Source organism: Pantoea sp. VS1, assembly GCF_002207995.1.
GTDB classification, from domain to species: Bacteria; Pseudomonadota; Gammaproteobacteria; order Enterobacterales; family Enterobacteriaceae; genus Pantoea; species Pantoea dispersa.
The window spans coordinates 114,028-160,350 of record NZ_NHZE01000009.1; the positions used below are offsets into that span (position 1 = coordinate 114,028).

The following is a 46,323-nucleotide window of genomic DNA, read 5'->3' on the forward strand; positions in this document are numbered from 1 at the left end:
TTCTTTTCGCTCTTCTCCAGCTGCTCCTGCGGGATGATGCGAATACTCATCAGGGACGTTTTTCCTGTTGTGTTTGGCGTTGGCGCTGCTCGCGATACCAGCGTGGGTGATGTTTCTTCGCCCACGCGGCCGGTACCCAGCCCTCAACCATGGCGGTAATGGTGCCTTTCACCCACAGGGCGGCATAAATATGCACCATAATCGTCATGATCAGTGCCACAGCCGAGACCGAATGCACCACCAGCGCGGCGCGAATCAGCGGAATGGTGAAGTACCCGGCGAACCAGGGGCGCCAGATGACAATTCCGCTCGCCAGCAGCAAGACTAAGCTGATGATAGCAGCCCAGAACACACACTTCTGCCCGAAGTTGTATTTCCCGGTATCGCCCACCTCTTCATTACGCACGATTTTGCGGATATTTTTCGCCCATACCAGATCGTCGCGCTGGATAAGATTGTGCTTCCAGTAGCGTAAGAACATGATAATAAAGGCAGCAAACATCACCACGCCGACGAACGGGTGCAGAATACGCGCCAGCTGTGGCGTGCCGAGCACGTGCATCAGCCAGTTAAACGACGGGAAAAAGAAACCCAGTCCGCTGAGCGCGGCAAACACAAAACAGAACGCGACAATCCAGTGATTGATGCGTTCCGGCGCGCTGTAGCGCACCAGACGATCGCGCTTTTTCATCATTCGCGCTCCTCTTTTTCATGCAGGTTTTCGTCGTCGTCCTCTTCCACCCGGTTCGGACCGACACCAACGTAGTGGAACACCGCGGCGGCGAAGGTGGCGGCAAAGCCGATAGCAGCCAGCGGTTTCCAGACGCCTTTCCAGAAGGTGACCGCCGGGCTGATGCTCGGGTTGGCCGGCAGGCCGTGATACAGCTGCGGTTTGTCGGCGTGGTGCAGCACGTACATGACGTGCGTGCCGCCGACGCCAGCCGGATCGTACAGCCCGGCGTTGGCATAGCCGCGCGTGTTTAGCTCGGCGACGCGATCGGCAGCCAGCTGCTGCATATCGCTTTTGCTGCCGAAGTGAATCGCCCCGGTCGGACAGGTTTTCACGCACGCCGGTTCCTGACCGACGTTAACGCGATCGACGCACAGCGTGCATTTATACACGCGGTTGTCGTCTTTATTCAGCCGCGGCACGTCAAACGGACAGCCGGCGATGCAGTAGCCGCAGCCAATGCACTGTTCCGACTGAAAATCGACGATCCCGTTCGCGTACTGAATAATCGCGCCTTCCGACGGACAGGCTTTCAGGCAGCCGGGGTCGGCGCAGTGCATACAGCCATCCTTGCGGATCAGCCACTCCAGCTTGCCGTTCTCCTCGACTTCCGAGAAACGCATCACCGTCCAGGATTTGGCGGTTAAATCCGCCGGGTTGTCATACACCCCGACGTTATGACCGACCTCGTCGCGAATGTCGTTCCACTCTGAACACGCGACCTGACACGCCTTACAGCCGATGCAGGTGGTGACGTCGATCAGTTTCGCCACTTCCTGCTGATGGTCACGCGCCTGCGGGGCAGGCGTGAAACCATTGGTGGCGGAGCGGCGGATAATGTCTTGCGATTGATAAGCCATCTTCGTTCTCCGTTACACCTTCTCGACGTTAACCAGGAACGCCTTAAACTCCGGCGTTTGCGTGTTGGCGTCACCGACAAACGGCGTCAGGGTATTGGCGATAAAGCCTTTTTTCGCCACGCCCTGATAGCCCCAGTGAATCGGGATGCCAATGGTATCGACAGTTTTGCCATCGACGTTGAGCGGACGCAGGCGCTTGGTGACCACCGCTTTGGCTTTGATATAGCCGCGGTTGGAGCTCACCTTCACCGTATCGCCCTGGGCGATGCCGAGCTTGTTCGCCAGCTTCTCTCCAATCTCCACAAACTGTTCCGGCTGCGCGATGGCGTTAAGCAACGCGTGTTTGGTCCAGTAGTGGAAATGCTCGGTCAGACGATACGTGGTGCCGACATACGGGAACTGCTCCGCTTTGCCCATCGCCGCCAGATCGTCTTTGAATACGCGCGCGGCCGGGTTGGAGACCACGTCAGGGTGCAGCGGGTTGGTGCCGAGCGGCGTTTCAAACGGCTCGTAGTGCTCCGGGAACGGTCCTTCTGCCATTTTGTCGATGGCGAACAGGCGGCCCATGCCTTCCGGCTGCATGATAAACGGCCCGACGTTACTGCCCGGTGCGGCCGTGCTGTAGTCCGGAATATCCATACCGCCCCACTTGCTGCCATCCCATTTGAGGATCTGGCGTTTCGGATCCCATGGGTTGCCCTGCGGGTCGGCGGAGGCGCGGTTATACAGGATGCGACGGTTCAGCGGCCACGCCCAGCTCCAGTTCAGCGTATTGCCCAGCCCGCTCGGATCGGTGTTATCGCGGCGCGCCATCTGGTTACCGTCCGGTGTCCAGCTACCGGCGAAAATCCAGCAGCCGCTGCTGGTGCTGCCGTCATCTTTCAGATGGGCAAAGGTGCTGAGCTGCTGGCCTTTTTTCACCAGCAGCGTGCCTTTGTCATCGTAGATGTCCGCCAGCGCCTTGCCGTTGCTCTCCATCGCCACCTCTTCCGAGGCCGGATTGTCGGGTGTCAGGTAGTTCCAGGTCATGTTCAGCACCGGCTCTGGCTGTGCACCGCCTTCGCGCGCATACATCTCACGCAGACGCAGATAGATACCGGAGAGAATTTCACCGTCGTTGAGCGCTTCGCCCGGCGCATCCTGACCTTTCCAGTGCCACTGCAGCCAGCGGCCGGAGTTGACGATTGAGCCGTTCTCCTCGGCAAAGCAGGTCGACGGCAGACGGAACACTTCGGTCTGAATCTGCGCCGGATCGACATCGTTAAACTCGCCGTGGTTTTGCCAGAAGGTCGAGGTTTCGGTGTTGAGCGGGTCGATGGTGACGAGGAACTTCAGCTTCGACAGCGAATCAATCACTTTGCGCTTGTTCGGGAACGACGCCACCGGGTTAAAGCCCTGGCACAGATAGCCGTTGACCTTGCCCTGCGACATCATCTCGAAGTACTGCAGCACGTCGTAGCCTTTGTCCCACTTCGGCAGCCAGTCAAAGCCCCAGCTGTTCTCCGCCTGCGCTTTATCGCCAAAGAAGGCTTTCATCATGCTGACGAAGAATTTCGGGTAGTTGCCCCAGTAATTCACCTGGCCCGGCAGCGTCGGCTTCGGCGTGTTCGCCGCCAGATAGCTGGTGAGATCGGTCTGTTTTTCCGACGGCAGCGTCATATAGCCCGGCAGGCTTTGCGACAGCAGGCCGAGATCGGTCAGACCCTGAATATTGGAGTGTCCGCGCAGCGCATTGACGCCGCCGCCGGCCATCCCCATATTGCCCAGCAGCAGCTGAATCATCGCCATGGTGCGAATGTTCTGCGCCCCGACCGAGTGCTGTGTCCAGCCCAGCGCATACAGGAACGAGGTGGTGCGGTCGCGCGCGCTGGTTTCGCCAATCAGCTCACAGACGTGCAGGAAATCCGCTTTTGGCGTGCCGCAGATGCGCTCGACCATTTCCGGCGTATAACGGCTGACGTGCTGCTTCAGCAGATTCCAGACGCAGCGCGGATGGCTCAGGCTGTCATCGCGTTTGGCAAAGCCGTCGTCGCCCAGCTCGTAGTTCCAGCTGGTTTTGTCATATTTGCGATTGGCTTCGTCGTAGCCGCTGAACAGGCCATCGTCGAAATGGTAATCCTCCCGCACAATCAGGCTGGCATTGGTATACGCCTGCACATATTCATGCTGGATTTTGTCATTCTGCAGCAGCCACAGCAGCACACCCGACAGGAAGGCAATGTCGGTGCCGGGGCGGATAGGCGTGTAAAAGTCTGCCACCGATGCCGTGCGCGTGAAGCGCGGATCGATAACAATCAGTTTGGCTTTGTTGTGAATTTTGGCTTCCATCGCCCAGCGGAAACCGACCGGATGCGCCTCAGCAGCGTTTCCGCCCATCACCACAACCAGATTGGCATTACGGATGTCGACCCAGTGGTTGGTCATCGCACCGCGACCAAATGTTGGAGCAAGACTTGCTACCGTTGGTCCGTGTCAGACGCGTGCCTGGTTGTCGACCGCCAGCATACCGAGCGATCGGGTAAATTTTTGCGTTAAGTAGCCGGTTTCGTTGCTGGAGGCCGAAGCGCACAGCATGCCGGTGGAGAGCCAGCGGTTTACCGTCACGCCGGCGGCGTTCTGCGCGATAAAGTTGGCGTCGCGATCGGCTTTCATCAGCTGCGCGATGCGCGTAAAGGCGTCATCCCAGCTGATGCGCTGCCATTTGTCGGAGCCTGGCGCACGGTATTCCGGATATTTCAGACGGCTGTCGCTGTGGACAAAATCAAGCAGGCCCGCGCCTTTCGGACAGAGCGCGCCGCGGCTCACCGGATGGTCCGGATCCCCTTCGATGTGGAAAATGGTCTCTTTGGCGTTCTTTGCGCCATCGCCGAGGCTGTACATTAACAGGCCACAGCCGACTGAGCAGTAAGTGCAGGTATTACGGGTTTCGCGGGCACGCAGCAACTTATACTGCCGTGTTTCCGCCAGCGCGGCTTCCGGCGTAAAGCCGAGCAGTGCTGCCATGGTTCCTGCCATACCGCCAGCGCAGATCTTGAAGAATTTTCTTCGGCTGACGTTCATGGGTAATCCTTGAGTCGACATTGCTGTAATAATTTTTTTGCGCTGGATGGAGCCGGGGTTCAGAATGGCTCCACGCAGGATTGCGTCAAAAGCGACCTGATATTACCACTACTTTAATGTGGTTGTTATGCGAGACGAGAGAAGTGAAAGCGAAACAGCAAAAAAGTAACCAGAATGTGAATGAGATCGCAGGACTGAGCCAGACCACCGTATGGCAGCGCCACACGATTACCGAAGCGGAAAGCGACTGGCTGGCGCAGGAAGTGCCGGTGGCGCTGGTCTACAACGGCATTTCACACGTGGTGATGATGGCGACGCCGGATAATCTGCAGGCTTTTGCGCTCGGTTTTTCGCTCTCCGAAGGCATTATTGAGCAACCCGGCGAGATCTATGGCATGGATGTGGTGCCGGGCTGCAATGGGTTCGAAGTGCAGATCGAACTCTCCAGCCGGCGTTTTATGGCGCTGAAGGCGCAGCGTCGCGCCATGGCGGGCCGCACCGGTTGCGGCGTGTGCGGGGTGGAGCAGCTGGATCAAATCGGCAAGCCGGTGCAGCCGCTGCCGTTTACGCAGACCTTCGATCTGGCCTGCCTCGATAACGGGCTGGCACAGCTGCGCGATTTCCAGCCCATCGGCAATCTGACCGGTTGTACGCACGCCGCCGCGTGGATGTCGCCGCAGGGTGAACTGCAGGGCGGCTGCGAAGACGTGGGGCGCCACGTGGCGCTGGATAAGCTGCTGGGTCAGCGCAGCCAGCAGCACTGGCAGCAGGGCGCGGTGCTGGTTTCCAGCCGCGCCAGCTATGAGATGGTGCAAAAATCTGCCATGTGCGGCGTAGAGATCCTGTTTGCCGTCTCGGCCGCTACCCAGCTGGCCGTTGAGGTGGCCGAGCGCTGTAACCTGACGTTGGTCGGTTTTTCTAAACCGGGACGCGCCACGGTGTACAGCCATCCGCAGCGTCTGATCAACGGTTGATGAGCGGTACATGCCGGGAATTTTATCGTTCGCGGCGTGTAGCGTACCGGGAGGTGTCAGGCAATCTTTTATTACGCTGCGCTTTTCTGGTTAGCCTGCTAAATAATATGCATGCAATAGTTTTTAATGTGACATTATTTTTGATAGGAATGAAGAAGTTGATGCGCTATCATTAACGTCTCAATCAATAATAATATATCCATTATGGCTTTAATTAAAAAGCTGCGGCAGCTGAATCGCAGGCGTAATTATTTAAAGAAAGAGATTAAATATTCTCTTGATCTTTATTTTGCAGCAAGGAAATGGAAAAAGTCTTCAGGCCACAAACAGAATAGACAGGATATCAAATCCATTCTGCTGGTTCGCAATGAAGGTAAAATCGGCGATGCCATTGTTTCTACGTGTTTTCTCAGAGCGCTGTTTGAAGCCGGGTATCGTGTAGATATTCTGGCGGTAAAGGAGAATGAGAGCCTTTTCCGACATAACCCGTATATTCACAACATCTATCTCTCGGAGAGTTTCAGCGATTGTCATCAGCGCGATAAATATGACACCGCCATCGGGAGTGAGGTCGTTACCCTCCTGAGAGACAATGCTTACGATTTATTGATCGATACGGCTATCTGGCAAACCGCGCTGTATATGCCCAAAATGATTGCCGATATCAATCCTAAAATGACGCTGGGTTTCAACAAGCCAGGCTGGCTTAAACCTTACGATATCAACATTCAGTTCGATCACCTTAATAACCACGTTAAAAATATTTATCGTGCGGTTCTTGACTATCTTCAGGTTGAGACGGTTGGTGGACTGAATTATGAAATATTTTACCCTGAGCGAATTGATGCCGAAATTCACCAGTCCGGCATGTTTTCCGCTGATGAGCACAATATTTTAATCAATATTTATGCCAGTCATGCCGATCGTGACCTCTCTGAGCAGCAGCTGAATGAGCTAATCGGGGCGATTGTCAGGCACAATGCAGCTACCAATATCGTGGTGCTTGATCACAAAGGCGCGCTGGAACAGGCATCGCTGCACCCCGCGAAGTTATACCGCGTTCCCTCGCTGTATCACGCTTTCGCTGCGGTTAAGAAAAGTGATTGCGTGATTACTCCCGATACCGCCGTGGTGCATATCTCGGCGGCTTATAACAAAGCCCTGGTTGGCATCTATCAGGACTCACTGAAAAATAATCAGCTGTGGTCGCCTGGCTACAGTAACGGCCATCAGATATTTTCCGATGAGTTTGTTTTTAAAAATGACGGACGGCTGGTTGAGAAAATAAGCCAAAAAATCCTCACGCTGGTTCAGCCATAATCGATGAGGTCACCGTGCCGTCAGTACGGTGACCGTGCCTTACACCACCTGCACCGCTAACGCCTGCTGCAGAGCGCTGAGCGCACCGGGCTTTGCCGCGCCGCCGTCGCAAATCAACAGATCGATATCGCCGACAGGGGCGTACTGGGTACGGCTGATCACGCCGAGTTTGCTGTGATCCGCCAGCAGCAGGGTGCGGCTGGCCTGCTGTACCATGGCGTGCGCGATGGCGGCTTCATGCGGATGGAAGCTGCTGGCACCGTTTCGGGCATCGATGCCGACCGGTGACAGCAGCGCCACGTCGGCGCGATATCGATAAATTTCCCCCACCGTCATTTCTCCCCGCGTCTGCTGCGCGCCGGCCATCATCATGCCGCCCAGCAGCAGCACCTGGTTATTCAGGGTTTCATGCTCTTCGGCCGCGCTAAGCGCCAGTGCCGCCTGCAGACTGTTGGTGATGATGGTCAGGCCGGACATGGTGCGCAGCTCTTCAGCCAGCAGCGTGGTGGTGGTGCCGGCATCGAGGAACAGCGTCTGGCCGGGTTGCAGATGTTGTACCGCCGCGGCGGCAATCGCGCGTTTCTCTCTGGCCTGTGCGTTACGGCGCACCTGCAGCGGTGGCTCCGGCGGGCTCTCCAGCGCCACCAGACCGCCATGTACGCGGCGCGCCAGCCCCTGCGCCTCAAGCGAAATGATATCGCGCCGTGCCGTTTCCCGCGAAATGCCCAGCTCTTTGATGATGCGTTCAGTGCTGAGCTGATGTTGCGTGCTCAGCAGCGCGCGGATGCGATGTAAACGGGTTTCCTGCAGCATGACGTTTCCCTGTGGCAGAGCGAAGCTGGGCCTAAGCTTACCTGAGTGTCATCGTGGCGTCATGTGTATTTGGTTGTATTTGTGTATTTGGTTGCATTTTTCACTAAAGCAGGCATGATGTTCGCAGAGATCAGGCTGCAAACACCCCTTTCACCTTCGCAACGGGAGTTACCATGGTTACACGTTCCACCATCATGGATACCAACAGTTTTCGCGCCGAACACGCCGACGCGCTGGATCCGGCCACCCGCACTCTGACGGACAAGCGCAGCAAAGTGCTGGGCGAATCGTATCGTCTGTTTTATCGCAAGCCGGTGCATCTGGTGCGCGGCGAAGGGCAGTATTTGTGGGATGCGGCGGGTAACAAATATCTGGATGTGTATAACAATGTGGCAAGCATCGGCCACTGCCATCCGGCGGTCATTGAGGCGGTGAATCAGCAGATGAAGATGCTGAACACGCACACGCGTTATTTGCACGAGCGCATTCTTGATTACAGCGAAGCGTTGCTGGCGACCACGCCGGAAGCCATCGATCGCGCCATGTATATGTGTACCGGCTCAGAAGCCAACGATTTGGCGATACGCGTGGCGCGCGCCTGGAGCGGCGGCACCGGCATTATTGTCTCGCAGGAGGCATACCACGGTACCAGTGATTTGACTTCTGGCGCGTCACCGGCACTGGGTAGCGGTCAGCCGCTGGCCGCGACCACCCGCCTGGTGCCACCACCGGATGCTTATCGTGTCGATGCGCCTGACCTCGGGGCATGGTTCGCCGATCAGATTCAGCAGCAGATTGATGACATGAAAGCGCACGGCATTAAATTCGCCGGTTTCCTCGCCGACTCGATCTTCTCCTCCGACGGCGTGCTGCCTAATCCACGCGGATTCCTGCAGCAAGCGGTGGATGTGGTGCATGCTAACGGCGGCATTTTTATCGCTGATGAAGTGCAGCCCGGCTTTGCCCGCACCGGCGATGCCTTCTGGGGCTTTGCCCGTCACGGCGTGGTGCCGGATGTGGTCACCACCGGTAAGCCGATGGGCAACGGTATTCCGGTTTCCGGCCTGCTGGCGAAAAGCGACGTGCTGGCCGCGTTCAGCGACGAGATCCCTTATTTCAATACCTTTGGCGGCAACCCGGTGGCGATGGCCGCTGCGCAGGCGGTGCTGACGGTGATTCAGGAAGAGGGGCTGCAGGAGCATAGCCGCGTGGTCGGCGCACAGCTGCTGGCGGAGCTGCAGAAGCTGATGGACCGCCATGACTGCATTGGTGATGTGCGCGGTGCCGGGCTGTTTATCGGGTTTGAGCTGGTGCAGGATCGCAGCAGTAAGACGCCCGACAAAGCGCTGGCTCTGGACTTGATCGAGAAGCTGCGCGATCACCATGTGCTGACGTCGGTGGCCGGGCCGTACGGTAACGTGCTGAAACTGCGTCCGCCGCTGGCGTTCCAGAGCGGTGATATCGACTGGCTGGTGGGAGCGCTGGATAAGTCGCTGACCGAGCTGGGGCGTTAATTACTCAGATATCAGGTCGCCATGAATGGCGACCCTTCAGCATAATGTGCCAGATGCGCGTTGATGCGCATCTGGCAGGGCGCGAAAGGACATCACGCCGCGGCAGTTTCCTGCGCAAAAATCTGCTCCATCTTCTGCCACGCCTGCGCCACATCATCGTCGAGATTGAACAGGCCGGAGGTGCCGACAATAAACACGTCGACGCCCGAGGCGGCAATCTGCTTAAAGGTGCGCGCATTGCACGACCCATCGATTTCGGTCAGATAGTGATAACCGTGAGTTTCCCGCATGGCGATCAGCTGGCGAATTTTGTTCAGCGTTTCCGGAATAAATTTCTGTCCGGCGAAACCGGGATCGACTGACATCACCGTCACTTTATCCAGCAGATGCGCATATTCACGAATGCTGTCGGCTGGCGTCGCCGGATTCAGCACCACGCCGCAGCGACGACCAGCCTCTTTAATTTGCGTCAGCAGGCGGAAAATTTTGTTATTCGCCGTCTCCGGATGGAAACTGATAATATCCGCGCCGGCATCAATGCACATCGGAATAATATCTTCCGGGTGGTTCACCATTAAATGCACATCAATCGGCACATCGGTAATTTTACGCAGGTTCTCAATAAAGAACGGCGACAGCGTAATATTCTTAACATAGCTGCCATCCATAATATCGACATGATAGAACGAGGCGCTGGCGTTCATCGCTTCGATCTGCTCGCGGAAGCGGGTCAAATCCATGCACATCAGGGACGGTGAAAAGCGGGCGTTCATGCTGATTTCCTCATTACGCAAACAGCGCCCGCAGGCGCTGTCTGTGACATCAATGGAAGAACGAAATAATATGGCCGAGCACAATGCCGACGATACCGAAGTCCGCATCACCAAAGGTGGTGGACGCGAAGCCAAGGTCACCCATCAGCGGCAGCAGAATGGCGGGCAGGAAGGAGATCAGCAGCCCCTGAACAAAGGAACCGATGATGGCACCGCGCCGTCCGCCGGTGATGTTGCCGTAGACGCCAGCGGTCGCGCCGCAGAAGAAGTGCGGCACCAGGCCCGGCACAATCACGCTCAGACCGAACAGCGGGCACAGGAACATGCTGATCAGCCCGGCGGCGAAGCTGCACAGGAAGCCGATGATCACGGCGTTCGGCGCGAACGGGAAGACCGTCGGGCAATCCAGCGCCGGTTTTGCGTTCGGCACCAGTTTATCGGCGATGCCTTTGAACGCCGGGACGATCTCGGCAATCACCATGCGTACACCGGCAAGAATGATGTAAACACCCGCAGCAAAGGTGATTGACTGGATAATGGCAAAGACGATGAAGTTCTGGCCGCCGCTCACCTGGCTTTCGGTAAACTCTTTACCGGCGACCAGCACCAGCGCGACAAACAGAATCATCATGGTCAGCGAAATTGCCACGGACGAGTCGCGCAGGAAGTTGAGGGTTTTCGGTACTTTCAGCTCTTCAATTGACGGGCTGCCTTTGCCCACCGCTTTGCCAACCAGCGCTGACAACAGGTAGCCGGTGGAGCCAAAGTGGCCCAGCGCCAGATCGTCCGAGTTGGTGATTTTGCGGGTGAAAGGCTGCAGAATCGCCGGGCATACCACCATCATGGTGCCGAGAATCAGCGAGCCGATCAGCACCAGCCAGAAGCCGTGCACGCCGCCCACCGACAGGATCACCGCCAGCATGGCCGACATATACAGCGTATGGTGCCCGGTCAGGAAGATGTATTTCAGCGGCGTGATGCGCGCCAGCACAATATTCACCAGCATACCGAACACCATGATCATCGCGGTTTCGGTACCGTAGTTTTTCTGTGCCAGCGCGGCCATCGCATCAGTATTCGGCACTACGCCCTGAATATTGAACGAGTGCTCGAATAGCTGGCTGAAGATGGTCAGGGTGGCCGCAATTAAGTTGGCCCCGGCGATAAGAATAACAAAACCCATGATGGTTTTTAGCGTACCGGAAATCACATCGGATACCGGTTTCTTTTGCAGTAATAAACCAATCAGGGAAAAAAGGCCGACAAGTATAGCGGGTGTTCCAAGAACATCCTTAATTATAAACTGCAGCATAAATTACTCCGTGTGAGTAAATTTCGTCGGGTCAATTACAGGTTGTCGGCGAGAATTTCTTTGATTCTGGCGTTATCCAGTAAATTGCTCAGGCCAAATACCTGTGCGCTGTGGCTCGACAGCTGGTCAGCGATATCTTTAGCACTGATGATAATATCGGCCTGCTCGGATTTGGCAGAGGTTAAATCGGTATGACCCACTTCAGCCTCTTTACCCAGCTCCTTAATAATTTTCTTCACGTTCATTTCCACAATGAAGCTGCTGCCTAAACCGTTTCCACACACAATCAGTACTTTTTTCATTTTCAGGTTTCTCTGGTGATTAATCTTTAATGACAGCTTCAATCGCTGGCAGGGTCGATGCCGACAGCAACTGCTGCAGGCGGGATTCGTCGCTGAACACCTCAGCCAGCGCGGTGATCATCTGAATATGATCGTCGCCAGACAGGGCGCACAGCATAATAACGACAAACACCGGGTCGTTTTCATCGGCGGCAAAATTCACGCCTTGTTTTACATGCAGCAGGGACAGGCCGTTTTTGCGCGCACCCTGTTCCGGACGCGCATGCGGCATCGCCAGACCCGGCGCCAGCACATAATAGGGCCCCAGCTCAGCGTGCGAGGTAAAGATCGCATCCAGATAAGCCGGGGTAATTGCCCCCTCCGCCAGCAGCGGCTCGGCCGATAAACGCACCGCTTCCTGCCAGTCGCTAACGTCGTCTATTACCCGGATATGTTGCGGTGTCAGCCATTGAGTGAGCATCAGTAATTCCTGTTTATTCGTCGATGCGGTGCACTGTAGGTGATTTTATCGCCTGGGTTCTGTGATGTTGCTCGCAAAAGTTAGCGCTAACACGAATGATGTTAAAAAGTGTGTTAGCGATAACATTTTTGCGCGCGCGGTTTGTCACGCTGAGGCGGGGGTGACATGCTCAGGCCAGCGAAAATCACGCAGCCAATGAGACATGCCCGATTCTGTGGTTTTTAACATGGCACCAATTTGCTTTTGGTTTTAAGCTGCGTGCGGATAAATCGAGCGCTACCCGGAACCAGCAGGGTAGAGACAGGAGAACGCATGACAGAAAAACGACGGCGCAGTACCGGCAAAAGCACGCTGGCCGATGTTGCCCGTTTGGTCGGTGTCAGCGCCATGACGGCGTCGCGCGCTTTGCGTATGCCGGAGAAAGTGTCGCCCGAAATTCGCGCAAGGATCGACGCGGCCGTCGCGGAACTGGCCTATGTGCCCAACGTGCAGGCGCGTAACCTGGCGTCGGCCTCGTCGCGGCTGATCACCATGGTAGTACCTTCTTTTGCTACGCCGGGCAGCGCGATTGTGTCAGAGGCGCTGCAGGAGGTGCTGCGGCCGCAGGGCTATAACATGATGCTGGCCGAAGCCAATCATTCGGCGGCGGAGGAGAGCGAGCTGATTGAGATGCTGCTCTCTTACAACCCGGCCGCGATGGTGCACTTCAATTTCGACAATGCTGCCGAAGCACAGCGCCTGCTGAGCAACTCCGGCCTGCCGGTGATGGACATCGGCGGCGTGCATCAGGATTCTGCCGGCATTAGCATCGGCGTAGACTATGCGAAAGCCATTCGCCAGCTGGTAAACAGCCTGGTGGAGCGCGGCTATCGCCATCCCGGCCTGCTGTGCACACAAACGCACAGCACTATTTTCCGTCAGCTGCTCAATGGCTGGCACAGCGGGATGCTGGCGCTGAATCTGGCACCGCACCGCGTGGTGACCTCACCGAAAATGCCCACCTTTGCCGCTGGCCACAGCCTGCTGGCAGAGATCCGTCTCACCTGGCCGGAACTGGACGTCCTGATCTGTACCAGCGATGAAGTGGCGTGCGGCGCCATCATGGCCTGTCACGCGGCGGGCGTCTCGGTGCCCAGCCAGCTGGCGATTGCCAGCATCGGCGGTGGCCCGCTGGCGGCGGTATGTTCGCCGCCGCTGACCAGCATTGTGCTGCCGTACGAGGAGATGGGGCGCATGGCCGGTAAACGCCTGCTGGCGGCGCTCAACGGCGACGAGCCGCCTGCCATCAATGAGCTGCCGGTGCAGCTTAAGCTGCGCGCCAGTACGCACAAGGTGTAGCCGTGTGTGCGCACCTTTTGCCAGATTGATCAAATCCTTATCATTACTAAGGCATTGATAACCCTTTTCCGGATCATGATTTTAACTATAATGATCCGACTGCTTATGCGGCACACCAGCAAGGTTGTGCTGCCAAACACTAAATGGAGAGGAAGAACATGAGTTATTCACTGCCATCCCTGCCGTACGCCTACGACGCACTGGAACCGCACTTCGACAAGCAGACGATGGAAATCCATCACACTAAACATCACCAGACCTACGTTAACAACGCCAACGCGGCGCTGGAAGGTACCGAATTCGCAAACCTGCCGGTTGATGAACTGATCACCAAACTGGATCAGCTGCCAGCAGACAAAAAAGGCCCACTGCGTAACAACGCTGGCGGCCACGCTAACCACAGCCTGTTCTGGAAAGGCCTGAAAACCGGCACCACGCTGCAGGGCGACCTGAAAGCGGCAATCGAAAAAGATTTCGGCAGCGTCGAGAAATTCCAGGAAGAGTTCGAGAAAGCGGCTGCGACCCGTTTTGGCTCTGGCTGGGCGTGGCTGGTGAAAAAAGGCGACAAGCTGGCGGTCGTTTCAACCGCTAACCAGGACAACCCGCTGATGGGCGAAGCCATCGCTGGCGTGTCTGGTTTCCCAATCATCGGTCTGGATGTGTGGGAGCACGCTTACTATCTGAAGTATCAGAACAAGCGCCCTGACTACATCAAAGCGTTCTGGAACGTGGTGAACTGGGACGAAGCAGCGGCACGTTTCGCCTCGGCAAAATAAGTTCTGGCTTACGCTATGTGAATAACCGGTGCCTGCGTGCACCGGTTTTTTTATCGCCATCCTAAACCGCAGCTCAACAAACACCACGTCATGACCAGGCTAAAGTGGTTATTAACGCGCCGTTGATAATTTGGGGCATACAGTAGCCTTCAGTTATCTCGCGACGTAAAAATAATCATGTCTATTATTACACATTCTGAGCCGGACTCCGTTTCGTCGGCCGCGCTGTTTATACCTTTAGTCAGTGGAAAGCTGCGGCCAAATAAGCTGTGGAATAGCCAGCAATTTCGCCTGAAATTTGCCTTAAGGTCAGCGGTATTTCCACTGACCACTTTTAATTATCTCCATCAGCTGGCCAAACTCTCTTTTCTGCCGCAACTGTTAAACAGCCAGGGCTTACTGCCGGCTAAGCCGCATCGTCCCTATTTGCGCGCCGGTTTCAGCGTGGCGCAGCGTGCGCAGGCGATTCTCGATCATTATCAATTGATGGATAAGCTGGCGAATAATCAGCTGCGCCAGTTGCTGCTGAGCCCGACCGGTAATCTCCTTGCCCGTTTCGACGGCAAAAACGAGGAGCAGTTTGCGATTTATTGCTGCTCTGGCCATTACGACCGGGAAGGGGAAATTACGCTGCTGCTTAATTATCAGGATCTGACGCTGGCCTCGCTGTCATTCTCTATTATTCAGGAACAGCAGCAGCGCACGCTATTAATTGGGGGCTTGCAGGGGCCGCGGAAACATATTTCCAGTGACGTTATTCGCGATGCCACCAAAGCCGCGCACGGCGTATTTCCCAAGCGTCTGCTGATGGAAGCGGTATTTATTCTGGCGGCACAGTGCGGCGTACAGGCCATTACCGCGGTTGGCGATACCACCCATGTTTTCCGCAGTCTGCGCTACCGTCACAGCAAAGGTGATAAATTCTTTGCCAGCTATAGCGAGTTCTGGCTGTCACTGGGCGGGGAAATGCGTGGTGATGAGCTGTTTACGCTGCCGCTGAGCATGGCACGTAAAGATCTGGAAGAGATTGCCAGCAAGAAGCGCGCGGAGTATCGCCGCCGCTATGCCTTGCTGGATACGCTGGCGCAGCAGGTGCTGCAGGCTGCCGGGGCAGAACGCGACGTGGTCCACGCCGCGTAACGGCAATCAGAACGGCTGCTTTGCGTAGCCGGTCATCACCTTCAGCCCCATCTCGCGTCCCAGCGCGGTCATCGGGTGTACCACCACCAGGCCGCGCACGCTTTTCTTCAGCGCGCCCATGTTAGCCTGCTCTTTTTTGGTGATTTCACGGCTGAACGGCAGCTTTTTCAGCTGCTGGGCTTCTTTGCTCAGCTTCTCTTCGCGCACGTTGCGCAGACGCTCAATTTCCTGCACCAGCGTCTCTTTCTCTTTCAGCAGCGCGCCAAGCTTTTCGGCATCGCCCGCTTCCAGCAGCTGCGGTTCTTTGCGATTCAGCGCGTCCAGCTGGTCGCTGAGACGTTTAATCTCGGCTTTTTCTTGTTCTTTCATTGGGAAAACTCATTAAGGAAAACAGGCAAAGGATACATCAAATCCGCCCGCTTTTGCAGCGCAGCGACAACAGAGGCAACGGGATAATCGGGTACAGCGCGGCGTGCGGGCAAAAAAATACCCAGCGCAAGGCTGGGTATTGACTGGAATTACAGAATGAAGCGGCTGAGATCTTCGTCGGCCACCAGTTCATCCAGATGCTGACCAACGTATTCGGCATCGATGGTGATCGATTCGCCGTGGCGATCGCTGGCGTCGTAGGAGATATCTTCCATCAGACGCTCCAGCACGGTGTGCAGACGACGTGCACCGATGTTCTCGGTGGTTTCGTTCACCTGCCACGCCGCTTCGGCGATGCGACGGATGCCGTCTTCAGTGAATTCAACGTTAACGCCTTCGGTGCCCATCAGCGCTTTGTACTGCACGGTCACGGACGCGTTCGGCTCGGTCAGGATGCGTTCGAAATCATTGACCGTCAGCGCCTGCAGCTCAACGCGAATCGGCAGACGACCCTGCAGCTCCGGAATCAGATCCGACGGGCTGGCCACCTGGAACGCACCGGAGGCGATAAACAGGATATGGTCGGTTTTGACCATGCCGTGTTTAGTGGACACGGTGCAGCCTTCCACCAGTGGCAGCAGATCGCGCTGTACGCCCTCACGTGACACATCCGGGCCCGACGACTGGCCGCCGCGCTTACAGATTTTGTCGATTTCGTCGATGAACACGATACCGTGCTGTTCAACCGCGTCGATGGCATCCTGCTTCAGCTCTTCCGGGTTCACCAGCTTGGCCGCTTCTTCTTCAATCAGCAGCTTCATCGCATCTTTGATTTTCAGCTTACGCGGCTTCTGCTTCTGGCCGCCGAGGTTCTGGAACATCGACTGCAGCTGGCTGGTCATCTCTTCCATGCCCGGAGGCGCCATGATTTCAACGCCCATCGGTGCAGCAGCCAGATCGATCTCAATCTCTTTGTCATCCAGCTGGCCTTCGCGCAGTTTTTTGCGGAACGACTGGCGCGCAGCGGACGGCTCAGCGCTCTGCTCCGGCTGCCCCCAGTTGTTTTTCGCTGGCGGGATCAGCACATCCAGAATGCGATCTTCTGCCATCTCTTCGGCGCGGTATTTGTTTTTCTCGATCGCCTGGCTGCGCACCATCTTGATGGCGGAGTCCGTCAGATCGCGAATAATCGAATCCACTTCTTTCCCGACATAGCCGACTTCGGTGAATTTAGTGGCTTCAACTTTGATGAACGGCGCATTGGCCAGCTTCGCCAGACGGCGGGCGATTTCGGTTTTACCGACGCCGGTCGGGCCGATCATCAGGATGTTTTTTGGGGTCACTTCATGGCGCAGCTCTTCGTCAAGCTGCATGCGGCGCCAGCGGTTACGCAGCGCAATGGCGACCGCTTTTTTGGCGCCGTCCTGGCCGATGATGAAGCGGTTAAGCTCGCTGACAATCTCGCGTGGAGTCATCTCAGACATGGTTTTGGTCCTTACGCCTTAGACGGTAATTCTTCGTAGTTAATGTTGTGGTTGGTGTAGATGCAGATATCACCGGCGATATTCAGCGCTTTGGCTACGATATCGTGCGCACCCATCTCCGTGTTCTCCAGCAGCGCGCGGGCGGCTGCCTGGGCGTAAGGCCCGCCGGAACCGATTGCAATCAGGTCATTTTCCGGCTGAATCACGTCACCGTTACCGCTGATGATCAGTGAGGAGTTCTCATCGGCAACCGCCAGCAGCGCTTCAAGGCGGCGCAGCATCCGGTCAGTACGCCAGTCTTTCGCCAGTTCGACTGCGGCTTTCACCAGATGGCCCTGATGCATCTCCAGTTTGCGTTCGAACAGTTCAAACAGGGTAAAGGCATCTGCGGTGCCGCCAGCAAAGCCCGCAATCACTTTGTCGTTGTAAAGACGACGCACCTTTTTAACATTGCCTTTCATTACGGTATTGCCGAGCGTCGCCTGGCCATCACCGCCGATCACGACCCGGCCGTTGCGTCGTACACTTACTATTGTTGTCACGGGCAGACCCCTTGTTGCAGTGGAAAAAAGACACCGCGCAGCGGGCGCGGCGTATCATGCAACCAGATATGGGGTAATCCTGTGGGGTTTCAACCCCCGGCAATATCTGATGCTGCAAATTGCCGGGGGCGAGCAGGGAGGGTTAAGGCAGGGCGAGCGGAATACAGCTGCTGTGGCCGGAGCTGTGCAGGCGCTTCACGGTGCTGTCTGCGCTGCTGCGGTCTTTAAACGGTCCAATCACCACGCGATTCCAGCCGCCGCCAGTCGTGATGCGGCTTTCGAAACCTTCAAACGCCAGACCGGCGCGTACCGATTCCGCCTGATCGGTGCCTTTAAACGAGCCACACTGCACCATCCAGCGCTGGGTGCTCGCTTTCTCTTCCGTTTTGGCTTTGGCGCTCTCCTGCGGCTTCGCCGGCTCGCGAGTGATCGGCGCGGCCTGTTGCTGCTGCTGGCGTGCCGCCTGCTGCTGCAATTCCTGCTGGCGCTGCTGCTGCAACTGTTGCTGACGCTGCTGCTGTAACTGCTGTTGCTGACGCTGCAACTGCTGTTGTTGCTGTTGTGCCTGCTGCTGACGCTGCAGCGTTTGCTGGCGCTGAGCCGGGGTTTGTTCGTTCCACGGCACTTCATTCAGCTGGGTCGGCTGCTGGCGCATATCGGCCTGCATCTGCTCCAGCAGCTGACGCTGTTCGTCGGTCAGCTGGGTTTGCGACTTGATTTCGCCACCGGCAGACGGCTCGGTGGGCGACGGCACGGTCACCTGACGATTTTCCAGCTCTTTGATGTACTTCCAGCGCTCTTCCGGCTTCGGCGGCAGGCCATTACCGTTGGCTTTATGATTCGGAATCACCGGTGTTTCTTCTTTTTTGTGATGCGAGATGAACCATAAACCACCGGCAAAGGTCACCAGCACTGCCACGGCCAGTACTATCATCAGCTTTGAAGTGCCGGAGCCGCCTTTGCTTTTCTTGCTGCGGCCTGCGGGTTTTTTGCGACGCGTCCCTGTTGAACGCCCGCGGCCTACGTAATCTCTCTGTGCCACTTTCGTTCTGATACCCTTCAAAAAAATGCCACTGGGCGTGTAAATGGGGTGTTAATTTTGCCCGGCAAGGAATGCGTCATGTTACTCAAGGGCTGGAACTTTGACCAGCACAGTCTGCCTTCAGAATCTGCTGAAAATGCAGGGTTCCCGCATTCATTTTTCGCGTTTTGCTGCCGGTGCGGTACTGCCGCGGACGCGGAGTTCGGCGTCGAGCAGGCGTGAACCGTTATTGACCCGTTTGCCCTGCAGCTCATCCAGCAGCAGCAGCATCGCTTCGCGGCCAATGGCAAAACGCGGCTGTGCCACGGTGGTCAGGGGCGGATCGTAGTATTGCGCCAGCTCGATATCATCGAAGCCGACCACCGACAGATCCTGCGGAATACGCATTCCCAGCTTACGCGCCTGGTTCATCGCGCCCAGCGCCATCAGATCGCTATGGCAGAACAGGGCTTTCGGCGGCTGCGGCAGGCTCATCAGCTGCTTCAGCGCGCTGGCACCGGCTTCAAAGGTGAAGTCACCGTGCACAATCAGCGTGGGATCTATGGCGATATTGCTGCGGCGCAGCGCCTGGATGTAGCCCTGCAACCGATACTGGCTGAGCGGGATATGTTCCGGTCCGGTGATGCAGGCGATCTGCCGATGGCCCAGCTGTAACAGGTGATTCACCGCTTCAAAGGCCGCGGTCAGGTTATCGATATGCACCGTGGGCAGCGCCATCTCCGGCGCGAACTCGTTGCCCATCACCATCGGCGGCAGATTGCGCTGATCTTCAATGCCGGCGTCAAACGGCAGCTGCGAACCCAGCAGTACCATGCCGTCAATCTGGCGCGTCAGCATCAGGTTAAGGAAGGTTTTCTCCTGCTGATCCTGATGCGCGCAGTCACCAATCAGCACCAGATAGCCTTCCTGCGCGGCGGTCACTTCCACGCCGCGGATAATCTCGCTGAAGAAAGGGTCACAGATGTCCGGCACAATCACCAGAATGGTTTGCGTGTCGCCGCGTTTAGCGTTGCGCGCCAGACCGTGCGGCGCATAGCCGACGGCCTGCACCGCCTGTTCCACTTTCTGCCGGGTCGCGGCGGAGACTTTTTCCGGATTCATCAGCGCGCGCGAAACCGTGGCGGTGGAGACGCCAGCCTGCTCGGCCACATCTTTCATGGTGGCTGCCGATGAGGGTTGCTTCTGATCCAACGTTAACTCCTGACGCGGTACAGCGCATAGATATTCACACATAGCCGGCCCAGTGCCGGGACGGGCACTATTGTTAACCCAACGCCGTGTGAGGTTGTTACTTAATTTGCATAAAAATTGTGACTTGTGCGACTTTTTTCGATCTGGCTCGCAGATGTGGCGCGGCTTAACTCTCGGTGGGGTCGATATCCAGCGTCCATTTGACTTTACGCGCGGCGGGCAGGGTGGTGACCAGCGGCAGTGAACTGCTCAGCAACTGCTGCAGCCGCTTGCGCGACGGATGCTGTAGCAGCAGTTGCCAGCGCCAGCGTCCGCTGCGCTTCGGTGCCAGCGCCGGCACCGGCCCCATCAGCCACATCGCCTCATCTTTGAGCGGGCTGGCTTCCAGCAGGTTACGCAGCTGAGTAAGGAACTCCGCAGCCTGCGCATTATCCAGATCTTCCGCACGAAACAGTGCGTGGCTGGTCCACGGCGGCAGCTGCACTGACTGACGCTCCAGCAGCGTCTGATCGGCAAACGCAAAATAGCCGCGATGCAGCAGCGTTTGCAGCAGTGGATGTTCCGGATGGTGCGTCTGTAGTAACACTTCGCCCTGCTTACCGGCGCGGCCGGCGCGGCCGGCGACCTGTGTGTAGAGCTGGGCAAAGCGCTCGGCGGCACGGAAATCGGCGGAAAACAGCGCGCCATCGACATCCAGCAGCGATACCAGCGTCACGTCCGGGAAGTGATGGCCTTTAGCCAGCATCTGCGTGCCGACCAGAATGCGCGCTCCGCCGCGATGCACATCGGCCAGATGCTGTTCCAGCGCGCCTTTCCGGCTGGTGGTGTCGCGATCGATGCGCGACACCGGCACGCCAGGAAACAGCGTGCTGAGCTGCTGCTCCAGCTGTTCCGTGCCCACGCCGACCGGCAGCAGATGGGTGGAACCGCAGCCCGGACACTGATGCGGCAGCGGACGCTGGCTGTCGCAGTGGTGACAGCGCAGCTGACGATGCTGCTGATGCAGCGTGTAATAACTGTCGCAGCGCTGACACTCCGCCAGCCAGCCGCAGTCGTGGCACATCAGCGCCGGCGAAAAGCCGCGGCGATTGAGAAACAGCAGAACCTGATTATCCGCCTGCAGGTGCTGGCGCATCTTGCCCAGCAGCGCCGGCGCGAGACCGCCTTTCAGCTGCTGCCCCTTGAGATCGATTAGCTGCTGCAGCGCCGGTTTGGCGTTACCGGCGCGTTTGGTCAGGTTGAGCTGGCGATATTTACCGACACGCACGTTGTGCAGCGTCTCCAGCGCCGGCGTCGCCGAGCCCATCACAATCGGCACATCTTCTTCGTGAGCGCGGAATACCGCCAGATCGCGCGCCTGATAGCGCCAGCCCTCCTGCTGTTTGTAGGAGCTGTCGTGTTCTTCATCAATGATGATCACGCCCGGCCGCGCCAGCGGGGTGAACAGCGCGGATCGTGTGCCGATGACAATGGCGGTCTCGCCGCTGCGCGCGCGCAGCCATACCGCCAGACGCTCGCTGTCATTGAGCGCCGAGTGCAGCACATCAATCGGCGCATCGAAGCGTTCACGGAAACGAGCGATGGTTTGCGGCGTCAGGCCAATTTCCGGCACCAGCACCAGCGCCTGTTTACCGCGCGCCAGCACATTCTCCAGCACGCTGAGATAGACCTCGGTTTTACCCGATCCGGTAATGCCTGCCAGCAGCCACGCGGCGTAATGTTCATCCTCGCTGCGAATGGCGCCCACCGCCATCGCCTGATCGGTATTCAGCCGCAGCCGTTCACCTTTCACCGCGAAACTGGCGCGCCAGTCGTGCTGCTGTGGCGCATGTTCGCGCAGGTCGCACAGGCCTTTGGCACGCAGTGCCTGCAGCGCGGCATCGGTAAAATCCTGCTCGCCGATCTGATGCCGATACAGCGGCCGCTGACGCAACGCCGCCAGCGCCTGCTGCTGTTTCGGCGCGCGCTTCAGGCTTTCCAGCGCCACTTCGCGCCCGGCTTCGTTCACCACCCACTGCCACAGCGGCGCTTCCTGGGCCGGTTTACCTTGACGCAGCAGTACCGGCAGCGCATGGCTGAGCACTTCGCCGAGCGGAGAGTGATAGTAGCCGGCGGCCCAGTTGAGGATGCGCCACAGCGCCGGCGAAAACAGCGAGCGGTCATCGAGTAACGCATCAATCTGTTTCAGCTGGGCAAGGGGGAGATCGCTGGTGGCGCGCGTGCTAACCACGATGCCCGTCATTTTCCGGTTGCCGAACGGTACGCTCACGCGCGCGCCGGCCACCGGCTGCGGCGCATCGGCGGGCAGCAGGTAGTCAAACAGGCGAGGCAGCGGAACGGGCAGGGCAACCTGAACAACGGGCATGTCGATCTCTATCCGGTTCTGTAAAAAGGAGAAGTAGTGTACACGCTGGCGTCACCCCCGTCATACTTCAGCGCGCGGCGGCGCTGGCTGCAGGCGTTTCCCCGGCATGGCAGAGCGCGGCGCATTGCGCGGATTTGATCAATGCGCTCATTTTCTGTATACTATGCCGCCTTTGATGAGATGACTCGTCAAAGATACACCATTTATTAACCGCGTGTGGTGCTGTGCAGGTTCGCCTGGCACGGAGAGCGACACGGCCTTTTATGAGGTTCTCCCATGAAACAAGGTATTCACCCGAAATACGAAGCTGTGACCATCACCTGCTCTTGCGGCAACGTGATCAACACCCGTTCAACCATGACTGGTACCCTGAACCTGGACGTGTGCGGCAAATGCCACCCGTTCTACACCGGTAAGCAGCGTGTTGTTGACTCTGGTGGTCGTGTTGATCGCTTCAACAAGCGTTTCAGCATCCCAGGCAGCAAGAAATAAGATTATTTGCCGGCGAATCTTCACGATTCGGTTGCAAGAAAAAACCCAGCCTCGGCTGGGTTTTTTTATTTCTGGCCTCAGTATTCCCAGCTGTCGGGATCGATGCCCATCTCACGCATAATCTGTTTTGCTTCTTCCGGAATCTCGTCGCTGCGCTCTTTACGCAGATCAACATCATTCGGCAGCGGTTGCCCGGTGAAGGCATGCAAAAAGGCTTCGCACAGCAGTTCGCTGTTGGTGGCGTGACGCAGATTGTTCACCTGACGGCGGGTACGCTCATCCGTTAAAATCTTCAGCACTTTCAGCGGGATAGAAACTGTAATCTTCTTAACCTGCTCGCTCTTCTTACCGTGTTCAGCGTAAGGGCTGATATATTCGCCGTTCCATTCAGCCATGGGTTACCTTAATCAATAAAAAGTTGAATATGGGGAAATCCGTTGATTATGCCCGATTTTTCGATGCCTGACCGCTTAAACTGCCGGTTTTATGCTTACACATCGCGTTTCACAGGAAAGCGCGCTGAACACCAGGCGATGACGCGTAATTTTAGCGGGTATTGCGGCTTTGCTCAATCTATACGCAAAGACATTTAGATGTCCAGATGTATTGACGTCCAGTTGCGGAATGTTATTCTGTTGCCACTTTTTTATTACACTTCAGGAACAGTAAGCACCATGACGCGTAAACAGGCAACCATCGCAGTACGCAGCGGTTTGAATGATGACGAGCAATATGGCTGCGTTGTCCCACCGATTCACCTCTCCAGCACCTATAACTTCCTCGATTTCAACGAGCCGCGCGCGCATGACTATTCACGCCGTGGTAACCCGACGCGCGATGTGGTCCAGCGCGCGCTGGCTGAGCTGGAAGGGGGCGCGGGCGCGGTGCTGACCAACACCGGGATGTCGGCGATTCATCTGGTGACGACGGTGTTCCTGAAGCCAGGCGATCTGCTGGTGGCGCCGCACGACTGCTACGGCGGCAGCTATCGTCTGTTTGACAGCCTGAGCAAGCGCGGCGCTTACCGCGTGAAGTTTGTCGATCAGGGCGATGAAGCGGCGCTGGCGGCGGCGCTGGCGGAAAAACCAAAGCTGGTACTGGTCGAAAGCCCGAGCAATCCGCTGCTGCGCGTGGTGGACATTGCGGCCATCTGCGCCGCCGCGCGTGCTGCCGGTGCGGTGAGCGTAGTGGACAACACCTTCCTCAGCCCGGCGCTGCAGAACCCGCTGGCGCTGGGTGCCGACCTGGTGATCCACTCCTGCACCAAATACCTGAACGGTCACTCGGACGTGGTGGCCGGTGCGGTCATCGCCAAAGATCCGGCGCTGGTCACGGAACTCGCCTGGTGGGCGAATAACATTGGCGTCACCGGCGCGGCATTTGACAGCTATCTGCTGCTGCGCGGCCTGCGCACCCTGGCACCGCGCATGGCGGCGGCGCAGCGTAACGCCCTGGCGATTGTTGATTACCTGAAGCAACAACCGCTGGTGAAAAAGCTGTATCATCCGTCTCTGCCAGAGAACGCCGGCCACCAGTTTGCCGCGCGTCAGCAGCGCGGTTTTGGCGCCATGCTCAGTTTTGAACTCGACGCCGATGAGGCGCGGCTGCGCCGCTTCCTGAAGGCGCTGCAGCTGTTTACGCTGGCGGAGTCGCTGGGCGGCGTGGAAAGTCTGATTTCGCACACCGCCACCATGACGCACGCCGGCATGTCGGCGGACGCGCGTGCCGCAGCGGGCATTTCCGACTCGCTGCTGCGTATTTCTGTCGGAATTGAAGATCACGAAGATTTAATCGCCGACCTGGATAATGCATTCAGGATCGCAGCCGAGGGGTAACCATGACGATTTCAGCAGGCGCGGGAACGCCGATCAAGCAGTTGCATAAATTTGGTGGCAGTAGCCTGGCCGACGCGCGCTGTTATCAGCGCGTCGCCGGTATCATGGCCGATTACAGCCAGCCGGGCGACTTAATGGTGGTCTCTGCCGCAGGCAGCACCACTAACCAGCTGATCAGCTGGCTCAAGCTGAGCCAGAGCGATCGCTTATCGGCCCATCAGGTGCAACAGGCGTTACGCCGTTTTCACAGCGAGTTGATCGCTGCACTGCTGCCTGCTGAATATGCAGAAACCCTGACCGCAGCCTTCATCCGCGATCTTGAACGCCTGGCGGCGCTGCTCGACGGCGCCATCACCGATGCGGTGTACGCCGAAGTGGTTGGCCACGGCGAAATCTGGTCGGCGCGCCTGATGGCGGCGGTGCTCAGCCAGCGCGATATCGAAGCGGCGTGGCTGGACGCGCGCGACTTCCTGCGCGCCGAACGTGCGGCGCAGCCGCAGGTAGATGAAGGCAAATCCTGGCCGCTGCTGCAGGCGCTGCTGGCGCAGCATCCACATAAGCGTCTGGTGGTGACGGGTTTTATCAGCCGCAGCGAAGCGGGCGAAACCGTGCTGCTCGGCCGTAACGGCTCTGACTACTCGGCAACGCAGATTGGCGCGCTGGCGGGCGTGAACCGCGTCACCATCTGGAGCGACGTGGCTGGCGTTTACAGCGCGGACCCGCGCAAGGTCTCTGATGCCTGCCTGCTGCCGCTGCTGCGGCTGGATGAGGCCAGCGAGCTGGCCCGACTGGCGGCGCCGGTGCTGCACACGCGTACGCTGCAGCCGGTCTCCAACAGCGACATCGATTTACAGCTGCGCTGCAGCTATCAGCCGGAGCAGGGCTCAACGCGCATTGAGCGCGTGCTGGCATCCGGCACCGGCGCGCGCATTGTCACCAGCCACGACGATGTCTGCCTGGTTGAGATTCAGATTCCCGATAGCCACGATTTTGCCACCCAGCAGAAAGAGATCGATCTGCTGCTGAAGCGCGCGCAGCTGCGTCCGCTGGCGATGGGTATCCATCCGGATCGCCGCCTGCTGCAGCTGTGTTACACCTCGGAAGTGGTCAACAGCGCCTTTAACCTGCTGCAGGACGCGGCGCTGCCCGGTCATCTGCAGCTGCGCGACGGTCTGGCGCTGGTGGCGCTGGTCGGTGCTGGCGTAACGCGTAATCCGCTGCACAGCCATCGCTTCTGGCAGCAGATCAAAGACCAGCCGGTCGAATTCGTCTGGCAGTCAGAAGATCACATCAGCCTGGTGGCGGTGCTGCGCGTCGGACCGACCCAGCACCTGATTCAGGGACTGCACCAGTCGCTGTTCCGCGCCGAGAAGCGCATCGGCCTGATCCTGTTCGGCAAAGGCAATATCGGTTCACGCTGGCTGGAGCTGTTCGCGCGCGAGCAGGAGACGCTGTCGGCGCGTACCGGGTTCGAGTTTGTGCTGGCGGGCGTGGCGGACAGTAGCCGCAGCCTGCTGAGCTATGACGGCCTCGACGCCAGCCGGGCGCTGGCCTTCTTTGATGATGAAGCCGAAGCGCGTGACGAAGAGTCGCTGTTCCTGTGGATGCGCGCGCACCCGTTTGACGATCTGGTGGTGCTGGACGTCACCGCCAGTGATTCGCTGGCGCAGCAGTATCACGATTTTGCCAGCCACGGCTTCCACGTCATCAGCGCCAATAAAGTGGCCGGCGCTGCCAGCGGCCAGAGCTGGCGTCAGGTACGCGATGCCTTCGCCAAAACCGGTCGCCACTGGCTGTATAACGCGACCGTGGGTGCCGGATTGCCGGTCAATCACACGGTGCGCGACCTGCGCGAAAGCGGCGACAGCATTCTGGCGATCAGCGGTATCTTCTCCGGCACGCTGTCGTGGCTGTTCCTGCAGTTTGACGGCACGGTGCCGTTCAGCGAGCTGGTCGATCAGGCGTGGCAGCAGGGCTTGACCGAGCCCGACCCGCGCGTTGATCTCTCCGGTCAGGACGTGATGCGCAAACTTGTGATTCTGGCGCGCGAAGCCGGTTACGACATCGAACCGGATCAGGTGCGGGTTGAATCGCTGGTGCCGTCACAGTGCGAAGGCGAATCCATCGACCACTTCTTTGAAAACGCCGACGAGTTGAACGAGCAGATGCTGCAGCGCTTCGAAGCCGCACAGGAGATGGGTCTGGTGCTGCGCTACGTAGCGCGTTTCGATGCCAACGGTAAAGCGCGCGTCGGCGTGGAAGCGGTGCGTCCGGAGCATCCGCTGGCGGCGCTGCTGCCGTGTGATAACGTGTTTGCCATTGAAAGCCGCTGGTATCGCGACAATCCGCTGGTGATCCGCGGGCCGGGCGCCGGCCGGGATGTCACCGCCGGTGCGCTACAGTCTGATATCAATCGTCTCGCCCAACTGCTGTAAACCTGCTGCGCAGACGGCGTCCGCTGTCTGCGTTTTTCCCTCTGCTTCCCCGTCAGGTGAATCCCTTTCACTTTGGTTGAATATTTGTCACGCCCGGCAAGCAATTTTATGTTGACGCTAAGCTGAAGATCGTTCATTTTGTGCATCTGGACGTCTAAACGTATGGATGTTCGCGGTTCGCAAATTAATCGATATGTGATGATGAGGTAACAGGATGAGTTTCTTTCATGCCAATCAGCGCGAAGCGCTGAACCAGAGCCTGGCTGAGCTGAACGGGCAAATTAATGTCTCTTTTGAGTTTTTCCCGCCCCGCACCAGCGAAATGGAAGCAACCCTGTGGAACTCCATCGACCGCCTGAGCAGCCTGAAACCCAAATTCGTCTCGGTAACTTACGGAGCCAACTCCGGCGAGCGCGACCGCACTCACAGCATCATCAAAGGCATTAAAGAGCGCACCGGACTGGAAGCGGCACCGCACCTCACCTGTATTGATGCGACGCGCGATGAACTGCGCGCCATTGCGCGTGACTACTGGAATAACGGCATTCGCCATATCGTGGCGCTGCGCGGCGATTTACCACCGGGCGGCGGCAAACCGGACATGTACGGCAGCGATCTGGTGTCGCTGCTGAAAGAGGTCGGTGATTTCGACATCTCGGTAGCGGCCTATCCCGAAGTGCATCCGGAAGCGAAGAGTGCGCAGGCGGATCTGATCAACCTGAAGCGAAAAATTGATGCCGGCGCCAGTCGCGCGATTACCCAGTTTTTCTTCGACGTGGAGAGCTATCTGCGCTTTCGCGATCGCTGCGTGGCCACCGGTATCGACGTGGAGATCGTGCCGGGCATTCTGCCGGTCTCCAACTTTAAACAGCTGCAGCGTTTCGCCACCATGACCAACGTGCGCGTACCGGGCTGGATGAACGCCATGTTTGACGGGCTGGATGATGATGCGGAGACGCGCAAAATGGTCGGTGCCAACATCGCCATGGACATGGTGAAAATCCTGTCGCGCGAAGGGGTGAAGGACTTTCATTTCTACACGCTGAACCGCGCCGAGATGAGCTACGCCATCTGCCACACGCTGGGTGTTCGCCCGACGCTGGCGGCATAAGCGTGAAAGGATAAAAAAGAGAAGGGGGCCTCAGGGCCCCCTTCTTGCTGTGATGCGCCGCCAGCCGTTAGCCAGTGTTACGCATGCCGGCCGCGACGCCGGCGATAGTGACCATCAGCGCCTGTTCTACGCGCGCATCAGGTTCATCGCCGCGCTCTTCCTGCGCACGCGCACGCTGTAGCAGTTCCGCCTGCAGCACGTTGAGCGGATCGGTGTAGACGTTACGCAGCGCGATGGATTCGGCGATCCACGGCTGGTCCGCCATCAGATGCGCATCGTTCGCGATGGTCAGCACCGCTTTGATGTCGGCATCGAGCTGATCGCGCAGCTGTTTGCCGAGCGGCCACAGCGATTTATCCACCAGACGCTGATCGTAATACTCCGCCAGCCACAGGTCAGCCTTCGAGAACACCATCTCCAGCATGCCGAGGCGCGTGGCGAAGAACGGCCATTCGCTGCACATGGTTTCCAGCTGATCCTGATGGCCTTCGTCCATCGCTTTCTGCAGCGCCGCGCCGGCACCCAGCCACGCGGGCAGCATCAGGCGGTTCTGCGTCCAGGCGAAGATCCACGGAATGGCGCGCAGCGACTCTACGCCGCCGGTCGGACGCCGTTTCGCCGGGCGCGACCCGAGCGGCAGTTTACCCAGCTCCTGCTCTGGCGTCGCCGAGCGGAAGTAGGGTACGAAGTCCGGATTTTCACGCACATAGCCGCGGTACATGGCGCACGAATAGGCTGACAGGCCGTTCATGATCTCCTGCCATTCTCGTTTTGGCTCTGGCGGTGGCAGCAGGTTGGCTTCCAGAATCGCCCCGGTGTAAAGCGACAGGCTGGCGATGGTGACTTCCGGCAGGCCATATTTGAAGCGGATCATTTCGCCCTGTTCGGTCACGCGCAGGCCGCCTTTCAGGCTGCCCGGCGGCTGTGACAGCAGGGCTGCATGCGCCGGTGCGCCACCGCGGCCAATCGAACCGCCGCGTCCGTGGAACAGCGTCAGGGTAATGCCGGCTTTGTCGCAGGTTTTAATCAGCGCATCCTGGGCCTGATACTGTGCCCAGCTGGCTGCCATCACGCCGGCATCTTTTGCCGAGTCGGAATAGCCAATCATCACCATCTGCTTGCCGTTGATGAAGCCGCGATACCAGTCGATATTCAGCAGCTGGCTCATCACGTCATTGGCGTTGTTGAGGTCGTCGAGGGTTTCAAACAGCGGCGCCACCGGCATTGCGTAAGGGATACCGGCCTCTTTCAGCAGCAGATGCACCGCCAGCACGTCAGACGGCGTTTTGGCCATCGAAATCACATAGGCGGCAATCGAGCCCTGCGGCGCTTCTGCCGCCACTTTGCAGGTATCCAGCACTTCACGCGTGTTGTCGCTGGGCTCCCACTGCCGCGGCAGCAGCGGCCGCTTGGAATTCAGTTCACGGATCAGGAACGCCTGCTTGTCGGCTTCTGACCAGCTTTCGTAGTCGCCCAGTCCGAGATAGCGCGTCACTTCGGCAATCGCTTCGGTGTGGCGGGTGCTCTCCTGACGGATATCGATACGCACCAGCGGCACGCCGAAGCACTTCACGCGGCGCAGCGTATCCAGCAGCTGGCCGTTGGCGATGATGCCCATGCCGCACTGCTGCAGCGACTGGTAAATAGCAAACAGCGGCTGCCACAGTTGATCGTTAGAGACCAGCAGATCGGCCGGACGCGGCAGGCGCTCACCCTTCAGGCGGCGCTCCAGATAGCTCTGGGTGCTCATCAGCTGGCTGCGGATACGCTTCAGAATCACACGATACGGCTCCAGCGCCTCCGCATCGCCACACAGTTCGCGCACTTCGTCGCTGCACTCGGACATTGACAGCTCGGACACCAGCACGCCGATGTCGCGCAGGAACAGGTCGGCGGCTTTCCAGCGGCTTAGCTGCATCACGTGGCGGGTAATCGGTGCGGTGACGTTCGGGTTACCGTCACGGTCGCCGCCCATCCACGAGGTAAATTTGATTGGCACGAAATCCACCGGCAGCTGGATGCCGAAGCTCTCTTCCACCTGCTGGTTCAGCTCGCGCAGAAACGCCGGTACGCCTTCCCACAGGCTGTTCTCCACCACCGCGAAGCCCCATTTGGCTTCATCTACCGGCGTCGGGCGATATTTACGGATCTCATCGGTGTGCCACGCCTGCGCTACCAGCTGACGCAGACGGCGCATAACCTGGTTGCGTTCGTAGTCGGTGATGTCACTGTGGTCGAGCTGCTGCAGACAGCTGTTCACTTCGCCCAGCTTGTGGATCAGCGTGCGGCGGGTAATTTCGGTCGGGTGGGCGGTGAGCACCAGCTCCAGCGACAGCTCCTCAATCGCCTGGCGGATGGCCGGCTCGCTGAGATCGCTCTGCTGCTTCAGGCGCTCGAAGGTCTTTTTCAGCAGCTCCGGATGGTTAGCACCGTCGCCGCTGCGCGAAATGGTTTGATACTGTTCTGCCACGTTGGTGAGGTTAAGGAACTGGCTGAACGCGCGTGCCACCGGCAGCAGCTCGTCGTTAGACAGGTTTTGCAGCGTGGAGAGCAGTTCCTTACGATGAGTGTCATTTCCTGCACGGGATGACTTAGAGAGCTTGCGGATGGTCTCCACCCGATCGAGGATGTTCTCTCCCAGTGCATCCTTTATCGTATCCCCGAGCAGTTTGCCGAGCATACTGACATTACTTCGCATTGCGGAATATTGTTCGTTCATGTGACCCTGACACCCTTATCGTCTTAAATATAAAACCTCTATACCCAACGGGCATAACATCGTCTTTTATCTAGCCACGGTTCTTCCTGTTCGTCAATTGACTTAAATTGCCGGTATCGTGCTGCTAACTATCGGAAATTCATCGAATTTAATTGACAGGAGGTGGGATAAGTTATTCTTATTATCAAATCCCGGATAATGACGGGGCAATTTGCTGATTTCGCAGTGAAATGCCCCATCTTTTAATCATCAATGGCAAAAATGCTGTACAACCTGAGTGATAAGCGCATGAGTCGGCTTAATAAATGCAGTATCAATAAACTCATCTGGCTGATGCGCCTGATTGATGGATCCAGGCCCTAATACCAGCGTCGGGCACAACTGCTGGATAAACGGCGCTTCGGTGCAGTAATTCACCACTTCTGTCGGCACGCCCAGCAGCTTCTCCACCACTTTGACCAGTTCATGATCGGCCGGGCATTCGTAACCGGGAATCGGCGGATGCAGCTCACCTACGGTCAGACGGCCCGGCCAGCGCGCGCTCACCGGTGCCAGCGCTTCATTGAGTAAACCGTCGAGATCGCTCAGCGTCAGTCCCGGCAGCGGACGGATATCCATATGCAGCTCACAGCAGGCGCAGATGCGGTTCGCCGCGTCGCCGCCGTGGATATGGCCAAAGTTCATGGTCGGATAGGGAATGGCGAAGCCGTCGTGGTGATAGCGCTCTTTCAGCGTATTACGCAGCTGCATCAACTGAGTAATGGATTCATGCATCAGCTCGATCGCGTTCACGCCGCGCGCCGGATCGCTGGAGTGCCCGGACTGACCCTGAATGCGGATGGCGTGCGACAGATGGCCTTTGTGGGCGCGCACCGGTTTCAGCGACGTCGGTTCGCCGATGATGGCGCAGTCCGGCCGCAGCTGGGTCGATTCAGAGAAGTATTTCGCGCCGGCCATCGTGGTCTCTTCATCGGCGGTGGCAAGGATGTACAGCGGTTTGCTGAGCTTCGTCACGTCAACGTCACGCAGCGCATCAAGAATAAAGGCAAAGAAGCCTTTCATGTCGGCGGTGCCTAAGCCGTAAAGCTTGTTGTCGTGTTCGGTCAGGGTAAAGGGATCGCGCGTCCAGCGGCCGTCGTCATACGGCACGGTGTCGGTATGGCCCGCCAGCAGCAGGCCACCTGCGCCGCTGCCGCTGCGCGCCAGCAGGTTGAATTTGTGGCGTGTACCCGGCACCGGCTGGACTTCCACGCTGAAGCCGAGATCGCGGAACCAGCCCGCCAGCAAATTGATTAAAGTTTCATTGCTCTGATCCAGCGCGCTGTCGGTGGCGCTGATCGACGGTGTTGCAATCAGCTGGCGGTAGAGTTCGATAAAAGGTGGAATTTTTGTCTTCACTGTTGACGGTCCCTGGGTTAGGATGTATCAATATTAATGCATTAATAGTGAATAAAAATACATTAACGTCGTCTGCATGTGAACTGAAAAAAGCTGCAAACGGCATCGTGGGCAACGGGGCAATGCCGCGACCCGATACGTGTGACTGTAATAAGGTATACAGCCTGATGTTGAATACGCTGATCGTTGGTGCCAGTGGTTATGCTGGCGTAGAGCTTGCCACCTACCTGAATCGCCACCCGCATATGAACATAACCGCTTTGGCGGTTTCAGCGCAAAGCCCGGATGCCGGAAAGTTACTCTCCGATCTCCATCCGCAGCTGAAAGGCAGGGTCGATTTGCCATTGCAGCCGCTGGGTGATGCCGCAGAGTGGGCCGGCAAGGTCGATGTGGTGTTCCTCGCCACCGCACACGAAGTCAGCCACGATCTGGCCCCGGAATTCCTGAAAGCCGGCTGCGTGGTGTTCGACCTCTCAGGTGCGTTCCGCGTTAACGACGACGGCTTTTATCAACAGTATTACGGTTTCAGCCATCAGCACCAGGCGTGGCTCGACAAAGCCGTTTACGGCCTGGCCGAATGGAACCACGCGCAGATTAAAGACGCGCAGCTGGTGGCGGTGCCGGGCTGCTATCCGACCGCCGCGCAGCTGGCGCTTAAGCCGCTGATTGAGGCTGGCCTGCTTAATCCGGCTCAGTGGCCGGTCATCAATGCCACCAGCGGCGTCAGCGGTGCCGGGCGTAAAGCCAGCGTCACCACCAGCTTCTGTGAGGTCAGCCTGCAGCCTTACGGTCTCTTCAATCACCGTCACCATCCGGAGATTGTGGCCCATCTCGGCACGCCGGTGATCTTCACGCCGCATCTCGGTAATTTCCCGCGCGGCATTCTGGAAACCATCACCTGTCGTCTGAACGCCGGCGTGAGCCAGCAGGATGTGGCGGCGGCGTTCCACAGCGCCTACCACGACAAACCGCTGGTGCGGCTGTACGACAAAGGCGTACCGGCGCTGAAAGCGGTGGTTGGCCTGCCGTTCTGCGATATCGGCTTTGCCGTGCAGGGCGAGCACCTGATTGTTGTCGCAGCGGAAGACAACCTGCTGAAAGGCGCCTCCTCACAGGCGGTGCAGTGTCTCAATATTCGTTTCGGCTTCCCCGAAACGCTGTCTCTGATTTAACGGACGGATAACCTGACCATGAGCAATCCTCTGATCATTAAGCTGGGCGGCGTACTGCTGGATAGCGAAGAAGCGCTGGCGCGTCTGTTTGATGCCCTGTTGGCGTACCGCACGCAGTATCAGCGTCCGCTGATCATCGTCCACGGCGGCGGCTGCCTGGTGGACGAGCTGATGAAGAAACTGGCGCTGCCGGTGAAAAAGAAGAACGGTTTGCGCGTGACGCCAGCCGATCAGATCGACATTATTACCGGTGCGCTGGCCGGCACCGCCAACAAAACGCTGCTGGCATGGGCGAAGAAGTACGGCATTGGCGCAGTGGGTTTATGCCTCGGCGATGCCGGACTGGTGAACGTGGCACAGTTCGATGAGGAGCTGGGGCATGTTGGCAACGCCACGCCGGGCAATCCGCAGCTGCTCAATACGCTGCTGGATGCAGGCTATATGCCGGTGATCAGCTCGATTGGCATCACCGACGGCGGCGAACTGATGAACGTCAACGCCGACCAGGCCGCGACCGCGCTGGCGGCGACGATTGGTGCCGATCTGGTGCTGCTGTCGGACGTCAGCGGTATTCTCGACGGCAAAGGTCAGCGCATCGCCGAGATGACCGCAGCCAAAGCCGAGCAGCTGATTGCCCAGGGCATTATTACCGATGGCATGATTGTGAAAGTGCATGCGGCGCTCGACGCGGCGCGTACGCTGGGCCGCCCGGTGGATATCGCCAGCTGGCGTCATGCTGAACAGCTGCCAACCCTTTTCAACGGCGTGTCGATTGGCACCCGGATTCTCGCATAATCAAGGATTACGACATGAGCACGCAAAACATCAAAAAAATCGTTCTGGCTTACTCGGGCGGTCTGGATACCTCGGCCATCATTCCCTGGCTGAAAGAGAACTACGGTGGTTGTGAAGTGGTGGCGTTCGTGGCCAACATTGGTCAGGATCCGGCCGATCTGGAAGGCGTAGAGAAGAAAGCGCTGCAGTCGGGCGCGTCTGAGTGCCACGTGGTCGATCTGCGTGAAGAGTTTATCAGCGAATACGTTTACCCGGTGCTGCAGACCGGTGCGCTGTACGAAGGCACCTATCTGCTGGGCACCTCAATGGCGCGTCCTATCATCGCCAAAGCGCAGGTTGAGCTGGCGCTGAAAGTGGGCGCAGATGCGCTGTGCCACGGCGCAACCGGTAAAGGCAACGATCAGGTGCGTTTCGAAACCACCTATACCGCGCTGGCACCGCAGCTTAAAGTGGTGGCGCCATGGCGTGAGTGGAACCTGCGTTCGCGTGAAGCGCTGCTGGATTACCTGAAAGAGCGCAATATCCCGACCACCGCATCGCTGGAAAAAATCTACAGCCGTGATGAGAACGCCTGGCACATCTCGACCGAAGGTGGCGTGCTGGAGAGCCCGTGGAACGCGCCAAACAAAGATTGCTGGGTGTGGACCGTCGATCCGCTGGAAGCGCCGGATCAGCCCGAAAACGTCACCGTCCGCGTGGAGAAAGGCCAGGTTGTCGCGGTGAACGGTGAGAAACTGAGCCCGTTCCAGTGTCTGGAAAAACTCAATGCACTGGGAGCGAAACACGGCGTGGGCCGGATTGATATCGTGGAAAACCGTCTGGTGGGCATCAAATCACGCGGCTGCTACGAAACTCCGGGCGGCACCATCATGGTCAACGCGCTGCGTGCGGTTGAGCAGCTGGTACTGGATCGCGACAGCTTCAAATGGCGTGAGCAGCTGGGTCAGGAGATGTCTTACGTGGTGTATGACGGCCGCTGGTTCGCACCGCTGCGTCAGTCAATCCAGGCCGCTGCCGCATCGCTGGCAGAGCTGGTGAACGGGGAAGTGGTACTGCAGCTGTACAAAGGCCAGGCCACGGCGATCCAGAAAAAATCGGCGAACAGCCTGTACTCAGAAGAGTTTGCCACCTTCGGCGAAGACGAAGTGTACGATCACCGTCACGCGGGCGGCTTTATCCGTCTGTTCTCGCTCTCTTCACGCATTCGCGCGCTGAACGAGCAGAAGAAGTAATACCGGCGGCAGGCGACATATTTTGCAGGGGCGGCTTCGGGCCGCCCTTTGTTTAACAGATTCAGGAGCAAGCAGATGGCACTTTGGGGCGGACGTTTTTCGCAGGCGGCAGATCAACGGTTTAAACAGTTCAACGACTCACTGCGGTTTGACTACCGTCTGGCGGAGCAGGACATCGTCGGTTCGGTGGCCTGGTCAAAAGCGCTGGTCACGGTAAACGTGCTGAGCAGTGAAGAGCAGCAGCAGCTGGAAGCCGCGCTGAATGCGCTGCTGGAAGAGGTTCGCGCCAATCCGCAGCAGATTCTGCAGAGCGATGCCGAGGATATTCACAGCTGGGTGGAAGGCAAGCTGATCGACAAAGTCGGCGCGCTGGGCAAAAAGCTGCACACCGGGCGCAGCCGTAACGACCAGGTGGCGACCGATCTCAAACTGTGGTGTAAAACGCAGGTGGCACTGCTGCTGGAAGCCACGCGCGAGCTGCAGTCAGCGCTGGTGGCCACGGCTGAAGCCAATCAGGATGCCGTGATGCCGGGCTACACCCACCTGCAGCGGGCGCAGCCGGTGACGTTTGCCCACTGGTGTCTGGCCTACGTTGAGATGCTGGCGCGCGACGAGAGCCGTCTGCAGGATACGCTGAAGCGGCTGGACGTCAGCCCGCTGGGCTGCGGCGCGCTGGCCGGTACTGCTTATGAGATCGACCGTGAGCAACTGGCCGGCTGGCTCGGCTTCGCCTCTGCCACGCGTAACAGCCTGGATACCGTGTCCGACCGCGATCACGTGCTGGAGCTGCTGTCTGATGCCTCGATTGGCATGGTGCACCTGTCGCGCTTCGCTGAAGACATGATCTTCTTCAACACCGGTGAAGCCGGCTTTATTGAGCTGTCCGATAAAGTGACGTCGGGCTCATCGCTGATGCCGCAGAAGAAAAATCCGGACGCGCTGGAGCTGATCCGCGGCAAGTGCGGTCGCGTGCAGGGCGCACTGACCGGCATGATGATGACGCTGAAAGGGCTGCCGCTGGCGTATAACAAAGATATGCAGGAAGACAAAGAAGGGCTGTTCGATGCGCTCGATACCTGGCTTGACTGCCTGCATATGTCGGCGCTGGTGCTGGACGGCATTCAGGTGAAGCGTCCGCGCTGTCAGGAAGCCGCCGAGCAGGGTTACGCTAACTCGACCGAACTGGCCGATTATCTGGTAGCCAAAGGCGTGCCGTTCCGCGAAGCGCACCACATTGTCGGCGAAACCGTGGTGGAAGCGATCAAACAAGGCGTCGCGCTGGAAGCATTAAGTCTGGCGCAGCTTAAGCAGTTTAGCGCGGCGATCGGGGAAGATGTTTATCCGGTGCTGTCGCTGCAGTCTTGTCTCGATAAGCGTAACGCGCGCGGCGGCGTGGCACCACAGCAGGTGGCGCTGGCGATCGGCGAAGCGAAGCAGCGCTTAAACCTGGCGTAATGCGCGCCAGGAAATTTCTTTCGCAAAAAAGAGACAATTCTTGATCGGCCTGGCGTGAAGAGTTCTTAAAGTGTGCTCGCAGTTAATTTGGAGAACATAAATGAGCACTTCACGCTTTGGCTACCCTTTCTTTCCTCTGGAGCCGGCCGTTGAAAACCAGGTTCCTGTCACCTTCGACTCCGCCTCGGTGAATGACGGCGGTTTTATTGTCGATGGCGAAATCACCCGCGATACGCGCCCTGCGCTGAACGGCTATGCCGGCCGTGGCGTCACGCTTGAGTGTTACCATCACGGCGAGTTAGTGGGCAGCACGCTCAGCGATGCTCAGACCGGCTACTTCAGTTTTACGTTGCCTGCCGCGCTGGCGGGCGGGAGTCATCAGTTCGTGGCACAGGTGGCGGCAATGCCGCAGAGCGCCAGCGCACCCTTCACGCTGATCGTGGAGGATGCCGGTTTTGTACCGGTCACGCTAACCGCCATGCACAGCGGCACGCAGTTTATCTGGCCGGAAGAGAGCACTACGCAAACCCAGCCGACCTTTTCCGGTAAAGGCCAGCCCGGCAGCCGGGTTGAGCTATTTGATAACGATGAGCCGCTCGGCAGTGCGCTGGTCGATAGCGATCACAAATGGACCTTTACGCCGTCTTATGCGCTGGCCGCTGGCGAGCATCAGATCGTGGTGACATGCGGCGCAGGGAATGTCAGTGCGCCGGTCAGCCTGATCGTCGCGGATGATATTACGGGAGATGTGGCCCGGCCGGAGGCACTCAGTGGCCTGCATCTGCACGACCTGCTGGCCAGCGTGCCGGTTAACCTGTTCCAGGACGCGGAGCTTAACCCGGCCACGCAGCAGTATGAGCTGGTGCTGAATAATGACGATCTGCAGCAGGAGCTGACGCAGTCCGGTATCGTCAGTCACTCCCTGGTGCTGACGGAGCAGGATTTGCAGCAGTTGCTGGGTGATGTGCCACTGTGATGCAGAGGCAAAAAAAAGCGGGCTTTGAGTAGCCCGCCAACCTCTAGCTTCGGAATTACATATAGTTATAGGCACATCATCAAAGGGCTGGCACTCCCGGCCAACTCAGTGATTTCGTGAGCAGGTTGCAGGTGCTGCTCCAGATTGTTGTTGTTGCGTGTCTGCGTTAGCCGCTTTAACAATCTGTGGTCTTAATCAGATGGCCGGTATTATTCCTGTTCACCGCTTGATAGGGCTAATCGTTCATTGCTATTCTATCTATCGCCACGGGCTATCGTGGTTTGGAGGCTATCAATGAACATTCGTGATCTGGAATATCTGGTTTCGCTGGCGGAACATCGCCACTTTCGTCGTGCCGCTGATGCCTGTCATGTCAGCCAGCCGACCCTGAGCGGGCAGATTCGCAAGCTGGAAGATGAACTGGGTGTGATGCTGCTGGAACGGACCAGCCGTAAGGTGCTGTTTACTCAGGCTGGACTGCTGCTGGTGGATCAGGCGCGAACCGTGCTGCGTGAAGTGAAGGTACTGAAGGAGATGGCCAGCCAGCAGGGCGAAACCATGTCCGGGCCGCTGCACATTGGTCTGATTCCGACCACCGGTCCCTATCTGCTGCCGCATATTATTCCGATGCTGCATCAGACCTTCCCGAAACTCGAGATGTATCTGCACGAGGCGCAAACGCAGCAGCTGCTGGCGCAGCTCGACAGCGGTAAGCTCGACTGCGCCATTCTGGCGCTGGTAAAAGAGAGCGAAGCTTTTATTGAAGTGCCGCTGTTTGATGAACCGATGAAGCTGGCGATCTATCAGGATCACCCGTGGCACGATCGCGATCGTGTGCCGATGTCGGATCTGGCCGGTGAGAAACTGCTGATGCTGGAAGATGGTCACTGTCTGCGCGATCAGGCGATGGGCTTCTGTTTCGAAGCCGGCGCTGATGAAGATACCCATTTCCGCGCGACCAGCCTGGAAACGCTGCGCAACATGGTAGCAGCCGGCAGCGGTATCACTTTGCTGCCGTCGCTAGCGGTGCCGAATGAGCGCGTACGTGATGGCGTGTGCTATCTGCCGTGTTACAAACCGGTGCCGCAGCGCACCATCGCGCTGGTGTATCGTCCGGGATCGCCTCTGCGCAGCCGCTATGAGCAGCTGGCAGAAGCAATTAAAACCCACATGCAGGGTTACCTGGACCGTTCGTTAAAACAGGCGGTTTAAGCCGTTTAACGCCGCCACGCGGTAGGCTTCGGCCATGGTGGGGTAGTTGAAGGTGGTGTTCACGAAATACTCAATCGTGTTACCGCCGTTCTTCTGCTCCATGATGGCCTGGCCGATGTGGATGATCTCCGCCGCACGCTCGCCAAAGCAGTGAATACCCAGAATCTCTTTGGTTTCGCGGTGGAACAGGATCTTCAGGCTGCCGACGTGCATGCCGACAATCTGCGCGCGCGCCAGATGCTTAAACTGCGCACGGCCCACTTCATACGGCACTTTCATCGCCGTCAGCTGCTGTTCGGTTTTGCCGACGGAGCTGATTTCCGGAATGGTGTAAATCCCGGTCGGGATATCTTCAATCAGGTGCGCGGTGGCTTCCCCTTTGATGATCGCCTGCGCGGCAATGCGGCCCTGATCGTAAGCGGCAGAGGCCAGGCTCGGGTAACCAATCACGTCGCCCACCGCATAAATGTGCGGCTGCGCAGTCTGATACATACTGTTCACTTTCAGCAGTCCACGGCCATCGGCTTCCAGCCCGACGTTTTCCAGCGCCAGTGAATCGGTATTACCGGTACGGCCGTTAGCGTACAGCAGGCAATCGGCTTTGACCTTTTTGCCGGACTTGAGGTGCATGATGACGCCATCGCTGACACCTTCAATCTTCTCAAACTCTTCGTTGTGACGAATCACCACGCCGCTGTTCCAGAAGTGATAAGAGAGTGAATCAGACATCTCCTGATCGAGGAACGCCAGCAGGCGATCGCGGGTGTTGATCAGGTCAACCTTGACGTTAAGTCCGCGGAAAATCGACGCATATTCACAGCCAATCACGCCCGCACCGTAAATGATGACGTGGCCGGGTTCATGATGCAGGTTGAGGATGGAGTCAGAATCGTAAATGCGCGGATGGGTAAAATCGACGTCCGCCGGGTGATACGGGCGGGAACCACAGGCGATGACAAACTTCTCTGCGGTTAAGCGCTCGCGTGTGCCGTCTGGCTGTTCCACTTCGATGGTGTTGGCATCAACAAAATGGGCGTCGCCCTGATAAAGCTCACAGCGGTTACGCTCGTAAAAGCCCTGACGCATGGCAGTCTGCTGGCTGATGACGTTCTCAGTATGATTCAGAATGTCGGCGAACGAGGAGCGCAGGAGTCGGGTGTGATCGCTATAAAGAGGGTTTTGATTGAACTCGATGATACGGCTGACAGCGTGACGCAGAGCTTTGGAAGGGATGGTTCCCCAGTGAGTACAACCGCCGCCGATGTTGTGGTAGCGTTCGATCACTGCAATGCGCGCTCCCTGCTTCACCAGCCCCATCGCCGCACCTTCGCCGCCCGGACCGGAGCCAATCACAATGGCATCGTAATCGTAAGACTTTTGCATACCAGTACGTCCTATGTTTCTATACATTTTTACAACGAGATTCTAACATCTCGCCGCGCACATCTGAATTCTAACAGCGTAAATTGGCAAAGTTTGACAATCAGTGAGGTTAACAGGCGGTCACAAACTTTGCGCCGCTGTACGCTGAAAAGTTTGTTATAGTGCCTGCCTGATTACTCACAAGGCCGGGAAAATGGGCGTTCGAGCGCAACAAAAAGAACGTACACGACGTTCACTGATTGAAGCGGCATTCAGTCAGTTAAGTGCAGAAAGGAGTTTTGCCAGCCTGAGTTTACGCGAAGTGGCACGCGAAGCCGGCATTGCACCGACCTCGTTTTACCGTCACTTTCGCGATGTGGATGAACTCGGCCTGACGATGGTCGATGAAAGTGGCCTGATGCTGCGCCAGCTGATGCGCCAGGCGCGCCAGCGCATTGCCAAAGGCGGCAGCATCATTAAAACCTCGGTCGCCACGTTTATGGAGTTCATCGGGAACAATCCCAACGCTTTTCGTCTCTTACTACGCGAGCGCTCCGGCACCTCAGCGGCTTTTCGTGCGGCGGTCGCGCGGGAGATTCAGCACTTTATCGCTGAACTGGCCGACTACCTTGAGCTGGAAAACCGCATGCCGCGCAGCTTTACCGAAGCGCAGGCAGAAGCGATGGTGACGATTGTGTTCAGCGCCGGCGCGGAAGCGCTGGATGTGGATATCGAACAGCGGCGCAAACTGGAAGAGCGTCTGGTGCTGCAGCTGCGAATGATCGCCAAAGGCGCGTATTACTGGTATCGCCGGGAGCAAGAGCGCCTGGCGGTTACCCTGGAAACCCCCGAAGAGTAATGTGATAAGGATAATGAAATGATTGAGCAAAACCCTCGCGATAAAGGAACGCTGTTACTGGCTTTTATCACCGGTTTAGCTATCAACGGCTCCTTTTCGGTGCTGTTCAGCACCTTTGTTCCCTTTTCGATTTTCCCGCTGATCGCCCTTGGCCTTGCCACGTGGTGTCTGCATCAGCGCTATCTCAACCGCAATATGCCGGACGGCATGCCTTCGCTGGCGGCGGCATTTTTTCTGCTGGGGATTCTGGTGTACAGCGCGCTGGTGCGTGCCGAATATCCGGATATCGGGTCTAACTTCATCCCGACCATTCTGATGGTGGCGCTGGTGTTCTGGATCGCCATGCGCTTCCGCCGCAGCAAGAACAAGCACTGAAAACAATCACGGGAACCGCAGGGTTCCCGTTTTTTCAGGCTTTGCGCGTCAGTAACACACCGCATTCCATATGGTGGGTGTAAGGGAACTGGTCAAACAGCGCCAGCCGCGTGACGGTATGCGTGGCACTCAGTACGCTGAGATTGTCGCACAGCGTCTGCGGATTACAGGAAATATAGAGAATGCGCGGATAGGCCTGCACCATCTTCACCGTCTCGTCATCCAGCCCGCTGCGCGGCGGATCGACAAAGATGGTCTCGCACTGATAGCTGTTGAGATCGATGCCTTCCAGACGGTTGAAGCTGCGCACGCCGTTCATCGCCTGGGTAAACTCTTCGGCTGCCATACGAATAATTTGCACGTTGTCGATGTGGTTGGCCGCGATGTTGTACTGCGCCGAAGCCACCGACGGTTTGGCGATTTCCGTCGCCAGTACGCGGCGGAAGTTACGCGCCAGCGCCAGCGAAAAGTTGCCATTGCCACAGTACAGCTCCAGCAGATCGCCGCGCGAATCTTGCGTCACGTCCAGCGCCCACTCCAGCATCTGAATATTCATCGCCGCATTCGGCTGGGTGAAGCTGTTCTCCACCTGACGATAGATCATCTCCTGGCCGGCTACCGGCAGGCGCTCATCGACGTAATCGCGATCGAGACAGATTTTGGTTTTCGTGGCACGGCCAATCAGCTGCACATCAAACCCTTCTGCACGCAGACTATCGCGCAGCGCAGTCGCGGCTTCGGTCCAGTCGGCTTCCAGCTTGCGGTGATACAGCAGTGAAATCACGATCTGGTTGCTGAGGGTGGAGAGATAATCGATCTGGAACAGTTTGAAACGCAGCGCGCGATTATCGCGGATCGCGGCGATCAACTTTGGCATCAGCGTGTTGATCAACTGGCTGGCCGCCGGAAACTGATCGACGCGGATACGCTGTTTAGTCTCTTGATCGAAGATGATGTGATAAAGATCGTCACCGTCGTGCCAGATGCGGAATTCGGCGCGCATACGATAGTGGCTGACCGGCGAGCGGAACACCTCCACGTCGGGCGTTGCGTAGGGGGCCATCATCGCCTGTAAGCGGCTGACTTTTTCCGCCAGTTGCGCGTCGTATTGTTCAATCGGGAGTTGTTCGGGTGTCATCTTCAATCCTGGTGTTAAGCCTGCCTGCCGGGCGATTGTAGGCATTCACCTGCTGATGTCCAGTCCCGGACGGTGCAGGAAGGCTGGCAGTCTGGATTTCCGGCCTTCTTAAACGTAGACTGCGGCTGCCGGCCTCCTTGAGTTAAAAGGGAATCCAGTGTGAATCTGGAGCTGACGCGCAGCGGTAAAAGAATGTCGTGGTGATCGCAATTGCAGACACTGTCCTCGCGGATGGGAAGTCTTCACCACTTATGATTCCCAGCCCGAAGACCTGCCGGTGTGACGTCGCAACTTCTGAGATCATCGCGTGCTATCGATCCCGGACCTGCGGCATCCTGCTTCGTCTTTTGGATGCTATAACAATGAAAACAACACCCGCTTCGCTGTTTGCCTTTAGTGCAACGGCGTTGTCGCTCTGGGCGCAATCTGGCTACGCGCAGCAGAATGATGATACGCAAATCGTTACCGCCAACCGGTTTTTGCAGCCGGTTTCCTCCGTTCTCGCGCCGACGACAGTCGTGACCCGCGACGATATCGATCGCTGGCAGGCGAAAAGCCTGACGGACGTCATGCGTCGCCTGCCTGGCGTGGACATCGCGCAAAACGGTGGCCTCGGCCAGCTGAGTTCGCTGTTTGTGCGCGGCACCAACTCCAGCCACGTACTTATACTCATTGACGGTATCCGGCTAAACCAGGCGGGTGTGTCCGGATCGTCTGATTTAAGCCAGATTCCGCTTTCTCTGGTCCAGCGCATCGAATATGTGCGCGGTGCGCGCTCGGCGGTGTATGGCTCCGATGCGATTGGCGGCGTGGTGAACATCATCACCGGTCGTGATAAGCCAGGCACGACGCTGAGCGCGGGCGTGGGCTCGAAAGGCTATCAAAACTATGAAGGTTCTACCCAGCAGCAGCTGGGCGCAGCCACGACGCTGACCATGGCGGGCAACTACACCTATACGCGCGGCTATGATGTGGTGGCGAACCTGCCGGATGTGTATGGCGATCCGGCGCAGAAAGATCGCGATGGCTTCATGAACAAGACACTGTATGGCGCGCTGGAGCACCAGTTCAGTGACGGGCTGAGCGGCTTTGTCCGCGGCTACGGTTTTGACAGCCGTACGGCCTACGACGGCACCTACAGCTACGATAACAGTTTTAACATCAACGGATTAAACGATACCCGCCAGCTCTACAGCCAGACCTGGGACAGCGGCCTGCGTTACAGCAACGACATTTATTCGACGCAGCTGATCGCCAGCTACAGCCGCAGCAAAGACTATAACTATGATCCGCGTACAGGCCGCTACGGCCCGTCGACCACGCTGGATGACAGCAAGCAGTACAATGTGCAGTGGGGCAATACGTTGCAGGTGGCGCAGGGCAGCGTAAGCGCGGGCGTGGACTGGCAGAAACAGACCACGGAACCCGGCACCGCTTACGTGGCTGACAGCACCGAACTGCGTAACACCGGCATTTATGCCACCACCCAGCAGCAACTGGGCAGCGTAACGCTGGAAGGCGCGGTACGCGGTGACGACAACAGCCAGTTTGGCTGGCACGGCACCTGGCAGGGCGGGGCGTCATGGGCGTTTGTTGATGGCTATAGCGTGTTTGCCAATTACGCGACGGCGTATAAAGCGCCTCGTCTCGGCCAGTTGTATGGTTCTTATGGCAACAGCGACCTGAAGCCGGAAGAGAGTAAACAGTGGGAAGCGGGCTTCTCTGGCCTGACCGGGCCGGTAAACTGGCGCGTATCCGGTTATCGTAACGATATCGATAATCTGATTGATAGCGATCCCACCACCTATATCTATTACAACATCGATAAAGCGCGCATTAAGGGCGTAGAAGCCACGGCGTCGTTCGATACCGGTCCGCTTAGCCATCAGATTTCTTACGACTATGTCGATGCGCGCGATGCTGAAACCGATCAACCGCTGGTGCGCCGTGCGAAGCAGCAGGTGAAATACCAACTCGACTGGACGATTTATGAGTTTGACTGGTCACTGACCTATCATTATCTCGGCGATCGCTATGATACGGATTACAACCACGCCTTTACCCCGCAGCGCGTCAAACTGGGCGGTGTAAGTTTATGGGATCTGGCAGTTTCGTATCCGGTCACATCACAGCTCACCGTTCGTGGTAGAATTGCCAACCTGTTCGATAAAGACTACGAGACAGTGTATGGCTATCAAACTCCAGGAACGGAGTACTACCTCAGCGCCAGCTACAGCTTCTGATCTGCGCCCCACCGTGCTGGTGTTTGACTCCGGCGTCGGTGGGCTCTCCGTCTATGATGAGGTCCGGCAACTGCTGCCGGGCCTGCACTATCTCTATGCCTTCGATAATGCCGGCTTCCCTTACGGTGAAAAAAGCGAAGAGTACATTGTTGAGCGGGTCGTGGCGGTGGTGGAGGCTATCGTACAGCGCGTGCCGCTGGCGTTAGTGGTCATCGCCTGTAACTCCGCCAGTACTGTATCGCTGCCAGCGTTGCGTCAGCGCTTTGAATTCCCGGTCGTTGGCGTCGTGCCGGCAATTAAACCGGCGGCCCGTCTGACGCGTAACGGCGTGGTCGGCCTGCTGGCCACGCGCGGCACGGTGAAACGGCCTTACACCCATGAGCTGGTGGCGCAGTTTGCGCGCGAATGTAAAATCGAAATGCTGGGCTCGGCGGAACTGGTCGAACTGGCGGAAGCCAAACTGCACGGAGAAACGGTGTCGCTGGACGATGTGCGTCGCGCAGTGCAACCGTGGCTACGCATGAAGGAGCCGCCGGATACCGTGGTGCTGGGTTGTACCCATTTCCCGCTGTTACGTGAAGAGCTGCAGCAGGTGTTGCCTGACGGCACCCGGCTGGTGGATTCGGGCGCAGCCATTGCACGGCGCACCGCCTGGTTGTTAGAGCACGAAGCGCCTCAGGCGCGTTCCAGCGGACAGAATGTGGCATTTTGTACGCGTATGGATGACGAAGTGGTGCAATTATCACCGGTTTTGCAGCGTTATGGCTTTCCGCTGCTGGAAAAACTGGCGATTTGACGGGCTTTCGCCGAAAAAAACAGCACTCGAAAATTAATTTGCATTTAGCCCTTGTCAGCCCGAAAGAACTCCCTATAATGCGCCTCCACTGACACGGCACAACGGCTTACGAAGCGCCCTGTTAGTGAGGTGGCCTTTAACGGCAACCTTCAGAAAAGCAAAAATAAATGCTTGACTGAAAAAGCGGAAAGCGTAATATACGCATCCCGCGCCGCTTGAGAAATCGCGGCACTGCTCTTTAACAATTTATCAGACAATCTGTGTGGGCACTCGCAGGATTGATATCACAAGCCTACGGGCTTTAAAAAATATCAAGTCTTTGCTGAGTGAACACGTAATTCATTACGAAGTTT

General features: G+C 57.7%; 40 protein-coding genes and 1 riboswitch (1 of these 41 only partly in view). Of the genes, 20 read left to right on the top strand and 20 right to left on the bottom strand.

Going from position 1 to position 46,323, the window contains the following annotated elements; genetic code table 11:
* The 4 genes in view from fdhE to fdnG are tightly spaced (at most 12 nt apart) and all read right to left on the bottom strand, a layout consistent with a single transcriptional unit that may run on beyond the window.
* On the bottom strand, positions 1–50 hold the 5' portion of the coding sequence (gene fdhE, locus CBW22_RS05255) for a formate dehydrogenase accessory protein FdhE (protein WP_058770768.1). The gene continues 877 nt to the left of window position 1, outside the view; only the first 50 of its 927 coding nucleotides appear in the window; the start codon lies at positions 48–50; the stop codon falls past the left edge of the window.
* The gene (gene fdoI / locus CBW22_RS05260; RefSeq protein ID WP_031279592.1) at positions 50–691 is read right to left on the bottom strand and encodes a formate dehydrogenase cytochrome b556 subunit; all 642 of its coding nucleotides are present in this window, start codon (positions 689–691) and stop codon (positions 50–52) included. The genes fdhE and fdoI overlap by 1 nt, the downstream gene beginning before the upstream one ends.
* Positions 691–1,590 carry a formate dehydrogenase subunit beta gene (gene fdxH, locus CBW22_RS05265; RefSeq protein WP_021506856.1) on the bottom strand — a complete coding sequence of 300 codons (900 nt, stop codon included), beginning with the start codon at positions 1,588–1,590 and terminating at the stop codon, positions 691–693. Before fdxH ends, fdoI begins: the two co-directional genes overlap by 1 nt.
* 12 nt (positions 1,591–1,602) lie before the next feature.
* Complete coding sequence (fdnG, locus tag CBW22_RS05270) at positions 1,603–4,650, bottom strand: formate dehydrogenase-N subunit alpha (RefSeq protein ID WP_088516185.1); 3,048 nt, start codon at positions 4,648–4,650, stop codon at positions 1,603–1,605.
* A 143-nt stretch (positions 4,651–4,793) separates the two neighbouring features.
* On the opposite strand from fdnG, the gene fdhD reads away from it, so the two are divergent.
* Both fdhD and CBW22_RS05280 read left to right on the top strand, forming a co-directional pair.
* Entirely contained in the window at positions 4,794–5,624 is an 831-nt protein-coding gene (gene fdhD, locus CBW22_RS05275; protein WP_088516186.1) for a formate dehydrogenase accessory sulfurtransferase FdhD, read from the top strand.
* A gap of 204 nt (positions 5,625–5,828) precedes the next feature.
* The gene (locus CBW22_RS05280; protein ID WP_088516187.1) at positions 5,829–6,944 is read left to right on the top strand and encodes a glycosyltransferase family 9 protein; all 1,116 of its coding nucleotides are present in this window, start codon (positions 5,829–5,831) and stop codon (positions 6,942–6,944) included.
* Positions 6,945–6,983: 39 nt separating this feature from the next.
* On the opposite strand, the gene CBW22_RS05285 is transcribed toward CBW22_RS05280, so the two are convergent.
* Positions 6,984–7,757: a DeoR/GlpR family DNA-binding transcription regulator gene (locus CBW22_RS05285; protein ID WP_088516188.1), complete on the bottom strand. Its 774-nt coding sequence runs from the start codon at positions 7,755–7,757 to the stop codon at positions 6,984–6,986.
* A gap of 173 nt (positions 7,758–7,930) precedes the next feature.
* Between CBW22_RS05285 and CBW22_RS05290 the strand changes: the two genes are divergently transcribed.
* Positions 7,931–9,271, top strand: a complete 1,341-nt coding sequence (locus CBW22_RS05290) for an aspartate aminotransferase family protein (protein WP_058758150.1) — start codon at positions 7,931–7,933, stop codon at positions 9,269–9,271.
* 92 nt (positions 9,272–9,363) lie between these two features.
* Here CBW22_RS05290 and alsE read toward each other — a convergent pair whose 3' ends face one another.
* From alsE to CBW22_RS05310, 4 genes are read right to left on the bottom strand one after another with little or no spacing between them, the layout of a single operon-like run.
* Positions 9,364–10,044 carry a D-allulose 6-phosphate 3-epimerase gene (alsE, locus tag CBW22_RS05295; RefSeq protein ID WP_021506849.1) on the bottom strand — a complete coding sequence of 227 codons (681 nt, stop codon included), beginning with the start codon at positions 10,042–10,044 and terminating at the stop codon, positions 9,364–9,366.
* A 49-nt stretch (positions 10,045–10,093) separates the two neighbouring features.
* A complete protein-coding gene (locus CBW22_RS05300; protein ID WP_058758148.1) occupies positions 10,094–11,356 on the bottom strand; it encodes a PTS ascorbate transporter subunit IIC in 1,263 nt (420 codons plus the stop codon).
* A 35-nt stretch (positions 11,357–11,391) separates the two neighbouring features.
* Positions 11,392–11,658: a PTS sugar transporter subunit IIB gene (locus CBW22_RS05305; RefSeq protein ID WP_021313417.1), complete on the bottom strand. Its 267-nt coding sequence runs from the start codon at positions 11,656–11,658 to the stop codon at positions 11,392–11,394.
* 19 nt (positions 11,659–11,677) lie between these two features.
* Positions 11,678–12,118: a PTS sugar transporter subunit IIA gene (locus tag CBW22_RS05310; RefSeq protein ID WP_021506847.1), complete on the bottom strand. Its 441-nt coding sequence runs from the start codon at positions 12,116–12,118 to the stop codon at positions 11,678–11,680.
* Between the two features lie 312 nt (positions 12,119–12,430).
* Between CBW22_RS05310 and CBW22_RS05315 the strand changes: the two genes are divergently transcribed.
* The 3 genes from CBW22_RS05315 to CBW22_RS05325 all read left to right on the top strand — a co-directional run bounded on the left by CBW22_RS05315 (position 12,431) and on the right by CBW22_RS05325 (position 15,372).
* Positions 12,431–13,456 carry a LacI family DNA-binding transcriptional regulator gene (locus tag CBW22_RS05315; protein ID WP_021506846.1) on the top strand — a complete coding sequence of 342 codons (1,026 nt, stop codon included), beginning with the start codon at positions 12,431–12,433 and terminating at the stop codon, positions 13,454–13,456.
* 158 nt (positions 13,457–13,614) lie between these two features.
* Positions 13,615–14,232: a superoxide dismutase [Mn] gene (gene sodA, locus CBW22_RS05320; RefSeq protein ID WP_021506845.1), complete on the top strand. Its 618-nt coding sequence runs from the start codon at positions 13,615–13,617 to the stop codon at positions 14,230–14,232.
* 177 nt (positions 14,233–14,409) lie between these two features.
* Complete coding sequence (locus CBW22_RS05325; RefSeq protein ID WP_088516189.1) at positions 14,410–15,372, top strand: VirK/YbjX family protein; 963 nt, start codon at positions 14,410–14,412, stop codon at positions 15,370–15,372.
* A gap of 6 nt (positions 15,373–15,378) precedes the next feature.
* Here the strand turns inward: CBW22_RS05325 and CBW22_RS05330 are convergent, their stop codons facing one another.
* From CBW22_RS05330 to priA, 6 genes are all read right to left on the bottom strand, one after another.
* On the bottom strand, positions 15,379–15,741 hold the full coding sequence (locus CBW22_RS05330) for a YibL family ribosome-associated protein (protein ID WP_021506843.1): 363 nt from the start codon (positions 15,739–15,741) through the stop codon (positions 15,379–15,381).
* A gap of 149 nt (positions 15,742–15,890) precedes the next feature.
* Positions 15,891–17,225, bottom strand: coding sequence for an HslU--HslV peptidase ATPase subunit (gene hslU / locus CBW22_RS05335; protein ID WP_021506842.1), 1,335 nt, complete (start codon positions 17,223–17,225; stop codon positions 15,891–15,893).
* An 11-nt stretch (positions 17,226–17,236) separates the two neighbouring features.
* A complete protein-coding gene (hslV, locus tag CBW22_RS05340; protein WP_031279590.1) occupies positions 17,237–17,767 on the bottom strand; it encodes an ATP-dependent protease subunit HslV in 531 nt (176 codons plus the stop codon).
* A 142-nt stretch (positions 17,768–17,909) separates the two neighbouring features.
* Positions 17,910–18,809 (bottom strand): cell division protein FtsN, encoded by a 900-nt coding sequence (gene ftsN / locus CBW22_RS05345; protein ID WP_072208558.1) that lies wholly within the window; start codon positions 18,807–18,809, stop codon positions 17,910–17,912.
* A 153-nt stretch (positions 18,810–18,962) separates the two neighbouring features.
* Positions 18,963–20,000 (bottom strand): DNA-binding transcriptional regulator CytR, encoded by a 1,038-nt coding sequence (cytR, locus tag CBW22_RS05350; RefSeq protein WP_021506839.1) that lies wholly within the window; start codon positions 19,998–20,000, stop codon positions 18,963–18,965.
* 166 nt (positions 20,001–20,166) lie between these two features.
* Entirely contained in the window at positions 20,167–22,365 is a 2,199-nt protein-coding gene (priA, locus tag CBW22_RS05355; RefSeq protein ID WP_088516190.1) for a primosomal protein N', read from the bottom strand.
* Between the two features lie 276 nt (positions 22,366–22,641).
* Between priA and rpmE the strand changes: the two genes are divergently transcribed.
* Complete coding sequence (gene rpmE / locus CBW22_RS05360; RefSeq protein ID WP_021506837.1) at positions 22,642–22,857, top strand: 50S ribosomal protein L31; 216 nt, start codon at positions 22,642–22,644, stop codon at positions 22,855–22,857.
* Between the two features lie 77 nt (positions 22,858–22,934).
* On the opposite strand, the gene metJ is transcribed toward rpmE, so the two are convergent.
* Complete coding sequence (gene metJ, locus CBW22_RS05365) at positions 22,935–23,252, bottom strand: met regulon transcriptional regulator MetJ (RefSeq protein WP_007885403.1); 318 nt, start codon at positions 23,250–23,252, stop codon at positions 22,935–22,937.
* Between the two features lie 279 nt (positions 23,253–23,531).
* Between metJ and metB the strand changes: the two genes are divergently transcribed.
* From metB to metF, 3 genes are all read left to right on the top strand, one after another.
* A complete protein-coding gene (metB, locus tag CBW22_RS05370) occupies positions 23,532–24,692 on the top strand; it encodes a cystathionine gamma-synthase (RefSeq protein ID WP_021506836.1) in 1,161 nt (386 codons plus the stop codon).
* 2 nt (positions 24,693–24,694) lie between these two features.
* Entirely contained in the window at positions 24,695–27,127 is a 2,433-nt protein-coding gene (locus CBW22_RS05375; RefSeq protein WP_021506835.1) for a bifunctional aspartate kinase/homoserine dehydrogenase II, read from the top strand.
* A 214-nt stretch (positions 27,128–27,341) separates the two neighbouring features.
* Complete coding sequence (metF, locus tag CBW22_RS05380) at positions 27,342–28,238, top strand: methylenetetrahydrofolate reductase (protein WP_021506834.1); 897 nt, start codon at positions 27,342–27,344, stop codon at positions 28,236–28,238.
* 67 nt (positions 28,239–28,305) lie between these two features.
* Here metF and ppc read toward each other — a convergent pair whose 3' ends face one another.
* Positions 28,306–30,957: a phosphoenolpyruvate carboxylase gene (gene ppc, locus CBW22_RS05385; RefSeq protein WP_031279588.1), complete on the bottom strand. Its 2,652-nt coding sequence runs from the start codon at positions 30,955–30,957 to the stop codon at positions 28,306–28,308.
* Positions 30,958–31,206: 249 nt separating this feature from the next.
* Positions 31,207–32,355, bottom strand: coding sequence for an acetylornithine deacetylase (argE, locus tag CBW22_RS05390; protein WP_021506832.1), 1,149 nt, complete (start codon positions 32,353–32,355; stop codon positions 31,207–31,209).
* Positions 32,356–32,522: 167 nt separating this feature from the next.
* Between argE and argC the strand changes: the two genes are divergently transcribed.
* From argC to oxyR, 6 genes are all read left to right on the top strand, one after another.
* On the top strand, positions 32,523–33,527 hold the full coding sequence (gene argC, locus CBW22_RS05395; RefSeq protein WP_088516191.1) for an N-acetyl-gamma-glutamyl-phosphate reductase: 1,005 nt from the start codon (positions 32,523–32,525) through the stop codon (positions 33,525–33,527).
* 18 nt (positions 33,528–33,545) lie between these two features.
* Positions 33,546–34,322 (top strand): acetylglutamate kinase, encoded by a 777-nt coding sequence (argB, locus tag CBW22_RS05400; protein ID WP_021506830.1) that lies wholly within the window; start codon positions 33,546–33,548, stop codon positions 34,320–34,322.
* A 14-nt stretch (positions 34,323–34,336) separates the two neighbouring features.
* Positions 34,337–35,554, top strand: coding sequence for an argininosuccinate synthase (locus CBW22_RS05405; RefSeq protein ID WP_088516192.1), 1,218 nt, complete (start codon positions 34,337–34,339; stop codon positions 35,552–35,554).
* 75 nt (positions 35,555–35,629) lie between these two features.
* Positions 35,630–37,009, top strand: a complete 1,380-nt coding sequence (gene argH / locus CBW22_RS05410; RefSeq protein WP_088516193.1) for an argininosuccinate lyase — start codon at positions 35,630–35,632, stop codon at positions 37,007–37,009.
* A gap of 100 nt (positions 37,010–37,109) precedes the next feature.
* A complete protein-coding gene (locus CBW22_RS05415; RefSeq protein ID WP_088516194.1) occupies positions 37,110–37,985 on the top strand; it encodes an Ig-like domain-containing protein in 876 nt (291 codons plus the stop codon).
* Positions 37,986–38,279: 294 nt separating this feature from the next.
* The gene (oxyR, locus tag CBW22_RS05420) at positions 38,280–39,197 is read left to right on the top strand and encodes a DNA-binding transcriptional regulator OxyR (RefSeq protein WP_021506826.1); all 918 of its coding nucleotides are present in this window, start codon (positions 38,280–38,282) and stop codon (positions 39,195–39,197) included.
* On the opposite strand, the gene sthA is transcribed toward oxyR, so the two are convergent.
* Positions 39,180–40,580, bottom strand: coding sequence for a Si-specific NAD(P)(+) transhydrogenase (sthA, locus tag CBW22_RS05425; protein ID WP_021506825.1), 1,401 nt, complete (start codon positions 40,578–40,580; stop codon positions 39,180–39,182). The two genes, oxyR and sthA, sit on opposite strands and share 18 nt — an antisense overlap.
* 193 nt (positions 40,581–40,773) lie before the next feature.
* Between sthA and fabR the strand changes: the two genes are divergently transcribed.
* Positions 40,774–41,418 carry an HTH-type transcriptional repressor FabR gene (gene fabR, locus CBW22_RS05430; protein ID WP_031279587.1) on the top strand — a complete coding sequence of 215 codons (645 nt, stop codon included), beginning with the start codon at positions 40,774–40,776 and terminating at the stop codon, positions 41,416–41,418.
* A gap of 18 nt (positions 41,419–41,436) precedes the next feature.
* Positions 41,437–41,793 (top strand): YijD family membrane protein, encoded by a 357-nt coding sequence (locus CBW22_RS05435; protein ID WP_088516195.1) that lies wholly within the window; start codon positions 41,437–41,439, stop codon positions 41,791–41,793.
* Positions 41,794–41,827: 34 nt separating this feature from the next.
* On the opposite strand, the gene trmA is transcribed toward CBW22_RS05435, so the two are convergent.
* Entirely contained in the window at positions 41,828–42,931 is a 1,104-nt protein-coding gene (gene trmA, locus CBW22_RS05440) for a tRNA (uridine(54)-C5)-methyltransferase TrmA (protein WP_088516196.1), read from the bottom strand.
* Between the two features lie 112 nt (positions 42,932–43,043).
* Positions 43,044–43,225, top strand: a riboswitch (cobalamin riboswitch).
* A 68-nt stretch (positions 43,226–43,293) separates the two neighbouring features.
* Here trmA and btuB point away from each other — a divergent pair.
* On the top strand, positions 43,294–45,174 hold the full coding sequence (gene btuB / locus CBW22_RS05445) for a TonB-dependent vitamin B12 receptor BtuB (protein WP_088516197.1): 1,881 nt from the start codon (positions 43,294–43,296) through the stop codon (positions 45,172–45,174).
* Complete coding sequence (gene murI / locus CBW22_RS05450) at positions 45,119–45,970, top strand: glutamate racemase (protein WP_088516198.1); 852 nt, start codon at positions 45,119–45,121, stop codon at positions 45,968–45,970. The genes btuB and murI overlap by 56 nt, the downstream gene beginning before the upstream one ends.
* The last annotated feature ends 353 nt before the right edge of the window (positions 45,971–46,323 follow it).

Coding starts and splice junctions, on each gene's coding strand:
- fdoI (WP_031279592.1), bottom strand. CDS start 691: ATGAAAAAGCGCGATCGTCTGGTGCGCTACAGCGCGCCGGAACGCATC.
- fdxH (WP_021506856.1), bottom strand. CDS start 1,590: ATGGCTTATCAATCGCAAGACATTATCCGCCGCTCCGCCACCAATGGT.
- CBW22_RS05280 (WP_088516187.1), top strand. CDS start 5,829: ATGGCTTTAATTAAAAAGCTGCGGCAGCTGAATCGCAGGCGTAATTAT.
- CBW22_RS05285 (WP_088516188.1), bottom strand. CDS start 7,757: ATGCTGCAGGAAACCCGTTTACATCGCATCCGCGCGCTGCTGAGCACG.
- CBW22_RS05290 (WP_058758150.1), top strand. CDS start 7,931: ATGGTTACACGTTCCACCATCATGGATACCAACAGTTTTCGCGCCGAA.
- alsE (WP_021506849.1), bottom strand. CDS start 10,044: ATGAACGCCCGCTTTTCACCGTCCCTGATGTGCATGGATTTGACCCGC.
- CBW22_RS05300 (WP_058758148.1), bottom strand. CDS start 11,356: ATGCTGCAGTTTATAATTAAGGATGTTCTTGGAACACCCGCTATACTT.
- CBW22_RS05305 (WP_021313417.1), bottom strand. CDS start 11,658: ATGAAAAAAGTACTGATTGTGTGTGGAAACGGTTTAGGCAGCAGCTTC.
- CBW22_RS05310 (WP_021506847.1), bottom strand. CDS start 12,118: ATGCTCACTCAATGGCTGACACCGCAACATATCCGGGTAATAGACGAC.
- CBW22_RS05315 (WP_021506846.1), top strand. CDS start 12,431: ATGACAGAAAAACGACGGCGCAGTACCGGCAAAAGCACGCTGGCCGAT.
- sodA (WP_021506845.1), top strand. CDS start 13,615: ATGAGTTATTCACTGCCATCCCTGCCGTACGCCTACGACGCACTGGAA.
- CBW22_RS05325 (WP_088516189.1), top strand. CDS start 14,410: ATGTCTATTATTACACATTCTGAGCCGGACTCCGTTTCGTCGGCCGCG.
- CBW22_RS05330 (WP_021506843.1), bottom strand. CDS start 15,741: ATGAAAGAACAAGAAAAAGCCGAGATTAAACGTCTCAGCGACCAGCTG.
- hslU (WP_021506842.1), bottom strand. CDS start 17,225: ATGTCTGAGATGACTCCACGCGAGATTGTCAGCGAGCTTAACCGCTTC.
- priA (WP_088516190.1), bottom strand. CDS start 22,365: ATGCCCGTTGTTCAGGTTGCCCTGCCCGTTCCGCTGCCTCGCCTGTTT.
- rpmE (WP_021506837.1), top strand. CDS start 22,642: ATGAAACAAGGTATTCACCCGAAATACGAAGCTGTGACCATCACCTGC.
- metJ (WP_007885403.1), bottom strand. CDS start 23,252: ATGGCTGAATGGAACGGCGAATATATCAGCCCTTACGCTGAACACGGT.
- metB (WP_021506836.1), top strand. CDS start 23,532: ATGACGCGTAAACAGGCAACCATCGCAGTACGCAGCGGTTTGAATGAT.
- CBW22_RS05375 (WP_021506835.1), top strand. CDS start 24,695: ATGACGATTTCAGCAGGCGCGGGAACGCCGATCAAGCAGTTGCATAAA.
- metF (WP_021506834.1), top strand. CDS start 27,342: ATGAGTTTCTTTCATGCCAATCAGCGCGAAGCGCTGAACCAGAGCCTG.
- ppc (WP_031279588.1), bottom strand. CDS start 30,957: ATGAACGAACAATATTCCGCAATGCGAAGTAATGTCAGTATGCTCGGC.
- argC (WP_088516191.1), top strand. CDS start 32,523: ATGTTGAATACGCTGATCGTTGGTGCCAGTGGTTATGCTGGCGTAGAG.
- argB (WP_021506830.1), top strand. CDS start 33,546: ATGAGCAATCCTCTGATCATTAAGCTGGGCGGCGTACTGCTGGATAGC.
- CBW22_RS05405 (WP_088516192.1), top strand. CDS start 34,337: ATGAGCACGCAAAACATCAAAAAAATCGTTCTGGCTTACTCGGGCGGT.
- argH (WP_088516193.1), top strand. CDS start 35,630: ATGGCACTTTGGGGCGGACGTTTTTCGCAGGCGGCAGATCAACGGTTT.
- CBW22_RS05415 (WP_088516194.1), top strand. CDS start 37,110: ATGAGCACTTCACGCTTTGGCTACCCTTTCTTTCCTCTGGAGCCGGCC.
- oxyR (WP_021506826.1), top strand. CDS start 38,280: ATGAACATTCGTGATCTGGAATATCTGGTTTCGCTGGCGGAACATCGC.
- sthA (WP_021506825.1), bottom strand. CDS start 40,580: ATGCAAAAGTCTTACGATTACGATGCCATTGTGATTGGCTCCGGTCCG.
- fabR (WP_031279587.1), top strand. CDS start 40,774: ATGGGCGTTCGAGCGCAACAAAAAGAACGTACACGACGTTCACTGATT.
- CBW22_RS05435 (WP_088516195.1), top strand. CDS start 41,437: ATGATTGAGCAAAACCCTCGCGATAAAGGAACGCTGTTACTGGCTTTT.
- trmA (WP_088516196.1), bottom strand. CDS start 42,931: ATGACACCCGAACAACTCCCGATTGAACAATACGACGCGCAACTGGCG.
- btuB (WP_088516197.1), top strand. CDS start 43,294: ATGAAAACAACACCCGCTTCGCTGTTTGCCTTTAGTGCAACGGCGTTG.
- murI (WP_088516198.1), top strand. CDS start 45,119: ATGGCTATCAAACTCCAGGAACGGAGTACTACCTCAGCGCCAGCTACA.